The following is a 55,986-nucleotide window of genomic DNA, read 5'->3' on the forward strand; positions in this document are numbered from 1 at the left end:
CGGCTGAGGCCTACTGGGCCTCAGCCGCCAATGTTTTAACGTGCCCTGCTTTCCATACCTGTTCATCGAAAGAGGAAATAACCTGATAAAACCCCAGCACCATTGGAAATTAGATCAATAAAATTCCACACTCGAATTTAATTATACGGGATCGCAAAGCAAGGAGGGCTATCAAATCTTGCAGGTGACTCGACACGAAATGAGCATGCATAGCATTTTGATCATGCCATAAACACTCTACTACCCAGCCATCTGATTCGGAACCTTTTTTTAACTCGCATGTTGCATTACCCACAGAATCGCTTTCTAACAATTCAAGAACGTGAGATATCCTGTTCTGAAAATCATCATCCATCTTAATCTCGAATCCCATAGCTGTTCTCATAAGACTCGGCATAAATTAAACCTCCCAGCTGAAAAGAATTTATAAATTTAGGTAAACTGCTAAATTAAATATAGACAAACCGAAATATTACTAAAACCTCAGTTACCATCGATCCAACCTGCATAACTCTCAAGAGGCTAAAATAAACGAAAATTGGTAAAAAAAATGCCAAAACGTTGCCGATTCCTGCCAAGATTCACAAATCCGCATAGTAGTCTCTAGACGAGGGTCGATCGCAGATGCCTGCCAAATGTATTCAGTTCGTTACCTATCCTGAAGTCAGCCTGCTTGACTTAGCCGGCCCTTTAGACGTTTTCATTGCTGCCAACCATTTTGCGCAAGCTGATCATGCACCATATTCATTATCCATTCTGTCGTTAGATCCAACTACGGAGATATTTCCTAGTTTCTCGTTCAGCGCCGAAGTCTTGGGCATAGATACACCAGCACCGCACACGCTGATCGTGCCGGGCGGGCCTGGAATTCACAACTTTTGTGAACATCCAGATTTCTTTAGAAGTTTTGTAGGGCATTGTGAAAAAGCATCTCGCTTAGTTTCAGTTTGCACAGGGGTCTTTGCACTGGCGACTGCCGGAAGATTAGACGGACGAAATGTCACAACACACTGGTCGGCCTACGATAGGCTGGAAATTGAATTCCCATCTATCAAGGTGAAGCGCGGGCCTATATTTATTAACGATGGAGATATATGGACATCTGCTGGCGTCACCTCAGGAATCGATTTAGCTCTTGCAATTATCGAGGCAGACCTGGGGTATGCTACTGCACTAGAGGTTGCACGACATCTGGTTGTCTTTCTGAAGCGTTCCGGCGATCAGAATCAGTTCAGTTCAACACTAACCCTACAGTCAAAGAGCAGCGATTTCTCCGACCTTCACGCATGGATCAACACTAATATTAGTGGCGATCTATCGGTATCTTCACTAGCAAACTTCATGAATATGAGTGAGCGAACATTTGCTCGAAAATATCGTGAGGACAGTGGGTTTACACCTAGCAAAATGGTCGAAAAAATCCGCTTGGAAGCCGTTTGTCATATGCTGCTAACGTCACGTACGCCACTCAAAACAATTGCCCGAAAATGCGGCCTATCTAATGAAGCGACCTTGATACGTAGTTTTATGAAAACCTATGCTGTGACGCCTGGCGAGTATCGCGAACGCTTTAGGTCTGGCGAGGAAGCACAAGAATGAGTGCTCAGAGCGTTTGCACCTACGAATGACTTTGAGCTTGTAACCCTGCTTGAGATCTAAGTAGAAAAAGTTTCTCAACCCTATCTTTTGTTTTACGCATCAGGCTGATAAGTGTCGATAAGTCACGTTCATTGATTGGATCGAACTGATCTCAAGGCCTGGCTATCAGGTTTATATCGCACCCTCTGCACCCAATGGCAAACCGCTTCAGGTGCAAGGCTTCATCAAAGCTTTTGAAAAGGCCGCACGTTTCAACGGTGAAGCGTTGCACCAGCTTCAGGAGTACGAAATACCGTTGGTGGGCCTCGATCACGCGATGACGTTGGTGTATCGCCAGGAGTATGCGAAGACACTTGGCAGCCACAAGGTTCCTACCGTACTCCTGCCGCAGGAGTGGCTCGCCAATACGCTTCCACAGTCGCAAATTGTGAAAGATGCCGAACCCTATCATTTCCTTCCCCACTGCACTGAAAAGACAAATGAGCCAAACAGCATCGTTCTTTGGCAGCGAGTCTATGAGCGCATGGGACTGAAGATGAGCGTTCAAGCCAGCGGATGCTGTGGCATGTCCGGCACCTATGGGCATGAAGCAAAGAACGCTGGCACTTCTGGCGTAATTTACAAACAGTCATGAAGACCGCTTGTGAAAAAGCTTAACGCTTGAGGCCGGTAATTGGCTGACGGATATTCTTGCCGAAGCCAAGTTAAGCGACAGGACGCAGTAACCATCTTGCATCCGCTGCAGGCGCTGCTCGCAGTGGTCAGAGATGATACTGCCTGACCACTCGAGATCTCTATTTCATGCAGGAGAGTGAGCCGACTCTTTGGCGATGAGCGTACTGCCGCTCGTCTTGCGGCCTGGGTTCATTTTGTGAGAAAACGCCCGTCGGTATTCAGACGGCGATGTCCCGAGATGAACAGCGAATTGTTGCCTCAGCGACAAAGGCGTTCCGAAACCTGCCTCGCCGGCAATACATTCGATCGGCAAATCGGTGGTTTCCAATAGCTCTTGTGCTCTGACGACGCGCTCTGCGTTCAACCATTTCGAGACGGTACTGCCAGTGGTGTCTCTGAATCGCCGGGTAAATGTACGCCTGCTCATTTTCGCCTTGTCCGCCAGCACGTCGAGCGTCAGATCTTTGGCCAGATTCTTCCGGGCCCACCCTAGTACATCAGATAAGTGCGTCTCGCTGGATAGCTGCGGCACCGGGTGCTCCACGTATTGCGCTTGGCCTCCCTGCCTGTGCGGCGGGGTCACCAGCATCTTCGCGGTGCGATTCGCGATATCAGCGCCAAGTCGCTGGCGTACCAGATGAAGGCAGCAATCGATTGCCGCCACAGTACCCGCCGAGGTCATGATGTTGCCATCACTGACATAGAGCACTTCGGGCCTGAAACGAACTTCAGGAAAACGGCGTGCGAACTCGTCGCGGGCTGCCCAGTGAGTGGTGGCTTCTTTACCGTCAAGCAGTCCCGCAGCCCCGAGCACAAACGCGCCCAGGCATAAGCCCACGATGAGTTTTTCCTGAGTGTTCGCGAGCTGCAAGGCTTTCACAAGTTCTGCAGACGCAGCGACCGATTGATCGCCCCACGCCGGAATGACAATCACGTCGGATACCTCCATCAGCTCCAGACCGTGACTGACCTTTAGGCCGATGCCTTGGTCGCTGCTGACCATACCTGGCGACTCTGTGAAGTAGCTGACCTCGTATTGAGGTTCGCCAGGAGCGGATTGAGCCGTCCCCAGCACCATTCCGGGCACGGAGAGATGGAACAGGCTCACGCCTTCGAAAGCCAGAACAGCAACCCTGATGGATTTCATCGGTAAGCCTCACATTCGTGAACACCGCTGATTACATGGCCCGATTATATCGAAATATGTCATTCAGGCCACTGGTACCCTGTATACCGTTGCATGAGAATGGGGTCATAACCTATTCAAAGGACTAAGCCCATGAATCTCAAAACACTTCCCATCGCCCTGAGCATTGCTTGCGCTGCGGCCACTCCGTTGGCATTCGCAGGTTCCGACGCTCACAGAACTCCCGATGCAGCTCATAAAGTCGGTTTGCAGCAAATCCGTAATGCAACGGTGAAAATCTCTTATGGCGACACAACTTTTATGATCGATCCGATGCTGTCCAAGAAAGGTACTTACCCAGGATTTGACAATACTTACCGCAGCAACCTGCGTAATCCCCTCGTCGATCTGACAGAGTCGCCCGAAGAAGTGATTTCTGGCGTAGACGCTGTCATCGTCACGCATACGCATCTCGATCACTGGGATGATGCCGCTCAAAAAGCGTTACCCAAAGACATCCCTCTGTTTGCACAGCATGAAGACGATGCGAAATTGATTCGCTCCCAAGGTTTCAAGAATGTGCGCGTGCTGACTGACGAAGCTGAATTCGGCGGCGTCAAAATCACCAAGACCGGTGGGCAGCACGGTACCGACGAGATGTATGCCGTTCCAGCTCTCGCGAAGCCTCTGGGCGAAGCAATGGGCGTAGTTTTTCAGGCGCCGGGCTACAAGACCTTCTACCTCGCCGGCGACACAATCTGGCGAAAAGAGGTTGATCAGACCATTGAGAAATATCATCCCGAAGTCATCGTACTGAATGCCGGGAAAGCAATGATGACCGGCTATAAGGGATCGATCATCATGGGCGAGGAAGACGTTTTACGCGCCTCAAAGGCTGCGAAGGACGCGAAAATTGTCGCAGTGCACATGGACGCAATTAACCACATGTCCCTGACTCGTGAAGAGCTACGCACATACGTCAAAAAGCAAGGTATCGAGAGCCGGGTCGATATTCCGGAAGATGGCGCTTCGCTGGAATTCTGACTCAAACCTTTTAGGTTCGGAATAAGGCAGGTGCTCAACCTGCCGATCTGAGCCTTCACTACCCAATCCCTATACTCGGATAATTTGACCGGAGAACGTTCATGAAACGTGGCCTTATAGTAGTCGATCTGCAAAACGAATACCTGCCCACCGGCAACCTGCCACTGATCGGCATTGAAGCGGCTGTCGCAAACGCTGTTCGAGTGATCAGCTACGCGCGCCGAACAGATGTTGCTGTTTTTCACATTCGGCACGAGTCCGGTGATGAAGACGCTCCGATTTTCGTCAAGGGCTCTAGCGGCGCAGGCATTCAACTTGCTGTTGCCCCTGTAGGTCACGAGCCTGTGATTGTAAAAAAACACATCAACGCCTTCCGTGAAACTGATCTTAAGCAGCAGCTGGAAGCTGCGGATATCCAGGAAATCGTGGTCATCGGTGCCATGAGCCATATGTGCATCGACGCGGTAGTGCGGGCGGCGGCAGACATGGGCTATCCCGTTACCGTTCTGCACGATGCCTGCGCTACCTTGGATCTCACATTCAACGGTGTAAACGTTCCCGCCGTCCAGGTGCATGCAACGATGATGGCAACTTTGGAGTTCGGCTACGCTACCGTCAAATCGGTGGACGAGTACCTGACGGCTTGACTGCGTGGCTACACGATTAAGCGGGGCCCTTGGGGCTCCTGTTTTCATCAACGCATCCATACTCAATTTCCAGGGCCCTTACTTGAGCGCTAGGCGTCCAGACCGATTTGTTTAAGCAATCCGGCCGTCTCATCTTCTAGGTATCGCGCCAGAGCTATCCTGCATGCCCTGCAATTTTGGGAAGATCAACTACACCCTTGAGAAATTGGGACTCACCGATCCTAGAGATAGGGAACCCGTTAGCCGCACTTGGGATGGGCTTGAGAGATTGCTCACCTATTCAACCGCGATTCAGTAGTGCTTTGGCCAACTCTTTGTTCGACCGACGTATTCCGGATTCGCACGGCCCTAGGACGCTGAGATGAGTGACAACCCTTAGATATTGCTCAACCCCAGGCGGGGCTAGATTGCGTGAAGCATTGCCCCTGTATCAAACTCCTAGATAATTTTCTGGGAGCTACCTAATGACAACCGCTAGCCACAATTTCACTACCCGACTTCTGATTGATGCTGGCGTCAGTACGGGCATGCGGGTATTGGATGTCGGATGCGGGACAGGTGACCTCGCTTTTCTGGCCGCAGGCCTAGTCGGCCCCTGTGGTGAAGTAATCGGAATAGACCAGGATGACAGACCTTTAAAGGTGGCCCAAAGCCGCGCGGGCGCGTATCAGCGACGGACACCAACTTTCATACAAGGCGAACTCCTTGCCCTTCCAAAATCACTAGGCTTTTTCGATGCCATCGTAGGACGACGGGTGTTGATGTACCAGGCTAACGCGATTGCGGTCATAGCCGCATTGAGTGCTCATCTTGCTCCCGGGGGAGTAATGGTTTTTCAGGAGCACGATACCACTATGGTTCCAGCGAGCTTGGATTCATTCGTCCTTCACAAGCGGGTTCAAGGCTGGATACGGGAAATGATCGCTCGTGAAGGAGCTGACCTGCATATCGGCTTTAACCTCCATAACATATTTACGAAAGCAGGGCTGGGAGTCGGCGGTCTTCGTGCTGAATGTATCGTTCAGACCCCAGACGTGTCCTACGAATTAGGGTGACATCGTCCAGGCCTGCTTGCCACGCATTCTCGATCTCGGAGTAGCATCTTCAGACGAGATTGGCATGAGCACGTTGCACCAGCGGTTGGACAAAGAGCGAACCCAGTCGGAGGGTATCTACATCGGTGATGTGATGTTCGGCGCTTGGGGTCGCATGCTTACCCAATGAAACGTCAGCGACTTGAGGTCAAGCCCGTGCTTGTAGCCTACTAAGCGAGCCAAGCATTCAAAGGCTTACGAGCCACGGGGCCGGCCGCAAAACGTGTTGTTTCACAGTGATCATGGCAACCAATACGGGAGCAGAGCTTTCCGCCAGAGGCGTGGCGATATCGCTCCAAACAAAGCATGAGCCGGCGTGGTAACTGCCACGACAATTCACCGATGGAGCGGCTATTACGTAGCTCGAGAACTGAATGGATACCGACTGTGAGCTACATGAGCGCTGCGCTGGCAAATCAGGATATCGGTCGGTATCTGATGCAGCAGTACAACTGACGGCGACCACACCAGTTCAATCAAGGGTCAGCGCCTGCGGTCGCTGAGGAAAAACTTAACGAAGTGTCCGGGATCAGTTGACCACTACACGATGCCGGTCAGTAAATTAAGGTGCCGGTAGCGATACCCAGTCATAGGGGCGTTACCGGCAATTTTCCAACTGGCCCTACGGCTCACAGGCCCTCGCCTCTTAGCGCTTTAGAATGGAGCGGCTGCAACTGTTCCAAGGCGTACAGTGAAGCGGCGATCTGCACCTCGAGTCGATCACCTTCAAAATGACGAGTGTCAGTAAAACTAGCATAGCGATCTTTCATCGCGAACAACCATGCAAAGCATATTGTCCCCGGCGCAATCCCCTCTATAGAATCGGGGCCAGCAACCCCAGTAGTGGCTATCGCCACGGTAGCGGGCCCACCCTTTAGCGCACCGTATGCCATTTCGCCCGCAACCTGCTCGCTCGTGAGGCCGTATTGATTGATCGTGTCGGCTTCGACGTGCAGGATCCGCTGTTTGGCTTCAGGAGAATAAACGACGTACCCGCTCTCCAGAAGCTGACCAGCGCCGGGCACGGAGGCCACTAAGGATATCATTTGGCCAGCTGTACAGGACTCTGCCGTGGACAGCAGCAACGAGTTCTGCCTGATGTATTCAGTGATCCTAACCAGCTCACTTTGATAATCGTCCATGAATCGCTCCACGGTATTAGCCTTTGGACTTTTTAGGGTCGGCGCTACGAGGATACGTGCGCTCCTCTTGGATGGTGCCATCTTCTTTATGGATCTTCAGCGAAGCGGTCTTTCCAGCAAGAAAATCAGTAGCTAATTTGACGATCTCTGCCTTCGTTTTCGCCGTCTTCGAAGCTCGAGTAGCGCCTTGTTTCTTCAGCTGCCAGCCGTCGGTGCTAGTGGTGACGTGGTAGTTTTCCATACCAATTCCCTCTGCGAATAGGACTCGTGTGTATCTGACAGTGAGCTCCTGAGTACCGACAAGTTCAGAATGGTTACTGCAGCGACCTACTCCGACGAATGCATTGGCGCAGAAGGAATTTTTCAATGCGACGGAAATCAGTTAGCCTACTCACGCTTTCAGGGGCGCTCCACATGAATAGCCATCTCTATATTATCGACTACATCATCCATGGCCAGCCCAGGAGCTTCGTGGTTCGCGCCGATAAGATGGATACTGTTGCCGCATGGCACTGGGCAAGCTGCGATGCCGGTTTTGGGTACATCCCGAAGAGTTCTCGCGACAAAACTAGAAAGACATCGAGGCCTGAGGCCGAGCGCCTTGGAATATCAGAAATGAAATGGCGCAGCGCGGAGCCCTCCGTTGCCTGAATCAGCTTAACTGATGCTAAAACGGCGAATTAGGCAATTCGGATAAAAGGCCGCGAATTGCTTGATCCAGAATGGCGCAGCAGATTGGCTAAACCTCTCGTCAACTGAACCACCAGGCTCAACATCCCGATTGAGGCGATCCGTACTATCGGCACAACGTAAATTTGATTACTACCGTGCAGATCTTGCCGTAGTGAGCCATAATCTATTTACTCTTAATCATCTCAGGAAATACGAATGTCTAAACTCGCTGAATTCCGCCGTCTCGAACGTCATCTTGCCGAACAACTCGCTGCACTGGAAGCCATGAAAGGCGACAAGGGGCTTGAGCAAGAAATCGAATTTGAGAGCAAATTGCGCGCTTTGCTGGGTGAATATAACAAAAGCCTAGGGGACATCATTGCGATCCTGGATCCCCAGAATGACTCCAAATCTACCCGTACTGCGCCTGCCCCGGCCAAGGCGAGCCGGAAAGCTCGTGCATTGAAGGTCTATAAAAACCCGCATAATGGCGAGGTGGTCGAAACCAAGGGCGGCAATCACAAGACCCTAAAAGAATGGAAGGCAGAGCACGGCTCGGACACAGTCGAGTCCTGGTTGTCCTGATCGCATCTTCTAGGCGCGTAGGCGTTGTCAGTGCACCTACGGGCTCAGCCCAGCTTCCGAATGCGGGTTGAGAACTCGGTGACCTGCTCGGAAGATAAGCATTCGAGGCTCCCGAAGTGTTGAAGGTGCTGAACCATGATCTCGCGGCTTCCCGGTTGGCCGCTGACAATACGTCTGCAGGTCTTCTCCAAAATCAACCTGGCGAGCTCTGGATTGTCGATTTTTGACGCGTCAAAAGCTAAGGCAACCGCGCTCGCCAGCTCTCCCAGATCCGGATTTGCTCTGTGCAAGGCGCGTAGGGCGTTTAGTTGCCTAGCTGTGATCGGTAGCGACATGAACCCTCCTGGATCAACGTGTAACGAGCACGCTTGCCGCGTCTTTTAGACATTCTCTACGGGCCTTACACATGAGCCAGTAAGGTTAGTTGATAGGTTTTCCGCGCGTCAACTTGATCGCGTCGCAATCCGCTTATCGAGGGCCTACTCAATGCCGTGTCTTACACGCGACCGTATCAACTGGTGCCCCTTGAATGCGCTTGGATGGCTATGACATACATTCACACATAGCCGTGACCGATAAACAGCGCCCATACCGCAAGGTTGTTGGAGCATACAGCACCTGCGTTACGATTTGAGATACTTCGCGGTAGGGTTGTAGCGTACACCTGCATCAGTCGTACCGATCCGCCATACAGTAGACGGTAGATCGCCGTTTGGAAGTGGCCGGGAACTTGCGCAGGCCGGTGCTCCTCTCCTGTAGGTGATCCCTCAGGAGTGATGAACCATGGAAAACTCAATTTTCTGGACGGCGTCCGCTGTGATCGTCTTGCTGTTAGACGTCTGGGTACTGACAAGCGTGTGGCGAAGCACCAAAAGCTCTGGTACGAAGCTAGGCTGGACGGTGTTGATCTTCATATTGCCGGTTGTTGGACTCGCTATCTGGGGCATCGCGGGGCCAAGAGGTGTTGCTATCCCCCCAACATCTGATAGCCATAGCAAAGGCTGAAGCCAATCATATCAAACCGGTAGAAATCGTTCATTGGAGATAACCATGTCAGACTCAAATTCGTATGATATAGCGGATGGCACCCAGTTCCCGCCTGAAAATACTGATCCTCTTAGCCCTGGCCGTACTGACTTGAATCCGAGTGATGAAGAAGGCATTGATGAGCTGCCTAACAACGAAGTTGATGCGCCAAGTGATGAGTCAACTAATCCCTACGAGAAGGGCGTACCTGATATCGATCCCGACAACGCTGAAATGGATGACCAACCAAACCCCCGATAACTTGATCAGCTCATTGAATGTCGTGCGATGGTCTGAATTCTAGACCATACTGGAAATGGATCGTTAGCCGAGCGGCAAGGAATGTCCCTAACCAGGGGCATTCCGCCGATTTACAAAGGTCTCGTGCTCAAGCTGTTACTCTAGAGCCTGCATTAACACAGTGGTGACGCTCAAAACTTGTAGTGGAGTGTCTGCTTGATGCTGGTTTCGGGGCTCCAGAGCGACTTGATTTTTGGGTAGGCGCTATCTCGCCTCAGCTTGCAAGGAATGGATCATTGAAGCGAATCATTACTGGTGATACCCTCAAAGATGTACATCATGAAGACCCATCTAAAATATTCGTGACGGTACGCGACCGACTGGATTTCTACCGGAACGAAATTCAATGTGAAACAACTGTTCTGTCTGACCGCAGCAATGCTTACCTAGGCGCGCAATCGTTTTTGGTCGTTGTCTACGCGTCAACTATGGCGAACCTGAATTCAGAGTGGGGCAAATTCTTCACCCTGGTGCTACCCGTTCTCTTAGCCTTGTTTGGAGTATTTCTTTCGATTCAGGCTTGGCCAGGACTGAAATCGTCTTACGACGTTATCGACCATTGGTACGCCAAGCAAACATTCATGTTGCGCAACGAACCGCTAGCAAGTCTTGACCGCGATGATGCTCCTCTCTTTCACTATAGAGAGACAATGCAAAACGGAAACAATAAAGCTCTTGCATTTTCAATGCGTACGCCATGGATATTCGGTAGTTTGTGGGTCTTACTAGGCAGTTTTACTCTTTATGTACACGTTGGAAGTCAGTAATCGCAAATCTGAATTACCTTGCAGTTATGCTAATGAGCGAACATAACTAAACGTGCTGCCCAGTTGGGTACTCAGCGCCACCCTAGGACTATTTTGAGTCCGCCCTAAGCCGTTCATAGGTCAAGCGCATGTCAGAAGCCCAACCGTCCACCACTGGCTTGACGTCTTCAAGCTTGAGTTGTGTTTGATCATTTTCTAACGGTTTACCTCTGCCTTTGCGTACCACCTCTGCCAGCACTTGGTTGCTATCGGTATCCAGAAAAGCCGCCTCCTTTGCGATTTCCACTGTCTGGTCGCGACCGCCCGCAGCGGTGTTTACTGCTGCGGCGACTAAAGCGATAGGGATTACCTCATAGGCTTGAGGCCTTCCAGGCGTGTCGAAACTGGTGTCTGATCACTACAGAGCCGCAGCAGACATGTTCGTGAAATGGGCGTTGAGCGATTCAAGACACTGCAACGTTGAAGTTGCCGAATGGTTCCCTTCCCCTGAGGCGAGAAGTCGGCTGCTTGAGGTACCGTATTTTTCGCAAGCCCAAGCTTTTGGAACTGAACAGGATGCAAAAAGTGGAAGCTTGGCTAAGCTAGCAATAGGTGATGACGTCAGGTTGGTCAGGAAAACAGCCGTTGTAATGCGTGCCAAATGAGAGCAATGGATATGCGCAAGAAGTCCCAGTCATGGTTTGTCCCGCTCCTGATTCTTTTTGCCGTCCTATGGGCAATGGGGAAGAAAGACACTCCTCCTGCCCCGTTACAGCCAAGCGCCCTGAGCACACCGAGTACGCTAGGGTCGATTTCGCCGACCCCGTCCTCAGCGCCGGCCCTTGTCTCTTCGACTGAGCACTTTGTGAGCGCTGATAATCTCAATGTCAGGGATCAACCAGGCGGAAAGGTCATCTCCAAACTGAAGCGCGGGGAAAAAGTTCAGGTCTTCGAGACGAGGAATGAATGGGCACGCATCAGCATTGATGGTCAGTCTTCGAAATGGCTTTCAGCAAAAAGCCTGTGCAGCGGATCGGGCTGTTACGTCGTTTCGAAACCCAAACCAGTGGCTCAGCCAGCACAGCCTGCTCGCCAACAAAGCGCTGGGTACGGGTCGTCTTGTCCTTGCTCATCGGGCAACGTGTGCATCGGGCCTCGCGGAGGTCGTTACTGCATTACCACCGGCGGTAACAAACGATACGGCGTCTGATCTGAATGTGGATGCGTTTGATCGTATAGCCGGTGATCTGCCCTCTACCGTCAGGACTGTCCGCAACAATTACACCGCGCAGTAGTCCAAAGCGGCACATATGCCAGCGTTCAGAGGATGCACTGATGAAGGTGTTCATAAGCTCCGTTGTAAGAGGATTCGAGCAGTTCAGAGTCGCAGCCAAAGACGCCGTGGAAACACTAGACATGAAACCGGTCATGAGCGAGCACTTCGGAGCGCGAACCTACTCGTCGGAGCACGCTTGCCTAACAGAGGTCGACCAGTGTGACGTATACATCCTCATCTTAGGCGCTAATTACGGCTATGAACCCCAGCCGGGTATCTCGGTTACGCAGCAAGAATTCCGCCAGGCAGTGAATAAGCGAAAACCGGTTCTGGTCTTCATCCAGCAGACTGACTTTGACGCGAAGCAGGCCGTGTTCGTCAACGAGGTATCTGACTACAAACAAGGTTTTTTCAGAGCCTCATTCTCAGATCCCCAAGAGCTGTTGAAAGCTATCGTCCAAGGCCTAAGCAGGATGGAGAAATCCAAAACTCACTTCCCGAGAAAGCATTTCACGAGCGCATCACAGAGGCATCAAGCTTTCGCTCCTACGGCGGGCACTCATACGCGCCGCAGCTTGAGTTTGCTTTTTTGCCCCAACCTTTAGAGCAACATGCTGTGCATGGAGCTGCCTCACGCCGCGATGAAATTTTCCAAAGCTTTCATAACCTAGGCTTGGCGAAATTCAAGCAAGGCTACGAAGAGTGGGACGACAGATCGTTCACAGGTTTGAAATCTGGAGATACGTCCTGGCGCGTTTTCGACGACGGGCTCGTCCTCTTGGAAACTGATGCAAGCATGCCAGTGGAGGGGCGTACTCCGGGTCTCTATTTCGTGTCACCGACCAACCTGTCAAAGCTGATTGTGTCGTGCTTCGAGGTAGCCGCGTTCTGCAGTGGTTGGTATCGAATTAGGTTGAAGAATTTAGATATGGCGAAGATAGAAGAGCCGCCAGCAACGGCGCCTAGCAGCTACTCCATGCCTATGCGCCGTGAAAAGGTAGTTAGTGAGTCGCGACTTTTCATCCCTGCTACACGACCCATGGTGGAGCTATGGACACAGGAGAGCATCGTGAGAATGGCCAGAAGCTTGGCTTATTGATAAATGCCCCATGAGGGAAGAAACCCGCCCACCTCGTACCTCGGCCACCATGATCCAAGGTAGTTCGGTCAATCGTCAGCGTGCCACAGACGCCCAACGGTGCTTCTGGGTAATCCCAACTGCCTGCAGATCTCTGCCTGAGAAAGACCTTCTGCCTTGAGTTTGCGTACTGCCTCGAGCCTTTCTGCGGCTGCGATTCTCTGTGATGTGGTGAGCTTTTGCGGCTCGGCAGGCAGAGGTTCATCGAGAATTCCTAGCCGCATGAGTTCTATCATCGCTTCATTCAAGACGGAGCGTGCTGTCTTTCCCTCATCGGCTGCGGCCACCAGTGTGAGCAGCGCTAGAGGCTTTAGGCCCAGCGCCTGAGCCAGATCAGCACTCAGATCGATAGTCGGTGTCGCCGTCGCAGCCTCTAAGCGGCTTATGTAAGCTTGGTCAGCTTGATGCTGAAGGTCTGCTTGCAATAAGCCATTTCGAATCCTCAGCCACTGTAGCGTCGCCGCATAAGCCTTCCGCAGGGACATCCAACCTACCTCTCCCAAAAAAGAGACGGTATGACGCGTTTGCTAGATCCCACACAAATGCATATAATCATATCGATGGGATTTCTGGCTTGTTGCCCGGTATTTTGCGTGTTCGCAGAGCCTGGATTTTTGGGTTCGCACCATGAGGATCATCAATTTATGGGTAATTCTTCGGAGCATGAGTTGCTCCGCGAGGGTGAGATATCGTCCTTTGGAACGGAGCTGCCTCAAACCGAAATAGAGGCATTGGTGGCGGATCAATTCGGCCGGAAGCCGTACTGTTTGGTTGAGGACTGGCTGATCTTTCATGTGGACGAGCCTCCTGAATCGCTCGACAGGGTGCGTGCCATAGGCCTGCAGCCAATGTTCCTTTATTCCCATTGCGTCGCCTACGACAACCAAGGGCGGTTTCCTCCTGGCGGGTGGGTGCGGTCGACCTTGTGCAAATCGTTCGACGGCGCTTGCCTGTTCGAGACGCGCAACACGGTTTACGTGCTGATGGGTAAGGGACGGGAGATGACTGCTTCATTGAAGACAATATTCGACTTACGTTAATCGCGGGGGCTAGACGTGCCTGCTTCACACGAGAGACACGATGTTCCGGATTCACATGCAAGACCAGGCTGGCCCTGTTGGGATGTTTGGAGAAAGCCGGCGCACTTTCACGCGGTGTCATGATCTCTCGCAACGCATTGGTATCACGTCAGTATCAAGCGCTGGCATGAGGGGCGATTCCGGGCTTATGAGGAGATGGTCAGCGATGAGCCTCGACTCGTAGAGTTGTTGATAGCCCAGGATGACAGCCTAGCGGTAGAAGACGTTCAGGTCGTCACACCAGCCTGGATGAATAAAGGATCGAGTTGGAAAATGGAAAAACTGACATCTCTGCCGATGGGCTTCAACCAGGTTGAGGTGCCGATCTGCGTGCTCGAGGTCGAAGGCGGTCAGGTGTACGTGAATACGCATCAGCATGACCTTGATATTAGCTCCCTGACCGAGGTGAAGGAGTTCTACCGGCGCAGTGCTGCGACCACTGATTTGGCTTCAACAGCGGAGGCTATGTAGCCATGGCCGAGATCAACACTGTTGCGGTCGACTTGCACGTTAAACGCTACTCGGACTTTGACCTGCTTCGCCTCGCCAGAGCAGCGAGACAGGATTACGACGGGCTGGTTACTGCGTTTCTGGTGGGTGTCCACATTCATGCCTGCAGCGCCGTCGGTGTTGTCTTCAGTCACATTTCCCCAGGGCCATACCAACGATTTGCGGATGGTCGTCTGATTCGAACATCGGATATTCAATCTGCGACGAAGCAAGGCAGGTTTTGGGTAATCAACACAGTCAACTCGAAGTACGTTATTGCGACGTTCAGGCGTGATGTGGGACGGCGTAGCCTGCATGAGTTCATCCGTATAGCCGAAGACAGGTATTTGCCAACGCCTGATCGCCTTCAGTAGCCCTTCGTTGTCCCCCGTCTCGGGCCGGCTGTCGTAAACCAAGTCCCGCTTTAGCGGGTCTTGGCCCTAGCGGGCTTCCATCCTCACGCCTGCGGCCATCCCCGGCCTGCGCGCTCAGCTTGCGGTTTGATCGCAAATCACTTGGCCGGGCCTCTACCCCTACATTGAACCTCGAACAGTATAAAGATGCCGCCAGAAGTCCTGCCCGAGATCGACATTGGAGAGTTTTGTCAGCGCTATCCGCAGCTGTTTTCTGATCCTAGCGTCGATGTGATTTACTGCGGGCAATCCGAATAAAACCTGGTGGCACCCTGCTGATCCTACCCAGCAACGGCGCAGGCGATGACTGCTCCCGCTTCGCCAACAAAATGAGCTGTTTATCCACAGGTCGTAATGCAAAGCTTGGCTATTAGTCAGATCACCACCAAACCGCTATCGATTGAACAAGATTTGGATTTGTGCAGAAGACTGGGCTGCGGGCTAGAAATTGCAGAGAGCAAGCTGTCGACTGACTACAGTAAGGCGAAAGACCAGCTTGCGCACATTAAAGAATCAGGCATCCGTATCACCTCCATACAACCAAGAAAAGTCCCTGCTTCAGGCTGCATTGCTTCGGCGGCCGTCGACACATTCTTCTACATCACTGATCTCTGCACCACCCACCGCACGCATGCGAGATTCCGAATGTTATCGAATCATGCTACGTCAGTATCTACAGTGACTGATTAATCGCCACCCTTCATTCGCCTCGCGATCAGATATACCCCTAGGCCAATTAAAGCCGTAGACGCACCAATGTATCCAGTACTCGTCCACCCCAAACCAGCAGTGATAGCCATGCCGCCAAACCATGGCCCTAGTGCGTTCGCCAGATTGAACGCTGCGTGGTTCGATGCCGCTGCCAGGCTAGGCGCCTCATGGGCGATGTCCATCAACCGAATCTGCAGCGGAGCAGCCAATGCCAGCATAGTACCTACCAGGCCTATACCAATCGCCACACCCCACAGCGAACCTGCAGCAAAGGGAAAAAACAACAACACTGCTATCGACCACACCAGCAACACTCCTACCGCACGAAATTGCAAGCGATCGAAAAGCTTGCCGCCGACGATGTTCCCAATAATACCGCCTACACCAAATGCCGCCAGGCCGAGCGGAATCCACTCCGGTGATGCATGCGTTACCTCAAGCATCGTCGGGGCCAAATAGCTAAACACGCAGAACATGCCCGCAAACCCAATGGACGCAATGGCAAGGGCCATCCATACCTGAGGATGCTTGAAAGCGCGCATTTCCTTGATTGGATCGCTACGCAATTCATCACGACGGTTAGGCACAAAGCGCCACACTAGGGCAAGAGAGGTGATCGCGATCAGCCCCACAAGCGCGAATGCAGAGCGCCAACCGAAAAATTGCCCTAACAGCGTCGCAATAGGGTTACCTAACAGCATCGCTAAGGTAAGCCCCATCATCACTCGTGCCACGGCGGCGGCTCGCTTGTTTGCAGGCACCATGCTTGATGCTACTACTGCGGCAATACCGAAAAAGGCGCCGTGAGGAAGACCGCTAATGAAACGAAACACCATCAGGGTCTCGTAGCTCGACGTGAACGCAGTCGCTAGATTGCCTATGGCATACAGGGCCATCAGCAGGATCAAGAGGTGTTTGCGCAGCAACTTGGCTCCGAGGATGGCCAGTAGCGGGGCACCTACCATAACGCCCAAGGCGTAGGCACTGATGGCATGCCCAACCTGCGGCTCACTTAAGTGAAGGTTGGTTGCGATGTCAGGCATCAGTCCCATGATGGCGAACTCACCTGTTCCAATGGCAAAGCAGCCAACCGCCATGGCTGCTTCCGTTTTGGAAGCGGAGCGGGAGGGTAGGACAATATCGGGGGCTAGCGGAATGGACATGAACGTCGCCTGTTCTAAAGGTGGTAAAGGAAAGAATGGGTAGCACTGACGCACCAAGGTCTCAGACACGTTCCCACCAGATTAACCTTGCAATCAACCAGCCAGATAGGCCAGCCGATGCTCACCAATGCCTGTGCACTGGGTCATGGCAGATAACGAGTTGATCTGATGATGAGCACGAACTCGCAGGCCGAGTAATCGCAGGTATGCGACACCGAAATTCCGGCCTCTACCCTGACGAATAACCCCAAAATCAACGAGGAGCGGGTGCCGGGAAGGCCGGCCGCATTAGCGAGGGATGTTCGTAAGCATATGGAATGTACTGACGCAAAGGGGAAACAATGCGTTGCATAAACTGAACAATGAGATTGGTACTATATGCTTACTCCATGAGAATCCAGATATGCGAAATCGTCCACTTTTGATATTAATGTTGATGCTCAGTGCTCTTGACCTTGCCAGTACCGGTGCATTTTATTTTTCACTTTCAGAAATAAAATCATTCTACGGAGTTAGCGAGCTCGAGCTCAACATGTTGATATTTCCGCCTACTATTATAGCGATCATACTTATTTCGCAAAACTGTCGCTTTATAGACTCGTTAGGTAGAAGGAAATTCCTGAGGTTTTTTCTAAGCGTCTACGTCTTAGGATGTGCGATTGGATTGGTCGGAGAAAATTTCATGTGGCTTCTTACCGCGCGCTGCATCATGGCGATAGGGGCAGCCGCTTTTGTAACCACTGCTCGAAGTCTTACATTCGAATTACATTCGTCAGACGAGAGAATGAGAGGGGTCAACTACTACGCTAGCGGTTTGGCCTTGGGGATGGCCTTGGGCCCCTTCATCGCCTCAAGCGTACCGTTTGGCCGTCTCATGCAGGCAGGCTTTGTAGTTTTCGGTCTTACAGCGTTAGCTTGTTTAGTCATAAATGAATTAACCATTGAACCTTCAAATGATTTCCACGCCCCTGCTCAGAGCCAGTATCAGAGCCAGCGCTCAATGGCAGCAATGCTGAGTCCGATAGTAATGCTCCTGATAATGCTAACATTCGCGCCATCCTTATACCGTGAAATGGGTACAGCGACGACATTAGTCTTAATTGGAGCAACTTGGTCGATCTACACTGGAGGAATTATATTATCAAGTTCAAAAACTCATAAATTCAGTATCTATAGTTTTTGGCGGAAAAGCAGGGCATTCCGGTTAGGAATTACTGCATTTAGTCTCTGCTTTCTGGTTATAGGATTCAACAGTTTCTATATATTCAATATCCTCAAAGATAGCAGTCAAATTACATGGGGTACGCTAGGCTCAGCCTATTCGACAGGATTTCTTTCGAGCCTGATCGCTTGGTTGGTCATGTATCACCTTCTTCCTAGAACGCAGGGCTCAAAGCCCTTCTGGATGACAGGAGTTGCTCTTTTTGGGCTGTATCTGGTTATCTTGGTTTGTATCACGAATGGTTACGGCGGAGTTAAGGCCTTTGCGCTCGGTGCTGCGGTGCTAGGCGTTGCTAGCATGTTCGTGCTGGCGTCGACGTCCATGCTGACTTTCCGAGATCTCCAGCAAAATCGCCATGAGTTCGGGCATGCGTTGCAGATTAAAAACGTGCTGAGCCAATTTTTCACGCTGATTGGTGTAATCGCAAGCCAGATCGTATTCTTGCACTGACAACCTGAATTATCGCGGCTGAAGATATCGAGGCAATGGACGATGAACCTGAACGATCTGTACTACTTTTTTTTAGTCGTCAAGCATGGCGGATTTTCAGCAGCCGAACGGTCTTCAGGGTTGACAAAATCTGCACTGAGCAGAAGGATTACCCAACTGGAAGAAAGACTACAAGTTCGATTAATCAATCGAAACACTCGAAACTTCTCACCTACCCCTGCTGGGCTGACGCTTTACGAGCGTACCCAGTTGCTTGTGCAAGAGGGTGAAGCTGCGTATGCATGCATGGCTACCCTCACCGATCATCCATCCGGACAGCTTCGGGTGCTGGCTCCAACTTTATTGGCGCAACTTAACCTCGCAATATTGCTACCTGGCTTCCTGAAAGCTTACCCAGAAATAAAAATCGTTGTGGAAGCTAGCGATCAAAGCCTGGAAATAATCGAAAACGGTTTTGATGTCGCATTTAGAAACAACAAGGACATTGATCCAAGCTCGGGGCTCATCGCAAGAACCATAGCTGAAATTGAGCTCATAGTGGTATGCAGTTCTGACAGCCCTGATATTGGAGAATTAAAAGCCCCATCAGATCTCAAAAAACGCCGCCTAACCAGTTCAGTGCTTGACCGCCTTGAAGGTGCAGTTGAATGGACTTTTATTAAAGACGGCGAAAGTCGAACAATCAAATTTCAACCATCACTGTTTTGCCTAAATCCAGCAGTACAACTGGAGGCGATCAAAAATGGAAGTCTTATCGGCCTGATCCCCAGCGTTCTTGCCGAAGCTGATATAAAAAACGGAAGCGTGTTGCGGATTCTACATGAGTGGCAAACGGAGACTTATAAAATTTACGCAGTTTACCCATCTCGTAAAAATATGAATCCCGCCCTGCGCGCCTTCCTAGATTATATGTACCTACATCTCCCAAGGCAGATCGCCGGAATTTAATTCGAGGAACAATTATGTCAAGCGTTCGCCAATTGGCCGAAGATCTATTAAATAGCAAAATTGAAATTGTTGATCTGTCACACACATTAAAGTCTGAGTTCCCGACCCTTACACTTCCTCCGCAATTTGGTCAGACATGGGCGTTCAAAAAAGAGGAAATTTCGCGCTACGATGAGCGCGGGCCAGGTTGGTACTGGAATAACTTTTCCTGCGGCGAACACACCGGAACTCATTTTGATGCGCCTATCCACTGGTACACAGGGGCCGATGCTCCAGAAAACTCAGTTGACCGTATTGACCCAAAGCGATTTATGGCTCCGGCTGTGGTAGTAGATGCTTCTCACGAAGTGACTAAGAACCATGACTGGATTCTCGAGCCCGAATTCATACTTGAATGGGAAAACGCACACGGTAGGATCACCTCTGGATCATGGTTCCTTTTTAGAACGGGCTGGTCGGAGAAAATCGATAACCCTCTCGAATTCGCGAACTTAATCGACGGCTCGCCGCACACCCCTGGCCCTAGCCAGCGCACGGTGGAATGGTTGATCGAAGAGCGTAATATCGTCGGCTTCGGCGTCGAGACCATTAACATCGACGCAGGGCAATCCGGTAGCTGGGAAGTCCCATACCCTTGCCACAACCGGATGCTAGGCGACGGTCGATTCGGTCTGCAATGCCTGAACAATCTGGAGAAGCTGCCACCAACGGGGGCTGTCATCGTCTCGGCACCCTTAAAAATCGAGGATGGCTCAGGTAGCCCGCTACGTGTATTGGCCATCTTCGACCGATAGTGAGTCTAATCCCCAACGCCTCATTCTAGGCGTTGGGGGCGGCCCTTACTCGTAGTAAAAACGTAGCCCGACTTGAAGAACGCTCTGTTCTCTCGCATCGGAAACACCATAAGCGCCAGAGATGTACGCATTCTGCCCAGTGCCCCCGGTGACCTGATAGACACCCGATACATAGCCCAGTAAATATCGATTCAGGTTATAGAAATAGGTAATACCCATCTGGTTCGCGCTTGAATCCCCAAGTTTGGCATTACCATCCATGTAAGCGTAGTTCGCGTATACGCCTGATTTATCATCGAATGGAACCAATAGGCCAAGCAGATAAGAATCAATCCCTGCGTCGCTATAGGTGTTGTTTGTCTTGGTGTATAACCCATCTAAAACAACATTTCCGAACTCATAAGCAAAACCGGCGCCGTAGTTCTCGATACCGTCTTTTCCGTCATTAATAGATTTATGCTCGGCGTTGGCGTAAGCCGCTGTCAATCTTAAAGGCCCTTTAGAATACGCAGCACTGTAACTTGTCGTGCGGCCGAAATTGTTGGAGCTATCTTTGTCGCCCTCTGCATACATGGCGCCTAACACCACACCATTGAAACTAGGGGTTTTATATTTTATAGCGTTACCCGTTGGGAAGCCGCCTGCAATCCGGTTGTAGTCGATAGAACCGAAAGGTAGCCCTAAATTGAAAGGCCCGGCGTGAACTTGAAAAAGAGAAACATAACCCAGGTTTTTACCCCAGCGCTCTGCGGAAAGCGTTTCAAACATAAAATCCCACTGCTTACCGACAAAGACATCCCCATAAGGTGTCTTTACCCCACCATACGCCTGCCTACTGAAAATGCCATGACCGGTGATACGCAAGTCCTGCAGCGAGTAGCCGGACTCAAGTTTGAAAACTCCCTTATAGCCATCGGCGATGCTGCCCTCCCCCTTGAGTCCGAAGAAATTCGGCGAAAGCCGTCCCTCCTGATAATGGTACTCCTGCTCTCCTCCAATGTTATTATGGGTATTCCAACCCACGTCAGTCAGTATATATGGCTTAAGGAAATCCTCAGCACCAGCAATTACCGGTAAGCAAAGGAGGGAAGCCAAAGCAATAGCGCTCTTCATCATCAGCCTCTTTGTATTTATGAGTTACGGCAGATTTGAGTAGGTGTTTCGAAAAGGTGGTCTATGCCACCGTTTGCCGTTCCAATTCTGTGAGCGCTTCGTACTCGACGACTATCCAAAACAGATAAATTTTTTATCCGCTTCGTGGCCTAAGTTTGCAGTTCAGTTGAGAACTGTACGACTTTCATTAAGCTCATCCGCCGACAGCAACCAAAATAAACAGAGCAATATGGACGAAACGCGTTTTGCATATACATTTTACGCAAAGAATATCCACCTAGTGCAATAATTTTTGTTTAGAACCTCGCCCTGCTTGTAAAGTTTAACCGATCAATAGTCAATTGCGAACAAACATCAAAAGCAGCGAGCCTGATCATGAGAGCATTCAACGGCGTACCGCAGCTGGATATTGATATCTTTAGGAACGACGAGTCGGGCGCTCACGCTTGGATGACGAGTATTTGCGGCCCACATGATTTGAACGTCGCCCGACCTGGCCACGTTGACTTTCGACATGTGGGACGCGTGCTCAATACAGCTACCATTGGCTACATAGAGTATGGGACGGATGCCCAGATCGACGTGTATGAACTATCAAACTTCGATAATTTTTGCATCAGCCTGCCGATTGTAGGCTCACAGGAATTGATACTCCAAGGAAAAAGCATTCTCTCTGATCAAAATACCGGATGTATCATCGCTCCATTTCAGGCTCAGCGTCTTTCAATGGACAAGCCTTGCAAAAAAATCCAGCTTACCCTTCCATCAGCGCTCTTACACGAAAAGCTTGAACATCTCCTAAGACGCCGAGTAGCCAGCCGCCTTGAATTCTCACCCTCAATTGATGCGGCGAGCGGAGCATCGGGAAACTGGTGGGGACTTATCAAGTACTACCTTGACGAAAGCCCACTTGGTTTGAGTGCATTTGGAAAAATGCATCTAGCTGCTGAAATCGAGTCAATTATTGTAAAGAGCCTCTTATTCAGTCAGCCCAGCAACTACACCGACGAACTCACAGAGACAAGTGAAAAAACAATACCTCCACATATAAAAAAGGCGAGATGCTTCATAGAGCTTAATGCAAAGTACGAGCTCTCACTAGAGGACATAGAAACAGCTGCGGGAGTCTCACGCTACAAGCTATTGAATGACTTCAGGAAGTGCCTAAACACATCGCCCATGGCCTATTTGAAAAAATACAGACTTATGAAAATAAGGGAGGCACTACTTAGTGATCGATGTTCCACAAACGTTTCGACAGTCGCAATGAACTGGGGCTGCTCGCACCTCGGAAGATTTTCAACGGAGTACCGAGCCCTATTTGGAGAAAGCCCGAGCGTAACCTCACGCCGCTTCGACTCTAAAGCACATGAATAAAACATAATCAAGCGGTACCTTTTCGCAAGAACTGGATAGATCTTGCTCCTTATCTGGATTGGATTTTAGAGCATCCTGAGCGAACTTGTAGTTTCCGACAGGGCGTCAGTAACAGCTATTGATGAACACCGTTTGCCAACAATAACCGGAGAGCATATGGCCACCTTCAGCAAGTCAACAGACGATCACTCATTAGAGTCTGTGCCTCACAGTGAACGCCAGAACTGGCTTCAGTTAACCTGGAATACCACCGGAATCGTCACGACTCTCATCCAAATATTTCTCGGTGCACTGGTGACATTTGTTGCCGGCATCTGGATTGGTATAATTGCAGGCCTAGTAGTAACCGTGGTAGGCGCACTCTTGGGGTGGGGAGTTGGACATGTTGCCTACAAGACAGGGCTTGCCAGCTCTATGCTATCGCGTCAACACGGTTTTGGCCGAAAAGGTTCTGCATTGGTAGCGCTTACGTTCGGCTTTATGATAATTGGGTTCATCGCGCTTGAAAACGCCTTGCTTTACAAAGGTTTATTATTCTGGCTTGGCCTTGAAGATACCTTACTGCTGCAGGTAGCAGTTTATGGCGGGATGTCGGTTGTATGGATCCTACTTACAGCCTTTGGTTTCCAAGTGGTAGCTCGGTTTTCGTCCATCACGCTGGTTGCATTTCTAGCGCTACTGGTCTACATGATGTTCGACGTAATCCATTCGTCAGGTCAGAGCTGGGAAACAGTGTTGTCCTTCGGGGCGCAATTTCCTCCTGAGGCCTTGGCAGCTATGGGTGCGGACACCGATATGGGCAAATTCGTCTTCTGCATTAATGTGCTGATCGGCTCAGCAGGTGCTTTGGCACTTATTGATGGCGACCTGGGTCGATATGCAAAGTCCAGCAAGGACATTTTGGTCGCGGCCATTTTTGGCAACGTGTTCATGGACATCGTGATGCTCATTTTTGGAGCGGTCATTATGTATGCCGGTACAGAACGACTGGTAGAATACTATGTGGCCCGAGGCATGAACCACGAGACGGCATTGCAGGCGGTACTTCAAAGCCCGGACAGCGTTGCCGCTGCGTTTGTCATTTTTGCTGGTAGCCTTGGTGCGGTCATGCTTTTTCTTGCCCAGGGTAAAGCTCAGGTGCTCAACACGTACAGCGCTTCGTTGTCTCTTACAGGATTGGCAGACGTAGCGTTCGGATGGCGCCCTGGTCGCATCTTATTTGTCATCCTAGCCAATGTGCTGGCGTGCGTTATGTTGGCGGGATCTATCCTGGAGTGGGTCAACAGTTTCATCACCATCCTAGGAGTACTCACAACCTGTTTCGCCGGCATCATCATAGCGGACTATCTTATCGTGGCCCGCCTCGGATCGAATCGTTCAACACCCGAAGTAAACTGGGCTGGTGTAGTAACGGTTGGCATTGGCTTCGTACTGGCTCACTACGTACTCAAAGCATGGGTTCCCATTGAATTCGCTACATCATTGATAGCATCCTTCGTTCTTTATCCAACGCTTCGATTAGTTAGTCGAAAAAAATCACTTGCAGCGGCAACCTGATAATCAAACAAAGGCCAGCACGCTGGCCTTTTTTTCTTCATTCGATCACCAAAATTTCCATGTATAGTTAGTCGCTAGCCTATTTTCATCAAAGTCAGAGCCATATCGGCTTTTGATCTGGATGTTCCTCATCTCAAACCCCAACCCCTTAAGAGCTCCTCGTTGTACAACATAGCTCACTACAAAGTTTCGCTCGCTTTCCAACCCGCGTGACAAATCTTCTCCGCGATCAATTTCGGTACCTCGCATATATCGGGTCATAAATTTCAGCCCGGGAATCCCAGATTTCGTAAAATCATAATCATAGCGAGCCTGCCACGAACGCTCTTCTGCTTGGTAGAATGCAATCGTCGACCAGTTCACCAAATGAAGCTGTGGCGCATAGCCGAGAAGGGGGAAAGGATCCGACCCATCCATCTCTTGATAGGCGATGGTGAACGCATGCCCGCTCTTGCGTAAGGACGTCATCAAACCCAGCGATTTGTTGTCGTAGTCTCCATTCAATTGCTGGCCATCACCCGTATTTTTGTAATACCTGACGTCGTTCTTCAACGAGTAACCATCACCAAGGTCTGCGATGTACGTCAGCCCTAGATAGTTCTGGTTGTAGATATCCTCCAGCTGCGCGTAGAAATAGCTGACACTGAGCGCAGGGCTAAACGTGTACGTACCGCCGGCGAAATTCAAACCGTCACTGCCCCGATCAGGGGTTCCCAAAAGGTAGAGTTTTTCACGGTTAGAGGATTCTCGGGATGCGAACGTCCAGAAACGTCCAGCATTCAAGGTCAATCCATCCCACTCTTTGGACTCCACGGTCGCGCCCTGGTAGGTCGTCACGAGTTGGCGTGAATCGTCCAGATACGCGACAGGCAGCGTCGGTCGATGCTCGCCAATCTTGACCTCTGTCTTAGAGGCTCGCAGCTTAACGGCTGCGCCCGACCGCCCGTATTCTTTTGCCTGCTCTTTACGACTCCGGTCGTACGGGATGATGGAGTCCGGGCCTCTTCCTCCGCCTCCGTCGAGGCGGTAAGCAAACTGACTGGAGGTTTCCAGCGCAAACTGCACCGGCCCGGAGGTGTAGCCTGATTTGAACTGAAGGTCGAACCCTTGGCTCCAATTACCAACCCTGGACTTTGGTGCATCCGATTTTTTAAAATCACGGTCGAAATAAAAATTTCTCAACCCCAGGCTCAAGCTCGACTCTTCAAAAAAATCTGCTTGCGCCTGACAGGCGATAAGTCCAACAGAAATGCCAATCAACGGAAAACGTTTACTCGCACACATTTTTCGACCTCTGGTTCTTGTTTTTCGATACTTTGAAATCGGGATGGGAACGGAGACACCTGAAAGCCGTGGATTCATTTTCCACATTGCAAAAAACACGAATCGCGACAACTTAGAACGCTTGCACCCAGGATTTTAAAGTGCGAAGGCAGCACAGGGCAGCCCGCGCATCGCGACAAAAAGCAATAACAAAAAAAACATGCAATTTCAGGATAGTTAACGCGCTAATTGGATATCAGCATTGTTCCACGAAAGGCGACTATTGCTTGATGGTCAGGCGCGACTCGCTTTAAGCGACCTACCCAAACACAGGAGCCAAAAAATCATGAATACCGGCAAAACCACGCTCGCCACACTGGCAGAAAAACTCGCTACCGGTCAGCTAAAGATCATCGATCTCACCCATACCCTTTCGCCCGATTTTCCAGCGCTGCAACTGCCCTCTCAGTTCGGGCAAGTTCAGCCGTTTAAAATTGAGCGCATTTCGATGTATGACGAAGCGGGCCCAGCGTGGTACTGGAACAACTTCACCTGCGGCGAGCACACCGGCACGCACTTCGATGCCCCTGCGCATTGGATCTCAGGCCGTGAACACCCGGCTAATACGGTGGATCTGATCCCACCCTCCAATTTCATCGCACCTGCCGTCGTGATTGATGCGAGTCCGCAGGTTGCGGCTCATGAAGACTGGGTTCTCACCGTTGAGTTTCTTAAAAGCTGGGAAGCCGAGTACGGTCGCATCCCCAAAGGTGCCTGGGTTTTCCTACGCACGGACTGGTCGAAGCGGCTTCCTGACGCACAGGCGTACCTGAATATCCGTGAAGACGGTGCTCATACACCAGGCCCTTCGCAAGAGGCCATCGAGTGGCTGATTGATAAGCGTGATGTTCATGGCTTTGGCGTGGAAACTATCAACACCGATGCGGGCCAGTCGTATTCGTGGCCTATTCCTTATCCTTGTCATACGCTGATGCATGGGGCCAACAAATACGGCCTGCAGTGCTTGAACAATCTTGATCAGCTCCCCCCGGTTGGCGCACTCATCTTCTCTGCCCCTCTAAAGATCCAAGCTGGATCTGGCAGCCCGCTTCGCGTTCTAGCCTTGGTGGAGTAACGAGATGACCGTTCCAAACAGCTCCCAGATCCTCTTTGTGGGAAGCGGAATCAACTCCATGATAGGAGCTGCTCTGCTTGCCGTCCGTGGAAAGCAAGTGACGGTGCTGGAGCGCAATGACCGTTTAGGTGGTTGCATACGGACTGAAGAACTGTTCCCTGGCTTCACTCACGAAGTCCTCTCCTCGTGGCACTCTCTGCTCGCCGGCAGCCCAGCCTACGCAGAGTTAGAGCCCGAGCTCCGTAAGCGCGGGGTCGAGCTACTGTCCAGCAAATACTCAACTGGATGGGTTCATCCAAATGGCGAAGGGATCGCGCTGACGCGAGACTTGGACGACGCATGTGCGCGTTTGGAAAAGGTCGCTCCGGGTGATGGAATGGCGTTCAAAAAAACCGTATCTCAAGTCATGGGGGATGATGCCGGCCTTATCTTTACACTACTTGGTAAAGATCCGTATGGATTAAGCATGCTCCGCCCTCTCTTCCAAGCGTGGCGTAAACGTGGCGTGGATGGATTGTTGACCTTTGCTACCGAGTCTTTAGAAAATTTTCGTCGTTGGTCTGAACGCACGTTCACCTCCAATGAAGTACGTACCCTAATCGCACCTTGGACGCTGCACTCCGGGTTAGGCCCTGACGATGCTTGTTCCGCTCTCATCGGTAAGCTGACGTTCGCTTCGGTGGTTACTGCAGGAATGCCTGTGATCAAAGGTGGTGGCAGCCGTTTGGTTGACGCCTTGGCAAGTATCATCGAAGACAAGGGTGGTGCCGTACGAACCGATAGCGATGTGGTACAGGTGAACACCGAAGGTCAAGGTGCAAAAGAACGCGCAACCGGCGTCATGCTTTCCGACGGATCGAGGTTCCTAGCCTCAGAGGCTGTAGTTTGCAATGTGACCCCCGAAATGCTGTATGGCAAGCTCATCCAATACAGTCCTAAAGCTGTACGCGATCATGCCAATGGGTACCGCTATGGGCGTGGTTGCATGCAGATCCATTTCGCGCTGAGCGCAAAGCCTGGTTGGCTTACCGAGGAGCTGGGCGAAGTACCTCTAGTACACTTGACGGAAAGCATGGAACAGACCTGCCTGTCCGTTACTGAGGCAAACAATGGAATGCTTCCATCGAAACCCACGTTGGGTATTGGGCAGCCTGTAGTGGTTGATAAATCGCGTGCACCAGATGGTTCGTGGATTCTATGGATTCAAATGCAAGAGCTGCCCACTACTCTTAAAGGTGATGCTGCTGGCGAAATTGCTACACCCAAAGATGGCAAGTGGAACGAACAAGTGAGAGAGGCCTTCGCCGACCGCGCGCAGAAGCGTCTTGAGCAAGTAATGCCCGGGCTCTCTTCAATCATCGTAGGCAGGAAGACCTACTCCCCTGCTGACCTTGAAAGACTTAACTGCAACCTTGTTGGTGGTGACCCTTACTCAGGCATCTGTTCGCCCGATCAGTTCTTCTGGCTGCGTCCGTTTGCTGCAACCCATGGCGCAAGGAGCAACAGAACTACGATCAAAAATGTCTATCACATCGGAGCTACTACGCATCCTGGGCCTGGATTAGGAGCAGGCTCAGGCATTCTTGTGGCTGACAAGCTTTCACGTCGCTGAATACCTCCTATTTGAAATCAGGGAGGGGGCGCGAGCCATCTCCTCGACTGCTAATGGTTCAGTAACATTTTCTCGCTGCAGAAAAGCTCTTCTATGTCTCCAGTCACCGTGAGCATCAAGACATGCCCTGTAAGTTGATAAGCACGTGGTATCGTGCTTTCACCATCCACTTTCTGCATGAATTTCCTCTCCACTCGTGCGCGGCCTCTCTGCCTGCGCTAAGTTTACGCTTCACTCCAGTGAGAGAAAAACATGGCCTCCTCTACCTATAGCTATTCAGTCGCCGATGGACATGGCCTTCCTCATGATCCGCTACCGGCTATCCTCGGCCCTCGGCCGATTGGTTGGATCTCGACAGTCAATCAGCATGGCCGCGCAAACCTCGCGCCTTATAGCTTTTTTAATATCATCAATTACCGCCCACCGATCCTGATATTCTCCAGCGTCGGAAAAAAAGATAGCGTACGCAATGCGCAGGATACAGGCCATTTCGTTTACAACCTGGCCACCCGCCCGCTGGCCGAGTTGGTAAACGACAGTAGCACTGAAATCCCAGGTATTGATGAGTTCGAAGCGACCGGCTTGACCCCAGTGCCTTCGATCCATGTGGCATCGCCCCGTGTGGCTGAAAGTCCCGTTTCGCTGGAATGTGAGGTTACCTCTGTTCAGCAGCTTAGCGGTCTGAACGGTAGGTTACTGGACACTTGGATGGTAATGGGAGAGGTCGTGGGGGTTCACATCAATTCGGCATTTCTGAAGGATGGGGTTTACGATACTGCGTCTGCTCGCCCTATCCTGCGAGGTGGGGGGCCTACAGACTACTTTGAGATTTTAAAGTCTGGCCTCTTTCATATGACCAGGCCTAAGTGAAACGCCCTTGCAAAAGGGCGTTTTACATCTTCGGCTGATGACGCGCAATCAGCTCATGCAGAACTTCTTTCAGCGCGGAAATTTTCTCATCCTCGAAAGAAGCTAAGATTTCAACCTCGTGCTTTTCAGCCAGCTCAATCAATCCGGCCACAAGGCGCCGCCCCGCGCGTGTTACTCGTACCAGGGTAAAACGGCGATCATCGAGGCTGGTTGACCGATCGACATAGCCTTGCGCCTCAAGACGCAGCAGCAGTCGAGTTACGGTGGGCTGTTTGCTCACCGTCACCTGCGCCAGAGCGGAAATGGACATAGCCCCATGGCTGGCTAAGGTAGATAGCACACGCCATTCGAGTACAGAGAGCCCGTGCTCCTCCACGACGGCATGAAATTGCGTAGAAACCAGATGCCATGCCTGACCGAGGAGCGCGGGAAGGTAGTTATCGACGAAATCCTTGGTTTTGGTCATGCAAAAGATGGCCTGTAGCACAAAGTGATTCCGTTGATTCTAGCGTTTACGAATGAGCGAGGAAAACCCTGTTCGCGACATCAGTACCGCCCTGACAACAGCGAACCGAAACCAGGCACCGTCGTATCAAGGCTCAATTGCTTGAGCATCATGTAGGTGGTAGCCACAGATGACGACAGCACTGGCAAGCCCACCCGATCCTCGATCGCCTGGATCGATTGAAGCGACGGCATTTGCACGCAGGCCGACGCCACGATAGCGTCCACACCCGTAGTTTTAAGCTTCTTGGTGATCTCGATTGGCGCTCGCGAGTCCTGACGACCCACCTCCAGATTGTCTGGGATTTCCAGCGAGATGCTATCGACGACCTCGATACCCTCGCTTTCGATGTATTCAATCACAAGACGTGTCAGAGGCTTCATGTATGGAGCCAGCAACGAGATCTTCTTGGCACCGATAGCATGCAACCCATCCACCAAAGCCCCCGCACTTGTCACGACAGGCGCGGGCCCACCGTTTTCGACCGTTCGCTGATGGAGCCGACTTTCGGAAACACGATGGTAACCGTTGCCCATGCTCATGATGGCCACCAAGCATGCATACCCGAGAACATCTACGCGGGCGTCGGAAAGCTCTAGCGCGCAACGGTCGCTGTCACCATCCATCGCTGCCAACTCCTCTTTGGTTACATTCTTCATTCGCATTCGACTGGAGTGGAACGTAAACCGCTCAGAAGCCAGAGTCTCACGTACTCTGAGAATGGCCGGGATTTCCGTCTCCATGGTTGTATTCGAGGATGGGACGATCTGGCCAATGCGATAAATCCGGCTATCACTCATGAGGCATTCTCCTGGATTTGTTCGGATGCACCATTAGACGTACTGAAGACTTCGGCGGGTTCATCATCAAAGCGCACAGCCTGCTGAGGACTGCGATTCACTTTCAGATCGAAGATATCGAAGCGGTTGTAATGCCCTGCGATGTCGTGCATCTGTCGGGGTTGAATACAACGAGACAAATCAATATCGGCATAGACGATGCCCTCTTCGTCGATTAATGGTTCGCCGATAACACGCCCATCAGGGCCAAGAAAACCAGAGAACGCGCTGTTCTTGCGCGTTAGTAGCTCTCTAGCCCGAGGAAAGTCTTTCTCTAGGGCTTCGATGATCTCTTCAGAGACGGTCGAACATGATACCGCCGTGAACAACTTGCCCTCGAAGCAATGGGCTGCAGCGCGAACCTTGATAGCGTCGGCCATATCGTAGTCTGATGGAGCTACCGGTAGAGAAATGTAGCTTGCGACATGGATTAATTCTCCCTGGGCGATCAATGAAAAGCGCGCCAAGGTGTTGGTGTTTTCACCACAAGCGAGAGATCCCAGCGGGCCGACACTTGTTTCGTGAACTCGTAAGGCGGAAGCATCACCCGGAGCCCAGGTCAGCTTCTCCGCCCAAGTCGGCACCAGTTTGCGATGACGACCCAAAATCTTACCATCCTCACTGATGGTCACCAGGGTGTTGTACAGCGTGCCTATGCCATTACGGTTGCGCTCGTTCACGCCAATGACCACGTTAATCTTGTGGCGCGCCGCAGCTTGAGCAATCTTGTTGATTTCCGGGCCAGGAATTTCGATGGCCGAACGTACAAGTCGCTCAAACCAAGAGCTACCTTCGATTGGGTTACCGATCCAGCTCCAGTAGGGATATCCGGAGATGAACACCTCAGGAAAAGCAACAAGCTTAGCGCCGTTTCCTGCTGCTTCTTGGATCAGCGAAATGGTTTTCTCCACCGTCGCATCGGTATTCAAGAAGACGGGGGAAGTCTGAACAGCCGCCGCTTTAAAGCGAGGTAATTCGAGCATGAAATAGTTCCTTTTAGAGAGTCTTATGCCTGCTGCTTACCCAAACGAGGCTCGTCACCCACTGCTACTATTGGGTTCCTGAGCTCACCGATCTTCTCGACGTAGGCTTCAACAACGTCACCAGGCCACAACCACTCTTGAGGCGTACGGCCAGCCCCAACGCCTGCTGGGGTGCCGCTGGCGATGATGTCGCCTGGCTCCAGCGTGATGCCGGCGCTGATGTCAGCAATGAGGGTGGGGATGTTGAACAGCAAATGACGGGTATTGGACTCCTGTTTGATGACGCCATTGACCTTAAGGCTGAGATTCAGATTATGTGGATCTGGGAGCTCGTCAGCAGTGACGATGATTGGCCCGAAGGGAGCATAGGTATCTTGGCCTTTGGAGTAAATCCACTGCCCAGCACGACGGTTATCGCGTGCACTGATGTCGTTGATGACGCTATAGCCGAACACGTAACTCAACGCTTCGGATCCACTCACACCTTTAGCGCGCTGCCCAATGATCACCGCCAGCTCAACTTCCCAGTCCATCTGGCGAGTAATTGTTTCATTGTGCTCAATGGCATCGCCAGGGCCGATCACAGTGGTTGGTGGTTTTGAGAAAATAACTGGCTGCTTCGGAAGATCTTTGGATGTGTCCAAAGTGCGGCTTGACTCTTCTACATGCTCAACATAGTTCAGTCCGATACCAAAAATGTTTTTGCGAGGGCGCGGGATCGGCGCCAACATCTTCACATTGCTCGCTGGAACAGCGACGCCTAAAGGCCATTTGCCTTCAAAGCTCTTCAGTAAAGCGGTGGTAGCTGTGACTGCCTGCGGGCCCAGGTCGATGAAGTCAAGCATGTTGTCAGGAATGACGTTGCCCGAGTGTTTACCCAGAGCATTGAGATCGACGACAAGGCCGTCAACCATGGCCCCAAGGCGGGCAGCAGCGTTGACATTGCTACGGAAAGTTACCAAGCGCATAAGAACTCCAAATTCTTGTTTATTGTTTGCAGGGGTTTATTGGGCAGCGATGGGCTGATGACCATCGTTATCCGCAAGGGCCTCTTCGCGATAGAGCCCAAGTTTTTCCATTACGGGCAGGTCGCTGAAGCAGAACAGGCAGGTGTCATCGGTGCTTTCGTTGACGTGCTCATGCCATGCCCAGGAAGGAACACAGAAGATGTCTCGTTCTTGCCAGTCGAGGCGTTTACCGTTGATGATGGAGTAGCCCTTACCTTTGGCTACCTGATACAAAAAGCTGCCGGTATGCCGGTGTGCCTTACCAACAAAGCCTGGGCGAAGAAGCTGCATGCTCGCGCCGATGGTGGACAAAACATGCCCGCCACTAACGGGGTTGGTGTAGTGCATAAGCGCACCGTCAAAAGGGTTGTCTTCTTTGGCGGCCGCATAGCGGCGAAGCGCTTCGTAGGTAGGCTCCCACTGGTACTTAAACAGCGGGGAATAAGGCTTGTTCCAGCCAATGTCTTGGGGGCGAAGGCCAGCGGCGCCCCACAAACTCACAGAGTCATCGACAGGAAAACCCACCGCTTGCTGCAGATCAGGATGCACAGCGTAAAAGCCCGCTTCGAGGGCATTGACCAGCGGGATATCCAAGCCATCCTGCCAAATGCACGGCAGGCCATCAGACTCTACGCCGTGCTCATGCCAGGTACCATTTGGCGTCAGAACGAAGTCGTTCGCCCCGAGCGTCATTTTGTGTCCATCAACAATGGTGTATGCACCACGACCTTCCATGATGAAGCGCAGCGCAGAAGATGAGTGTGCGTGGGCAGAGGCCAGCTCGCCGGGGTGCATCACTTGCAGACCCGAGTACAACCAGCCTACCGCTGCTGAAACTTCCGTGCGCCCCGGATTATTCAAGTAAATAACGCGTCGGCCAGCTTTTTCTGGCGTGACCAGATCCACGGAACGTAGAACAACCTCCCGCAAATCCTTGTATCGCCATACAACCGGTACCGAATCGGATTTGGGCTGCCACGGCTCGATCTTGTTGGCGACAGTCCAGAGCGCGCCCACTTGCAGGTCATTAAGTTGGCGGTAGTAGGCAAGTAGCTCCGGCGTATCTTCAACGTCGGCGCGCCCAAGCTTGCTCTCGCGGTATTGATCATAGGACTTAGTCATCGTCTACTCCTCAGGACATCAATGTCTTTCAGGTCTACTTACGGGTATTGAAGCTGCGCTCGAGGGCATCCTTTCCCCAAAGATAGGCTGGGGGCCACTGGTCTGAATTCCATCCCAATCTAGCTACTTCACGAAGGAGCCAGGTCGGCTCCGCAAGGTACGGCCTGGAAATAGCGCACAAATCAGCACGACCGGAAGCGATGATCCCATTCACCTGGTCTGCATCGCTGATGGCACCTACGGCGATGGTCGGGATACCCGCCTCATTCCGCACCCTATCTGCGAATGGTGTCTGGAACATGCGCCCGTAGACTGGACGTTGATTAGCAACAACTTCACCGCTTGATACATCAATGACGTCCACACCTACTGCCTTTAAAGCGCGTGCGATATCGACGGCTTCATCAACCGTGGTACCACCTTCTGCCCAGTCGGTTGCAGAAATGCGAACTGAAAGCGGAAGATGCGCAGGCCAGGTGTTGCGAACAGCTGCGACAACCTCGAGCGGAAAGCGCATGCGATTCTCAAGCGAGCCTCCGTATTCGTCGGTACGTAGGTTGGTAAGAGGCGAAATGAAATTGGAAAGAAGGAAGCCATGCCCGGCCTGAATCTCTAACCAATCAAAACCGGCGCGCGTAGCGCGTTCCGCTGCCTGAGCAAAGGCCACTCGAATCTCGGCAAGATCAGCCTGAGTAGCAGCCTTGGGTGTCTGAGTGACGCTTTCGATATAAGGTATCGCGCTAGGAGCAATGAGAGGCCAGTTACCGTCTTTGAGAGGCTGATCAGGCTTTTCCCATCCTTTTTGGGTCGACCCTCGGCGCCCGCTGTGGCTGAGTTGAATGCCTACTTTGGACTGACTGCTATCATGCACGAAAGCTGTGATCCGTTTCCACGCGGCAACTTGGTCTTCATTCCACAACCCGGTGTCGCCCGTGCTCACCCGACCATTGGGGCTTATAGCGGTCGACTCGGCCATAACTAAGCCAGCGCCGCCAAGGGCCCGACTGCCAAGGTGCACCAGATGGAAATCACCGGCAACGCCTTCGGTAGCGCTATACAGCATGGTAGGCGAAACTACGACGCGATTTACCAACGTCAAATCGCGGATGGTGAAAGGCGTCAAAATAGGAGGACATGGCTTAACACCCTGCCCCACGTCGATACCGACGCGTTCTGCCAGCCAGGCTTCATAACCTCCTAGCCATTTCGAATCTCGCAATCGCAGGTTTTCATGCGAAATACGTTGTGAACGCGTCAGTAAGGAATAGGCGAACTGCTGAGGTTGCAACCCTTCATAGCGCGCCACGTTCTCGAACCACTCAGTGGAATTGCGAGCCGCGTTCTGGATCTTCAGAACTTCAATGCCACGCACCTCTTCGTAGTGGGCAAGGCGTTCACACAACTCACCGGGCTCCTTGAGGGTGTTACAAAGCTCAATCGCATCTTCAAGAGCAAGCTTAGTGCCGGAGCCAATGGAAAAGTGAGCGGTATGGGCTGCATCCCCCATAAGGACAACCGGAACGTCTTGGCCGTCCTGACCATATGGCTGAGTCCACTGAACCCAGCGGCTGCACATCACACGCGGGAAACGAATCCAAATCGCGGAACCACGCAGATGAGCTGCGTTAGAGATCAGCGGCTCACCCTGCAGCCACGGTGCGAAAATCTTCTCACAGTATGCGATACCTTCTTCCTGTGACATCTGGTCAATGCCAGCCGCCTGCCAAGCCTCGTCGGTTGTCTCGACAATGAATGTGCTGAGGCCATCTTCGAACTGGTAAGCATGGGCTTGGAACCATCCGTACTGAGTCTCAACGAAGATGAATGTAAAGGCATCAAAAACTTTGCGTGTACCTAACCATACAAAACGGCAGTTCCGTTGATCAATATCAGGCTTGAACGTATCCTTGTAACGGGTACGGGTTGGGCTATTAAGGCCGTCCGATGCGATCACCAGATCTGCCCCATATTTGCGGGCGATTTCTTGGTCGTCCTCTACGAACGTCTCGAACACCAATTCGACACCTACCTCCTCGCAACGCGCTTGGAGGATATTCAGGAGTTTTTTACGACCGATCCCGATGAACCCGTGACCTCCGCTACGCACCATTTCATTTTTGAAATGTATATCGATGTCGTCCCAACGGTTAAACGCGCTAGAAATGGTCTTGGCCGAGACAGGATCTGCTTCCCGAAGATTTTCCAAAGTAGCGTCAGAGAAAACTACCCCCCAACCAAAAGTGTCATAGGGGCGATTGCGCTCAATAATGACGACATGATTGTTAGGATCATGCAGCTTCATTAGCAGACCGAAATACAGGCCAGCTGGCCCACCGCCAATACATACGATTTTCACGATGCGATCCTCTTTTATTCTTGAATAGGTGATGAAACCAACGCCTGGCGTATCACGTCAGGAACTTCAATGGCTTTGTGGGTTACCAGCGAGGTAGTAACCAGAACCTGAGTGACACTGACGCGAACCTCACCATCAGGAGAAACGCATTGAAGTAGCAACGTGATGGACTTAGAACCCAGACGCAAAACCTCCAGAGTCAGGACGACTTGATCACCCATTTTACTAACGGATTTGAAGTCTGCTTCAATTCGAACCGAGGGCATTCCGAATTTTAGTTTACCAATATAACCAGCGAACCCGACTCCAGGAAGCAAGTCATCAACCCATGCTTCTAAGAGGTTATTGAACATGACGAAGTACTGGGGATAGAAAACGATACCAGCCGGATCACATTCAGCAAAACGAATCTTGTGCGACTTTTCAAACTTATTCGAAGCCATATAATTTATCCTTCAACAGTAAGCGCATGCTGCATGAGAGATTCTTTTAATTTCAATCCGTGTTCATCAGCGAGCGCTGCGTTTCTAAGCTCACGCAGCGTTGGTGCGCTAAGGACATTTTTGTGGCGATCTACAACTGCCATTAACACTTCGAAATTTTTGAGTCCACGACTGTGTGTATCGCTGTATCCCTTTACCAGGCGTTGGCATTGGACGACTTCCAACGCCACTACTGGATCAATCGCGGCGAGGTTTCTGACACGCTCTAGCCACGCTTCGATGCGGGCATCTTCCAACTCGTAGCGAAGAGTCGATCGTCGCCAGCGACGCCATTTGGCCAGTCCATGCAGCAGCAAGAATCCGCTCAAGGCACTCGTCTTCACAGTGCGGCCACTTTGAGTCATCCGTCCAACCAGACGGTTCACTATGTGCGGCTTCGCCAGCCAGCGTCCAAAACCTGCAGGTAGCGTTTCGCAGATCTCATCCAGCCTAGGGTGCATGTACTCCTGAATGTGCAGAACCTGGTCGGCCTTGCTGCGAACCTCTCCACGCACTCGGTCGAAACGGGTGCCACGGCTTTTCAAATCCGCAACACGGATCGTGTCTTCAAATGACATCCAAAGAGCTAGATGGCGAGCCAGTTCGCGAAGCATCCCGCGATCGGTACCGCCTGGTGCCTGAGCGATTCGTTCGAGGCGATCCATGTAGAGCGCGGCATAGGCTGGATCTTGGTAGTCGATTAGGCGCTTCACGCCTTCATAGGCGACCTCTGACACGTCTTCGGGCATAAGGCACACACGATCAATGATCGTGACCACATCCCGATGGAGACTGTCCGGCCTAGCCTGCTGCCAATTAGGAGCGACTTTGGTCGCAGTTGCGGCTTGGTCACTCGCACCCTCTCGTACCAAAGTAAAGCCGAGATCAAAAGCTTTGAGGCTTGGTTTGACACCTACCCCACCTAGTTCGATAGTTTCCTCAAATTGCTTACGGTTGAATGGCAGTACACCTGCACCGCTCAATGCTCCGAACAAAACCGCAGAGATAACGCTGCCCGTTTTCTCTGCCGCCTTTTCCATGTCGAAGCAAATGAACTCTCGAGCGGCACTCCGGGCCTGATCCAGAAGAGCAGGACTTGAAACACGACCATCCCCCATGGCAGATTTTTCAGCGATGGAGTAAACCCGGTGAGTGGATGTGATCAAGGTTGTACGGTCGGTAGTCACAAACCCCCTTTGTACAGCGCGACCTGCCTCCATCAGCTCTGACGCTAGAACGATATCGACGTCACCAGGGAGCGGAGCTTGCGCCAGTACAGGTACACGGCGACTTTCCACGTTCGCACCTGGAAAAAGCTCTACATAGTAGATAGTCGCCCCCGTCCGTTGAGCAACGCCAGGCACTGAAGTGGTTTGAGCGAAGTAGCCATTATGCTCGCCCAAATTAACGATCCAGTCGGCTAATACACCGCCCCCCTCACCACCCATGGCAAGAATGGCAATTTTGATTGGCTCATCAGTCATCGCGATTATCCCAGCAGTGTTTATTTTCTTTTATCAAACAAGATTGAATTGTCACTTGTGATTACCCGACCGTTGGGGAAGAAAAGCCACAGCAACGGCTGCTAACGCCGCAATCACAGCGAAAGTGATGAAGTTCCACTGAACATCCAGTCCACTTCCAGCCACATAACCACCCAATATCGGGCCGGACATGGCGCCCAATCGGGAAAAACTCAGCCCCCAACCGGTTGCAGCTGCACGGACATTAGATGGATAGTAACTGGCAAGATGGCCAGTTAGGATCAAAGAGGCTGAGATGGTTCCAACTCCTGCTACAGCAACCAACGCATAGTTGATAAACATCGAGTGCTGCCACATAAGCGCGAAGATCGCTAAAGCACCCAGCAGATAAAAAACCGTCACCATGATTCGCACACCAAAACGATCCGCTGCTTTACCCAAGAACATTCCACCAATTGCAGAAGCGAGACTGAAAACAATTAGCAGACTTAGACTTGAGCCAAGGTCATAACCGTTGCGACGCATGATCGATGGCAGCCAAGTGTTGAGTGCATAGATCAAAAGAAGCCCGCAGAACAACGCCAACCAGAAACAAACGGTCGCTCTGAGATGACGCGCAGAGAAAACCTCAGCAAGTACCTGTCGCCATCCAGCACCGAGGTTTGAGCTTCGCTCCTGTCGCTGAGGCATCGAAACGCCAAGCTTTTTTGCCAGTTGCTCAGCTTGTTCCTGACGCCCGCGACTAACCAGGTTTTCAAGGGACTCTGGAAGCGCACGGGCCATTGGCAAGATCGCAATCAATGGAATGAGACCGAGCCCAACAACAGTTCTCCAACCGTGATCCTGTATCAGCCACATCGCCACAGATGCCGCTGTAAGTATGCCGATCGAGTATCCCGAGTACATGATTCCGTAGTTTAGGCTGCGTCGGTGCTGGGCCGAGTACTCGATAGTCAACGCTGCAGCTACAGGAATGACGCCACCTAAGCCCAACCCACCAATGAACCGGAAAGCGCCGAACCACTCTGGAGTCGGCGCCCAAGCCGCTCCGCCCATCGTGAGCGAGAAGAGCGTCACGCACATCAGCAGCATGCGTTTACGTCCGACCAGCTCGCTAAGCGTACCAATCAAGAAGGCACCAAAGAACATTCCAAGTAGCGCGTAGCTACTTAAAGCCCCCAACTCTAGCGGAGTCAGGTTCCAGGCCTTTTCTTCAGCCATAGACGGAAGAATGGCCCCCATGACGCCTACGTCGTAGCCTTCAAAAAGGATGGCGAGCCAGCACACGAATAGTACCCTTGCGGTTACCTTGGCTGGCGGATCTGCAGTCGTCGCGACGACTTCACCGCCTTTCGCGGCTGCGGTATTCATAGCGCATACCTCGCTCGACGTTTGGCTTCCCCGCGCTGAAACCAACCGATGATACCGCTAGTGATTTTCTGACCTAAACGATCCATCAAGGTAGGGTTGCTGACGATCTGAGCCCGATAGAACGATGGGCACAGCACAGCCGCATGAGCTACCTCCCCGCAGGTGCCACAACCCACACAGCTGTCCATGACCATTGCCACTGGATCTTGACGGAGCGGATCCGGGTTATCCCGGATAGAAAGTGAAGGACAACCAGACAAACGAATGCAGGAATGGTCGCCGGTACAAGTATCTGGATCGATACCGAAGCGTTCCCTGACTACACGCTTACCTTCACTCAACGCCTTACGAGTGATTTTTTTCTCGCGGCGCTGGAGGTTAAGCATGCACTCGCTTTGGGCAATGAGGACTTTTGGCCCAGGTTCAGTAGTCGTCAGCGCCTCACGAAGCGTTGCGGTCATCGCTTTAAGGTCATAGGTACGCTTGATAGTGCGCACCCACTTCACCCCGACCCCTCTAACCGCCTGCTCGATCTCATGACCCGTGCTACGGGTCGGATTATCCGCACGCGAGGAAAGCACATCCTGACCTCCGGTAGCCGAGCTGTAGTTGTTGTCGACGATAATGGTGAGGTTGTCACTCTTATTGAATACCGAGTTGGCGATTCCGCTAGTAAGACCGTTGTGCCAGAAACCGCCATCGCCCATCACCGCAATGGCGCGCTTCTTCGCAACAGCACTGCCAGGCGCTACCGTGAATGCAGCCGCAGCGGCGCCGCCCAAACCGTAACCCATGGTGGTATTGCCCAGGTTGAACGGGGGGAGAATTGAGAACAGGTGGCAGCCAATGTCAGCGCTATAGTGGTGAGGGCCAAGCTCGCGCTCGATCAGCTTGACTGCTGTGAAGATCGGACGTTCTGGACATCCTGTGCACAGCCCTGGGGGTCGGGCATGCACGGTCTCTTCCAGGGTAAGCAAATCTGCCTTTGCCGGGACGAAGGAACCAGTCATATCAGTGATAGCCAACTCCGCCAAAGGTATCCGCTCGCCTTTCCACTCGTCATTGGCAACGCTTTGCCCTTTCTCCTCCGCTCCAGTCAAAGGATCGAAGCGGATTGGCGCAGGCTGCTTCTTTACGATCTGAGCAGGGTCTTTAAGGAAACCAACGCTTGTCAGAAAGCTACGCAGCCCTTTGAGCACCGTCGCAGTGTTGTAGTCCCCAGCCAATGGCAAGACGTTTTTGCCATGGATCTCGGTATGAAGGCCACGCTGATGGAAGATCGCTGCGATGTTCTGTTCAACGAAATTGGGTTGCCCTTCCTCTACTACTAACACGGCCCGCTTATGCTGCGCGAATCGCTGCAGTTCATCGTCTACCAAAGGGTACGCAACGTTCATTACGTACAAAGGAATCTTGGAGTCGCCATAGGCATTCGCCAGCCCTAACTTCTGGAGGCTCCGTATAACGGTGTTATAGAGTCCGCCCTGCAAAGCGATACCAATATCTGCCGCGCCATCCGAGAAGAACTCGTTCAATTGCCTTTGTTTGATGAATTCAATAGCCGCAGGCCAACGCTTTTCGATCTTCTCCCGCTCATGCAGAAAGCTCGCCGGAGGTAGGACGATACGACTCAAGTCGCGAGTGGGATTTTCAAGTGCATCCTTTACAGTAAAGGCCGGTGGACGATTGTCAGAGGTAACAAACTGACCATGCAAGTGGCATGACCGAATGCGCATTTGCAGCATTACAGGAGTATTGCTCGCCTCTGAGAGTTCAAAACCATCCTTGACAGACTGAACGATGCTAGGGAGATTTGGGCGGGGATCTAATAGCCACATCTGTGACTTCATCGCAAATGCATGGCTACGCTCCTGCATGATCGAAGAGCCTTCGCCGTAATCTTCCCCAACAATAATTAACGCACCGCCCGTTACCCCACCTGAGGCGAGGTTCGCTAACGCGTCCGAAGCAACGTTGGTACCGACTGTAGCTTTGAACGTAATGGCACCACGTAGCGGGTAGTTGACCGATGCAGCGAGGGATGCTGCAGCGGTAGCCTCACTGGCACTGTTTTCGAAGCGGATACCATACTCTGCCAGGATATCCTGGGCATCTGAGAGTACGTCCATCAGATGAGAAATTGGAGAACCTTGGTAGCCACCAACGTAAGCGACTCCCGACTCTAATAGAGCCTTGGTAACTGCAAGGATGCCTTCGCCACTGAACACCTCACCAGCACCCATCCTCAGCGTTTTCACTTCTTCGACAAACGATCTTTCGGCCATCGTGCTTCCTCTCAGGTTCACCCTGTCAAGCGCGTTCTTATTAGCCGTTACTTTTCTCCCCGGAAGGGCACCTAGTCAATCCATGATTTATCATGCATTTTCACAAAAAGCATGGAGAGGATAGTTGCTGCACAGGATCGAAAAAACAACAGCAAGGTGCCCAAAAATAGCGCAGAGCGTGTGAATTCGGTGCACTGAATCTCCAGTAGATAGCTAATTTTCCTGAAACGGAATCCGGGCGGCGGCGATGCCTGCACGGGCATAAGGTGATATCACAGGATACTGAAAACCTAGGCATGGCCTATCATATGCTGAACCGCGCGGGATTTTTTCCTCCTAATGCGCGCTATACCAGGCACCTTTTTTGAATCAAAGCTGCAGGCCAGAGAGGCTCTACTCGAATGGCTCCTGAGTGAGCAACTGCAGAGGCGATATACGGTAGATTGATTTTTTCATGACCTCATGAGACTAATGGCCTACTAAGTGCATGATCAATCATACAACGCCGTCTAATTTCGAAGCGTCGGTGCTAGGGTGATCAGGGCTTCGAATAACAAAAAAAGCTGGATACCAGCCACCTCCGAGGAGGGCCTTACCGTGCAGAGTTATTTTTCTCCCCCGACTAAATCTGGCAGGAGCCTGCTACCTTTGGGCTCTGTAGAGCAGCTCCTGAGCACGCCTGATAAATTGCTATTCGCCTCTTCAAGCCTGGAAGAGGCTAGGTCGATGGTCAGCCGGGTCATGAAGCCGCATCGGATTATCCAGATGGACAGATCGGAGAAACTAGATGCGAAAATGCATCACCTTGCGCTAGGTGAGATTTCTATCAGTCGCCTGAGGTACGGCGCGAAAGTGGAGATCGACTGCGACCCCCTAGACGGATGCTTCCTTATTCAGATGCCGATGGGCGGCACGGCGAATATCACCGTTGGCAATCATGGACTCGTCGACGGTGGAGAGGTCGCAACTGTCCTGAGCCCATCGGACGCGGCCCATATGCAATGGAGCCATGACATGGATCAGCTGATCATGAAGGTTTCCCGAAACCTTCTAGAACGCACCCTGGTCGGCCACTTAGGGCACTCGTTACACGAACCATTGAGGTTCGAACATGCGTTCGCTTGGCGAAGCAGTCCTGCCTGGCGTCACCTACTTTCATATCTGATGGAGTGCGCAGTTCAAGCCCCTGACTTGGCACAGCATAAATTCGTGCTCCCACAGATCGAGCAGTTGACAACCTCGATCCTTCTGGCCACTCATCAGCACAATTACAGTAAAGCCGCTCCCGAACGCCGCCATAGCATCTTGCCTCGCCACGTGCGACGAGTGCAGGACTTCATTACCGCCCACGCGCACGAGCAAATTTCGCCCGAGCAGTTGGCTATGATCGCAGGCGTGAGCCTGCGCAGCCTTTATTCAGGCTTTAAGGAGTTTCTGGGCATCAGTCCCATGCAGTACCTGCGCAATCTTCGTATGGAAAGCGTGCGTGAGGAACTGGTGAGCGGGGAAGCAAATAACGTTGCGGGCGTAGCCCTACGCTGGGGCTTCGCCCACCTAGGGCGTTTCAGTACCGAATACAAACAAAGGTATGGAGAAACGCCCCGACAAACCCTCAGGCGAGCCTGAGCTTTCAAGGAGTAAATCATTTGATAACAAGATCTTTCACCGCCCCTCATTTTGGATTAACTGTTCCTGACTTGGCAGCAGCGATTGCATGGTACGTTGAAACCTTGGACTTTCGGCTTCTCGCAGGGCCGCTGTCCGTTAGGGAAGACGACCAGCCACTCGGCCCAGCAGCGGCGCAGATCTATGGTCACGGTTTTGGAGCCTTTCACTTCGCCCACTTGGCAACGAGTGACAACGTCGGCCTTGAACTTTTCCATTTTGAAAAGACCGAGACCGATCCTGGAACCGAACATTTTACCTATTGGCGCAAAGGCTATAACCACCTGGGATTAACCACGCCGGACATACACCAAGCCGTGGAACGCCTTGAAGCTGCAGGCGGTAAAGCAAGAACGGAGATACTCACGATCAATCCAGTGAAAAACTACAAGATCGTATACGGCGAGGATCCGTGGGGAAATACCATCGAGTTTTGCTCTCATCCGTACGTCGAGATGTGGGAAAGCGTCTAATTTAAATCTCGCCAGCAATGTAAGCGGATGCTTAGTACACAAGGATGTGGCAGGGCAGGTATAAGAAAGGTATCAGTTTGGCAATGAAACAGGCGGCACAGAACTTATTTACATAAAATCTGTTAGATCGACATATAATAAAATGCTTAGTTTTTTATAACATTTACACGAGATCTTTTTCGCACAGAAAACCTGAACACGGACTGACCAGCTCCATAGATCAGACCCAATTAAGAAATTGGTGGCCGGCTTTACTAAGTAGCGGAAAACAAGGTTCTGATGCATCGAGGAGAATAAGAAGATATATGATCATCGACTTCCAATAGTCCTCAGTAGCAGAAAAAGATAGGCCGATAGACAGCCTGAGCCTATAGAGTGTCGATCATATTGGCCCATGATCTAGCTCAGTCAGTCCCTGGTGTACTGCGAAGACTTTTCCCTTTATATCTGAAATTCCAAAACCTTGTAATCGCGAAGAGTGCATCTCCAAATAAGCTATCGCACTGGGCTCATCGCTGAACAAATAAATCCCGCCAGCCTCCTGCTGTTGCTCGTTCACTGTCCAGACTTTCCAGATTAATCCGGGCTCCTTAGCTATGGATCTTGCGATACCCTCCATTAATACATACATATCTTCACCCCATGGGCCATTATAAGGAAAATCGACTTGAAGTATGTATGACATCATTCCCCCTACTACACGAAAACTGCACGAAAAGGGCAGCCTAGCCGCCCTCAGTGCTTTAGATCAACGTCAGTTTGACATTGATATTCCCACTGGTAGCATTCGAGTAAGGGCAAACAATATGCGCCTTCTCAACTAACTCCTGAGCCATACTTTCATCCAGTTCGGGTAGCGAAATTTTTAGCTCAACCTCGATACCAAAACCGGTAGGAATTGGGCCGATACCTACAAAACCGTCGATGCGGGTGTGTGCTGACAACTTGATTTTTTGTTGACTTGCAACAAAGTTCAAAGCGCCAAGGAAGCACGCGGAATAACCCGCAGCAAAAAGCTGTTCAGGATTGCTACCGGATGCGCCATTTCCTCCTAGCTCACGGGGCATTGTGAGTGCAACATCAAGCACACGGTCGTCAGTATGGGCTCGGCCTTCACGACCACCCGTAGCTTGGGCATGCGCAACGTAGAGTATTTCTTCAACAGGCATAAATCGCTCCAGTTTTATACAAAAAAATTAAATTAACCGCCCTTGTTTTCTTGGGCACAAAAAGACAACTCAGCAGACTGCGGAAAAGCTAATTAACTCGATAAAGTTTATAAGCGTCTAGCCGCTGATAATTTTATGACCCATAAACCCACCAATCTGATAGACTAACTCTTCAGTTGTCGTGAAACTGACTGTAAGTAGCGTTGTTTTCTGATCGTTTTAATCAATACTGTAGGGAATGAACGAACGCCCCAGTGCCGACACCGGCTGAATGCCTTATTTACACGATTCCTGGCTTCAGTAGCCTCGTAATTACGCAAGAAGTTTCCATAATCCAAAGCTATTTCAGCACACGGCCCCTCATAGAAACCAGTGCAAGTTGCGTCATGACCGTCTACATAAAGTGTTTTTTGTACGGCAGAGAAAAACCTCAATACGATTTGTTCACTACCATCTTGTCCGAGCAGTAGATCTTGAACTGTCGCCACTGCTCTACAAAACGGTTCTGTATCGTAATAAAAGTCTTCCGCGTCAAGTAAAGAATAACCGAACGGTTGACCGGTCACCTTTGAAACGTGCTGCCACTCATTACGAATAAGTTTTTTGAATCCAGCATCCCACGGATCTCCGCCGCCTGCTCGCAAGCCTCCCATCGTTATTGAAAACTGGACTCCTATGAGTGCACAGAATTCCGCAGCCCCATGTACAGCCGGAGGAATTCTCCAGCACCATGAACACATAGGATCACCCACATATCGCACTGTTAATTTTCTGTGTCCAGAACCTTGGTACTGCTCTTCAGGCTCGGCTCTCACAATGCTGCATGCACCCATATCTGCATCACAATTCATCATGACTTAACTTCCGGAGACGATTCTTTACACGAATGTTTGCGGTTCTGATACGACCCAGCACTGACCAACGCAAAAGTTTAGCCTAAGAGCTCGAAACAGGCATAGTCCAGGCTCAAATTCTTCATGTGGCTAATCGTAAGCTGGCCAAAAAAGCAAGCATACTTTAACTGATTGAGGCTCGTAGAGATATATGCTAAAAGCATGATTCTTTGTTCAACATTCAGGAACAGTAGGTTTGGACAAATTATCGGCAATGACCACGTTCGCTACCGTGGTGGAAGCAGGCAGCTTTACTAAAGCAGCGCAATCACTTGGGCTACCCAAAGCAAGGGTGTCGCAACGGGTCTCAGATTTGGAGCACTTGCTCGGAGTCAGGCTGCTCCATAGAACCACTCGTTCCTTGAACCTTACAGAGGATGGAAAGGCTTATTTTCCTCGATGTCTGGCGGTTTTGCAGGAAATTGATGACTTTGAAAGCGCTCTCAACAGCAGCGCTTCAAATCCGCGCGGGCGCGTCAGAATCGAGGCGCTGGTTTCAGTCGCACGCTGGGTAATATCTCCACACCTGCATGAATTCAAAACGATGTATCCCGATCTTTCCGTAAGCCTTAGCAGCAACGACAGGATTAGTCATCTATTGGATGAAGGAATTGATGTGGCGATTCGGGGCGGGCACTTGGACGATTCAAGCCAGATCGCCCGGTACATATGCGATGTTCAGTTTGGCCTTTACGCCTCAGCCCTATACTTCGATCACCATGATAATTTAAAGCATCCGCATGCTCTGCATTCTCATCAATTGATTTCTTGGTTCGGCGGCCAGCAAAATCCATTCTCCTGGAACCTTTTCTCGCCGTCGGAGCAATATGAAGTCACTACCAGGGATGGACTGCACTTCGATGACCCAGAAGTTGCCATTGCCTCATGTATGGCAGGTGGAGGTATCTGCCCAGGCTCACCTTTCGCAGTCGAGCATTGGGTGAGATCAGGGCTACTGATTCCTGTCCTTCCAAACTGGAGCTTCGCGCCCAAGCCTATTCACCTCCTCTATCCCACCAACAAGCATCTAGCACCGCGCGTCCGCTGTTTTGTTGACTGGATGCTTGAACTGGCGAAGAGAAGTCACACGATTCGTATGACCCCACGTGAACTCGCGGACAGCTTGTCACAATAACGGATTTGAGTAGCTTTCACTCGCTATTGGAAAAATCGGAGAACAAAGCCACGATTGAGCCAAGGTATCGAACATCAATGAAATCTTATCCTGCGGTGATCCTGGTGCATTGCAATCCAAGCGCCTTAATGTGAAATCGACCATTACTGTATCAACTCTTAGGAAACCAACCAGTAGTTTAGCCCCACTCGCGTTTAAGCCCCTTCGTTTTGGCGTAGCTGCCGCTTGGCGGCAAGACTCCTGCAGTTAAAGCTCATTAGCTGTGGATCCACTAAATGGACGGAAACAAACAGTGGGGTTGCCCAGTCTTTGTCTAAGAAACAGATATTGCAGTCTTTTAGTTGATGGTTCGAATGCTGCCTACGTGGATAGCGTCATCGTCTGCATTTGATAGCGTTTAGACGCCTGGCCATTTAGTTCTTCCATCAGTACGCGGCAGGTTTCCAATGCGATTAAGGCAGCAACGCGCATAGGCAGATGATGCCGGCTGCCAGCCCCCCGATTATTAGCAAATACCGTTCAAGCCTGACAGATAGAATGGTGCCAATGCTCTGCGCTACTACCGTAATGGCGCGCTCAATCCGCTAGGCGAGCACCTGATTGATACCGATGATGATCTCTCAAATATCGTAAGGTGAATGGTTTTTCGCCCCTTGATGCTGTTCATCTTACGACTGACCAATCGGGTTATGAAGTTCAGACAAGCCGCCCACCTGGAGGAAGCGCGGGCACTGGCGAAAATTAACACGGCAAGCGTGGTTTTTTACGCTGTCTCCTTCAAGATCTGCCGGGCTACTGCAGGTCTAGAATTACGCTGAGCGCTATTGGGAGGCCGCTTTCATCGCAGTGAACAGCTGTCTACCTGCCTTGCTCGGCTCGGCGCTCTTGTCGCTCAAGAAATTGCTGACAACATCGAAAACAGCTCCTTGCACTGCCTGCGAGGTTGACATGTTGAACGCCATGCTCGGCTCGAGTGTGCCAGCCTTCTCCGCTTCGGCAAAATCTCTGGCTGAAGCCTGTGCACAACTATCGAACTGACTCATGTCCAGGCCCTTGATCACTGGGATTGAGCCTTTGTTCTGATTGAAAACGTACTGGAACGTAGGCTCCATAGCAACTTTAGCTAGGTAGTCGCGTGCCGCATTGTTACCGTCCGTATCGTTCTTATTGGACAACTTGAACATTGCCAGAGAATCGATGGTGTAGGTGTAAATACCTTGCGATCCTGGGAACGGTACGCATTGGTAATCGGTATCAGCCAGCTTGCCGGCCGCAATCCACTCACTTTTGGCCCAGTCCCCCATGATTTGCATGCCGGCATTGCCATTGATGACTTTCCCGGCTTCCAGGTTCCAGTCTTGACCAGCACCGTCGGGATCCATATATGTTTGAAGCTTACGAAGCGCCGTGAATACATCCTTCATTTTAGAGCTCGTCAGCGTCTGCTCGTCAATTTCTACAAAGGCTTTTTGAAAGCCATCGGCTCCTATAATGCTCAGCACGAGATCTTCAAATACAGTGGTGTCTTGCCAGGGTTGGCCACCGTGTGCAATCGCAATGAAGCCTGCCGCCTTGAGCTTGTCGCCCGCAGTATAGAGTTCCTCGAGGGTTGCCGGCGCCTTGTCCACGCCGGATTTTTTTAACACTTCAGGATTTATCCATAGCCAATTGATCCGATGTATGTTTACCGGTACCGCTACGTAGTTACCATCATATTTCATGATATCGGCGATCGCTTTTGGTAGGAGATTATCCCAGTCGTTCGCTTTGGCGACGTTGTCGATACTGGCTAACAGACCCAAGTTGCCCCATTCTTGAATATCCGGCCCCTTGATCTGCGCTGCGGACGGCGGATTGCCGGAAATTGTGCGTGTTTTCAGCACGGTCATAGCCGCAGCTCCGCCGCCGCCTGCCACGGCACTGTTTTGCCAAGTGAAGCCATCTTTTTCGATAATCTGTTTAAGTACATCTACCGATTTTGCTTCTCCCCCCGATGTCCAATAGTGAACGACTTCAACAGTGCCCTTGCTTTCGGCAGCCTGCACTATGATAGGGATAAGTGTGGCCAAGGAAATGGTTACGGCAAAGCGATTGGTCTTGTTCATCTTTACACCTTTTTTGTTTTTATCAGCGAGGCATGCGAAGCTTGCTGTTACAGCAACGTCTTTGCATTGAGGGTACGCCAGATTCAGCAACAACCATCACAGGCGATCAGCGAATGCCCAATCCGTTGCGACCAAGAGCGTTCAACTGATCTGGTGTGAATCGGTCTTGCCACGCAGTTTCGTAATGTTCTGGCGGAAAATCATCTGGCGATTTTCCCGCCTCAAAGGCTCTTCGTACGTCGTGAGCATATCTAAGATTCTTTGGGCACATGGGTGCTGCTGGTACATACATCACATTACCCCAGCCTTCTTGGTTTTCGACGGGTGCCACACTGTGGATGATGTCGCAGTGCCACCAAACTGAATCACCTGCCTCGACATCGGGGATCGGCGTCATTCCCTGCACCAGTAGCGGATGCCATTTTTGTGAAACTGGCAGTACCTTACCCGGTGCTACACCACACAACTCATCCTCTGGTACGTCTTTCAACAAAGGTCTCAGAAGCATATAAGCCATCGCTTTCGGAATGGGCAAGGTATGCAGCACTCCCTGACTGGCTTTCATGTCAGAGAGGGCTGTCCACCCTTGAAAAGTTCTGAAAGCCGAGCACTTTACCGTGTCTCTGTAAGCGTATTCATCCACTTCAGTGCGGTGCGCTGCGTCCCACGGATCATAGGACTTAAAATCGTTGCTATAGATTTTATCGAAAACCTTAAGGTAAGCCGGATGTAGCCATCGCTCCAAAGCGCCTGAATCAGTGTGAGGCCCCAACCCTTTAGAGGTGGTACCCGGTGGACGGCGGCGCACACGATCGGGGTAGAGAGCGTTAACGTCCGGATTGAACCACTCGTGACCCTGGGAGTGGATTTTCCATAGCCTGTTCAGAAATGATTGAGCTGCGGCCATACGCTCATCTTGGCGAAGTTGCATCTGCGAGTTCGACCAATAAATTGGGAAAATCTCCGGTCGCGAAGCGTCAAGGTTGCCAAAAAACTGATCTACAGGCCCGCGATACACCCGATCAAAATCATTCCTATCTAGATACTCAAGTAGGTTCCTATCCCAAGTCAGGACTTGCTCTCTCTGGAAGTGGTTTTTTATGACCAAGCAGCCGCGACGTTTGATTTGCGCCAATTGCTCCTGTGTCACGTTCCTATTGGCTATGGCGTCGAACTCGAGCAGAGGCAAACCCGACCCGGTCATCGCTTGCTGCTCCTTGATCGATGCGATTTCGGTTGCAATGAACTCGCTGACCTCGGCGAAAAGCGATTCGACATCGCCTATTTGCGCACGCAACGTCTTTTTCATTTTGACGATGCTGTCTTTGTAGTTTTCGGGGAGGTCTACACTTTCGAAAGATTGATACTTGGTCATAGGACACCTGAATTCTTATTTTCCCGCAAGCATCAAACCACCAAAAAGACGATTTCGGCAGTCACGTTCCCGGCGTTGGCTAATATGATTCTGGCGTTTTCTGAGCTTGCAGAACGATCAAGCTAATGACCAGCCTCTGTCGGTCACATGGCGGCATCATTTGAAATGGCGCCCATGCTGGCGCCGGAACTCTGATGGTGTCACGCCTTTTTGTACCTTGAATTGACGATTGAAGAGTGCTTGAGAGGAGTAGCCTACTTGCTCGGCGATCGTTGAAACGGGCAAGTTGCTCTGCATCAATAGCGAGCATGCATGCCCGGTACGTAATCGGACGATGTAATCCAAAGCTGTACACCGAGTGTGCTTTTTGAACATGCGATGAAATGCTGAAACGCTGACACAGGCTACGTCTGCGAGCGTCGGCAGACTAAGGGAGGTCGTGTAGCGAGCGTGAATATGATCGAGGACTCGACGGATCCGGGCATCCTCGATGATTTGACTGGATGAATCCGAAATTGCCGCTACGGAGATTTTCCTGGCATCCGTATCTTGAGACAGCTTGCTCAGGACTACTAACAGCGAAACCAAACGTTGCGAAGCGTCCTGATCCACCATCGATTCAATGATAGGACGAAGCTCACGCGAAGCCGCTTCAGTGAAATGCACCGCTGTCTGTGCAGCACTCAGTAGAGTTCGAATAGCGCCCATTTCTGGGAACAGAGCTACGAGCGACTCGGCCCATGAATCAGAAAACCAAATCACTAAAGCAATATAGGGTTTCGCCGGGTCGTAACGCTCGACTGACGACCAGCTGTGCGGAACATTAGGGCCCACCAGCACCAGGTCGCCATCCTCGTACGGCGCTACATCGTTGCTGATGTAGCGGTGCCCACGACTGTTCAATGTGAGCGTCAACTCATATTCTGGGTGATGGTGCCATTCAAATGGTATCGCGTCGGGTAAACGCCTGTTCAACATCGTCAAGGAGGCATTAGCTTCGGTCGGAACTTGTTCGAAACTGGGTCTCATGAGCGCATGCTGCCTTGCAGGGATATGAACACGCCACAATCGTACCATCGAACGCCATTAGTGGCACTGCCCTACCCATCCAAACCTCGGCATCCTCCTTGATCGCCACGGTCGGAAAAATCGTGGTGCCAACCCTCCTACCAAAAAGACAATAGGGAGTGCCTGTGATGCACGGGACAACTGCTGCGAAAGTACAGACATCGACACCCGCCCATCCCAACGTCCAACGCCTCAGTTTTCTCGTTTTCTCGCTATTCTTCATCTTTGGGAGCATTACCAGCCTGAACGATGTATTGATCCCTAAACTCAAACATCTCTTTAGCCTAAGCTATGCCGAAGCCATGCTTGTTCAGTCGTCATTTTTTCTTGCCTACTTCCTCGCCTCAATTCCAGCAGGCTTGCTGATCGCACGAATAGGTTATATGCAAGCTGCCACGGTTGGTCTACTTACCATGGCCGCAGGTTGCCTACTGTTCATTCCGGCAACTCAAATAGGATTATTTGCAACGTTTCTAGGAGCGTTATTCATTTTGGCGACCGGGGTCACCATCGTGCAGGTGGTTTCCAACCCCTTGATATTACTGCTCGGTTCTTCCAGCTCCGCACACAGCCGGGTAACGTTCGCCCACGCGTTTAACTCTCTAGGAACTACCCTAGCGCCCTACCTAGGCGCAATTTTGATTCTCGGGACGCTCAATGATTTCGATCCTTCAGTATTGAACGGCTCCGCGCTAACTTCTTTCCTCGCTGAAGAAGCTGAGGTTATCAGCAATACTTATGTGGGGATTTCACTCGTGCTATTGGTTGTCGCCGCGATCATTTGGCATCAGCGAAAACAGCTACCAGCGGAAACCAAACCTGAGCCCAGCAATCCGCTGACAGCACTTAAACTTCTCAAACGCCCGCGATTCTCCCTCGGTGCGGCGTGCTTGTTCTTTTATGTTGGCGCCGAGGTCGCTATTGGAAGCTTACTAACCAACTTCTTGATGCAAACTTCAACCTTTGGCTTCGATTCTGAAACAGCAGGCAAATACGTTGCCTATTATTGGGGTGGCGCGATGGTAGGTCGTTTTATTGGTGCGGCCCTCCTTAGAAGGTTTGCCCCGGGAAAACTGCTTACCTACGCTGCGAGTGGAGTGATCATGCTTCTGAGTCTAGCAGCCTCTGCCGAAGGTATATCTGCTGGCTGGGCAATTTTGGCAGTAGGATTATTCAACTCGGTTATGTTTCCTACTATATTCGCAATGGCCTCCGAAGGGCTGGGCGAAAAAGCGGCGCAAGGTTCAGGCCTCATATGCTGCGCTATCGTGGGTGGCGCTATTATTCCGCCCCTCACCGGTTTTGTTGCGGACTTAAACACTCTGTCATTTTCGTTGGTTGTGCCTGCAGCTTGCTACGCGGCTATCGCGTTCTACGGATGGTTTGCACGCAAACCTGAAATTTCCAGTTGACCTGAGCGGGAAATGCAGTGCCGTCACAGAAAAAAATGCTAATAGGGAATTGCGGTGCTCGTTCTTGAAGAGCCCCTAGGTGCAGGTCGTTTGATTTGCGAATGCGATGGAACCTCGATCGAAAGCGCCCCAACGTTCACGATTCGGGGATCTTTCGACCGGCATTCGACGTTTTTCGCATGCTTTCAAAGAGCTGTGTCATGCCGGTAGCCATTCATGCAGCGTATGGATAAGCGAGGTTACCAGTCTGGACATGCGTGGTGTTTGGATGAAACCTCTTCTGCTCCTGCTCAATGTACCTGCGGCGAAATGGCGCACCCTTGTAAAATGTACATCGCGTGTTAAAGAGCGCTAAATAGCCTCCCCTTTGCAGCGATTTCATTCATGAGTTCGTTGAGACGTATCCGACCCTGGATTGCCTGCCTGGCGATCTTGCTGAACATTCTGGCCATGCCGCTCAGCCGTGCGATGCAAGCGCCCGATGTAAATCTCATGCTGTGGGGCGGATTTTGTTCCGGGGGAAACTCGAGCGTCGTCTCAGCTGAGTTTCGCCAGGCGATCGAGGCGCTTCAGATACCTCAATCCGAACCCGAACACGCCATGCACCATGCGGACTGCTGTTGCGGCCATGCCGGGCTGGCAGCCCTGCCCTCGGATTACTACCGCCATTTCTTGCCGCAGTACACACCCGGCGTTGTCCTTGAAGATCCTGAACTGCCAACGCTGCACCCAAGAATCCGCTGGCCCAGCCTGAGTCCACGCGCCTCCCCTTTTGCCTGATCACGACACCGCCCACTGCGTGCGGTGTTGCTCGCTTTAAATTCTTTCAGCGATCTGCAACGGTTGCTGAACGCCCTTGAAGTTTCTTGATGATCAGGAAGTGCGTGCCATGCCTGCTCCATTTTCTTTGCGCTCTGCAAAGCGTTTATCTGTGTCCCGTTCTATGTGGCCTGTATTGTCGATAGGCGTACTGGTATCCAGCCCGCTGTCCTTGGCACAGGCTGAAGCCGGCGAGCCCGGAAGCTCGACGCTCACCTTGGGCGCCGTAAGCGTTCAAGGCTCCGCCAGTGGCCCTTTGGCTACCCGCAGCGTACTCAGCTCGGTGGATATTTTGGGCGCGGAAATCCTCGAAAAGATGCCAGTCAATTACAGTTGGGAGCTGTTCCGCCGCGCTCCGGGGGTAATGCTGACTGAGTTCAACCAAGGCACCACGTCAGGCAAAATCTCCTTCCGAGGCTTCAACGGCGAAGGTGAAGTGAACGCAGTAAAATTGCTGATTGATGGCATCCCAAGCAACAGCAATGACGGCAATATGCCGTACATGGACATGATTTTCCCCATGGAGTTGGACAGCATTGAGGTGGTGCGCGGCACCAGCGATGCGCGCTATGGCCTGAACAATATTGCCGGCAACGTGAACATGCTGACTCGCACGGGGGGCGACTACAACAAGGCGCGGCTGCGCTATGGCAGCTTCAATACCCACGAGGCCCAACTTGCCAATGGCATTGAGGGCAGCAACTGGACGCAAAACTATTTCTTCGCCTATCAAAAATCTGATGGCTACAGAGATCACGCTGAAGCAGATAAGTTTTCGATGTCGGGCAAATGGTTCTATACGCCGGACGATGACAGTTACCGTATTGGACTGATCGCTCGTCACTACGAAACCGAGGCTCAGGAGCCAGGCTATCTGAGTGAAGATGATGCACGTCATCACCCGGAAATGACCAACAGCTTCAACGCGACGGACAAGGGTACTCGTCGTATGAATCAGGTCAGTCTGCATTTCGATACAGACTTGGCTGATACGCTTGCTTGGTCAGCGAAGACCTACGTCAACACCTTCGATGACAGGCGCTGGACACAATACTGGAGCACCAGCGCACAACAGGAACGCGACGCTTATGAGACGCAATATGGCGCCCTCACCTCCCTGACCTGGCGACCGGAAGTCAAATGGCTATACGACTTCGCGTTGGAAGGTGGCGCGGACGTACAGCAGCAGCAAAACAAAAGTGAGCGATATCGCACCAGAGACCGTAAGCGTCTAGCTACAACCCGCGACCAGCAGTTCGACTTCGACACCTACGGCGCTTATGCCCAAGCAGAGATAAAACCTTTCGAATCTCTGAAGATCGTACCCGCCTACCGGGTCGACAAGATCCAGGGCGATTTCACTAATGAAACGACCGGCACAAATTTCGACATCAACGACTACGGACTGATCAAGCAGCCGAAGATTAGCGTTGTCTATTCTCCGTGGGAAGTTGCCAGCTTCTACGCGAACTGGGGGCGTACCTTCCAGGTGGGCAGCGGGGCGGCGGCTTACAAGATTCCGCCCAGAGATACTGACCTAGCACCTTCGATCAACGAGGGATGGGAAACAGGCATCAAATTCACGCCGGTTGACTGGGTGGATGGACGCGTCGCCTATTGGCAGCAAAAGGCCTCTGGGGAAGTCAGTCGCCGGCTGAACGACCCGAGCGGCGAATCCGATAATGTCGGTGAAACACGTCGCTGGGGTTACGACTTACAGATGAACCTGTATCCGAATGAACGCACCAATATCTGGATGGGTTACTCCTGGCAGTATTCGAAAATACTCCAGCCAAGTGCCACGTTGCCTAACAGCAAAGGTCAGGAAATCGACCACATCCCGCATCACTTGTACAACGCTGGCATCAGCTATGACGCGACACCTGCATTACAGCTGACCGCGTGGATGAACGGTCAGACTAATTATTATCTGGAGCGGGAAAATACGAAGGGGACTTACGGCGGTTACGTGCTAATGAACCTTGGCGCAACCTACAAGGTGACTCAATCAGTGAGTGTTGACTTGCAGCTGAAGAATCTCACGAATCGATACTATGAATATGTCTGGTACGACCCGGATGGCGCGCAGGCATCCCTGCATTCGCCAGGTGATGGTCGTGCACTTTATACTGGAGTGACTGTGGAGTTCTAATAGGTAGTCGGGTGGGGGCC

General features: G+C 51.6%; 51 protein-coding genes and 5 pseudogenes. 30 read left to right on the forward strand and 26 right to left on the reverse strand.

The genetic code is table 11. The annotated features are described in order from the left end of the window. Positions 1–624 precede the first annotated feature (624 nt). Positions 625–1,599 carry a GlxA family transcriptional regulator gene (locus IFT75_RS20945; RefSeq protein WP_192056605.1) on the forward strand — a complete coding sequence of 325 codons (975 nt, stop codon included), beginning with the start codon at positions 625–627 and terminating at the stop codon, positions 1,597–1,599. A 133-nt stretch (positions 1,600–1,732) separates the two neighbouring features. After that, positions 1,733–2,380, forward strand: a pseudogene (locus IFT75_RS20950) (hypothetical protein); the annotation flags it as partial. A gap of 18 nt (positions 2,381–2,398) precedes the next feature. Here the strand turns inward: IFT75_RS20950 and IFT75_RS20955 are convergent. Beyond that, entirely contained in the window at positions 2,399–3,421 is a 1,023-nt protein-coding gene (locus IFT75_RS20955; RefSeq protein ID WP_122797564.1) for a GlxA family transcriptional regulator, read from the reverse strand. Between the two features lie 132 nt (positions 3,422–3,553). Between IFT75_RS20955 and IFT75_RS20960 the strand changes: the two genes are divergently transcribed. The 4 genes and pseudogenes from IFT75_RS20960 to IFT75_RS21460 all read left to right on the forward strand — a co-directional run. Continuing rightward, positions 3,554–4,444: an MBL fold metallo-hydrolase gene (locus IFT75_RS20960; protein ID WP_192056607.1), complete on the forward strand. Its 891-nt coding sequence runs from the start codon at positions 3,554–3,556 to the stop codon at positions 4,442–4,444. A 101-nt stretch (positions 4,445–4,545) separates the two neighbouring features. After that, on the forward strand, positions 4,546–5,091 hold the full coding sequence (locus IFT75_RS20965) for a cysteine hydrolase family protein (RefSeq protein ID WP_192056608.1): 546 nt from the start codon (positions 4,546–4,548) through the stop codon (positions 5,089–5,091). A gap of 464 nt (positions 5,092–5,555) precedes the next feature. Further along, positions 5,556–6,146: a methyltransferase domain-containing protein gene (locus IFT75_RS20970; RefSeq protein ID WP_244652204.1), complete on the forward strand. Its 591-nt coding sequence runs from the start codon at positions 5,556–5,558 to the stop codon at positions 6,144–6,146. Between the two features lie 232 nt (positions 6,147–6,378). Beyond that, positions 6,379–6,722: pseudogene (locus IFT75_RS21460) on the forward strand (integrase core domain-containing protein); the annotation flags it as partial. Between the two features lie 92 nt (positions 6,723–6,814). On the opposite strand, the gene IFT75_RS20975 reads toward IFT75_RS21460, so the two are convergent. Then, positions 6,815–7,327, reverse strand: coding sequence for a CinA family protein (locus tag IFT75_RS20975; RefSeq protein WP_192056609.1), 513 nt, complete (start codon positions 7,325–7,327; stop codon positions 6,815–6,817). Positions 7,328–7,343: 16 nt separating this feature from the next. Further along, the gene (locus tag IFT75_RS20980; protein ID WP_192056610.1) at positions 7,344–7,568 is read right to left on the reverse strand and encodes a DUF2188 domain-containing protein; all 225 of its coding nucleotides are present in this window, start codon (positions 7,566–7,568) and stop codon (positions 7,344–7,346) included. A 173-nt stretch (positions 7,569–7,741) separates the two neighbouring features. Between IFT75_RS20980 and IFT75_RS20985 the strand changes: the two genes are divergently transcribed. Together IFT75_RS20985 and IFT75_RS20990 are read left to right on the forward strand one after the other, a co-directional pair. Then, positions 7,742–7,978: a DUF6555 family protein gene (locus IFT75_RS20985; protein WP_192056611.1), complete on the forward strand. Its 237-nt coding sequence runs from the start codon at positions 7,742–7,744 to the stop codon at positions 7,976–7,978. Between the two features lie 237 nt (positions 7,979–8,215). Beyond that, a complete protein-coding gene (locus tag IFT75_RS20990) occupies positions 8,216–8,584 on the forward strand; it encodes a histone-like nucleoid-structuring protein, MvaT/MvaU family (RefSeq protein WP_192056612.1) in 369 nt (122 codons plus the stop codon). A 44-nt stretch (positions 8,585–8,628) separates the two neighbouring features. On the opposite strand, the gene IFT75_RS20995 is transcribed toward IFT75_RS20990, so the two are convergent. Further along, positions 8,629–8,919 carry a hypothetical protein gene (locus IFT75_RS20995; RefSeq protein ID WP_192056613.1) on the reverse strand — a complete coding sequence of 97 codons (291 nt, stop codon included), beginning with the start codon at positions 8,917–8,919 and terminating at the stop codon, positions 8,629–8,631. Positions 8,920–9,367: 448 nt separating this feature from the next. Between IFT75_RS20995 and IFT75_RS21000 the strand changes: the two genes are divergently transcribed. From IFT75_RS21000 to IFT75_RS21010, 3 genes are all read left to right on the forward strand, one after another. After that, positions 9,368–9,589, forward strand: coding sequence for a PLD nuclease N-terminal domain-containing protein (locus IFT75_RS21000; protein WP_192056614.1), 222 nt, complete (start codon positions 9,368–9,370; stop codon positions 9,587–9,589). A 45-nt stretch (positions 9,590–9,634) separates the two neighbouring features. Beyond that, positions 9,635–9,871, forward strand: a complete 237-nt coding sequence (locus IFT75_RS21005; protein ID WP_192056616.1) for a hypothetical protein — start codon at positions 9,635–9,637, stop codon at positions 9,869–9,871. Between the two features lie 275 nt (positions 9,872–10,146). Continuing rightward, on the forward strand, positions 10,147–10,677 hold the full coding sequence (locus IFT75_RS21010) for a hypothetical protein (protein ID WP_192056617.1): 531 nt from the start codon (positions 10,147–10,149) through the stop codon (positions 10,675–10,677). An 88-nt stretch (positions 10,678–10,765) separates the two neighbouring features. On the opposite strand, the pseudogene IFT75_RS21015 reads toward IFT75_RS21010, so the two are convergent. Next, a pseudogene (locus tag IFT75_RS21015) lies at positions 10,766–11,067 on the reverse strand (DUF3313 family protein); the annotation flags it as partial. A gap of 328 nt (positions 11,068–11,395) precedes the next feature. Between IFT75_RS21015 and IFT75_RS21470 the strand changes: the two are divergent. Further along, positions 11,396–11,614 (forward strand): annotated as a pseudogene (locus tag IFT75_RS21470) (SH3 domain-containing protein); the annotation flags it as partial. A gap of 19 nt (positions 11,615–11,633) precedes the next feature. Here the strand turns inward: IFT75_RS21470 and IFT75_RS21475 are convergent. Then, on the reverse strand, positions 11,634–11,789 hold the full coding sequence (locus tag IFT75_RS21475) for a hypothetical protein (protein WP_244652207.1): 156 nt from the start codon (positions 11,787–11,789) through the stop codon (positions 11,634–11,636). Positions 11,790–11,991: 202 nt separating this feature from the next. On the opposite strand from IFT75_RS21475, the gene IFT75_RS21480 reads away from it, so the two are divergent. Next, the gene (locus tag IFT75_RS21480; RefSeq protein WP_244652203.1) at positions 11,992–12,537 is read left to right on the forward strand and encodes a DUF4062 domain-containing protein; all 546 of its coding nucleotides are present in this window, start codon (positions 11,992–11,994) and stop codon (positions 12,535–12,537) included. 562 nt (positions 12,538–13,099) lie between these two features. On the opposite strand, the gene IFT75_RS21030 is transcribed toward IFT75_RS21480, so the two are convergent. Beyond that, positions 13,100–13,555 carry a helix-turn-helix domain-containing protein gene (locus IFT75_RS21030; protein ID WP_192056619.1) on the reverse strand — a complete coding sequence of 152 codons (456 nt, stop codon included), beginning with the start codon at positions 13,553–13,555 and terminating at the stop codon, positions 13,100–13,102. A 159-nt stretch (positions 13,556–13,714) separates the two neighbouring features. On the opposite strand from IFT75_RS21030, the gene IFT75_RS21035 reads away from it, so the two are divergent. The 3 genes and pseudogenes from IFT75_RS21035 (at position 13,715) to IFT75_RS21045 (ending at position 15,012) form a co-directional block, all read left to right on the forward strand. After that, positions 13,715–14,110, forward strand: coding sequence for a DUF6957 family protein (locus IFT75_RS21035; protein ID WP_192056644.1), 396 nt, complete (start codon positions 13,715–13,717; stop codon positions 14,108–14,110). Positions 14,111–14,150: 40 nt separating this feature from the next. Next, positions 14,151–14,620, forward strand: a pseudogene (locus IFT75_RS21040) (hypothetical protein). A gap of 2 nt (positions 14,621–14,622) precedes the next feature. Next, positions 14,623–15,012: a hypothetical protein gene (locus IFT75_RS21045; protein ID WP_192056620.1), complete on the forward strand. Its 390-nt coding sequence runs from the start codon at positions 14,623–14,625 to the stop codon at positions 15,010–15,012. A gap of 725 nt (positions 15,013–15,737) precedes the next feature. Here the strand turns inward: IFT75_RS21045 and IFT75_RS21050 are convergent. Continuing rightward, positions 15,738–16,925 (reverse strand): MFS transporter, encoded by a 1,188-nt coding sequence (locus tag IFT75_RS21050; RefSeq protein ID WP_192056622.1) that lies wholly within the window; start codon positions 16,923–16,925, stop codon positions 15,738–15,740. A 436-nt stretch (positions 16,926–17,361) separates the two neighbouring features. Here IFT75_RS21050 and IFT75_RS21055 point away from each other — a divergent pair, with 436 nt between their 5' ends. From IFT75_RS21055 to IFT75_RS21065, 3 genes are read left to right on the forward strand one after another with little or no spacing between them, the layout of a single operon-like run. Then, entirely contained in the window at positions 17,362–18,597 is a 1,236-nt protein-coding gene (locus tag IFT75_RS21055) for an MFS transporter (protein ID WP_244650890.1), read from the forward strand. Positions 18,598–18,639: 42 nt separating this feature from the next. Then, positions 18,640–19,545 (forward strand): LysR family transcriptional regulator, encoded by a 906-nt coding sequence (locus tag IFT75_RS21060; RefSeq protein WP_192056626.1) that lies wholly within the window; start codon positions 18,640–18,642, stop codon positions 19,543–19,545. A gap of 14 nt (positions 19,546–19,559) precedes the next feature. Continuing rightward, the gene (locus tag IFT75_RS21065) at positions 19,560–20,339 is read left to right on the forward strand and encodes a cyclase family protein (RefSeq protein ID WP_192047609.1); all 780 of its coding nucleotides are present in this window, start codon (positions 19,560–19,562) and stop codon (positions 20,337–20,339) included. Between the two features lie 45 nt (positions 20,340–20,384). Here the strand turns inward: IFT75_RS21065 and IFT75_RS21070 are convergent, their stop codons facing one another. Continuing rightward, positions 20,385–21,452, reverse strand: a complete 1,068-nt coding sequence (locus IFT75_RS21070) for a porin (RefSeq protein WP_192056627.1) — start codon at positions 21,450–21,452, stop codon at positions 20,385–20,387. A 375-nt stretch (positions 21,453–21,827) separates the two neighbouring features. Here IFT75_RS21070 and IFT75_RS21075 point away from each other — a divergent pair, with 375 nt between their 5' ends. Both IFT75_RS21075 and IFT75_RS21080 read left to right on the forward strand, forming a co-directional pair. Continuing rightward, entirely contained in the window at positions 21,828–22,829 is a 1,002-nt protein-coding gene (locus tag IFT75_RS21075; protein WP_192056629.1) for an AraC family transcriptional regulator, read from the forward strand. Positions 22,830–22,985: 156 nt separating this feature from the next. Beyond that, entirely contained in the window at positions 22,986–24,386 is a 1,401-nt protein-coding gene (locus IFT75_RS21080; RefSeq protein WP_192056631.1) for a purine-cytosine permease family protein, read from the forward strand. A gap of 45 nt (positions 24,387–24,431) precedes the next feature. Here IFT75_RS21080 and IFT75_RS21085 read toward each other — a convergent pair whose 3' ends face one another. Beyond that, positions 24,432–25,670, reverse strand: a complete 1,239-nt coding sequence (locus IFT75_RS21085) for an OprD family porin (protein WP_192056646.1) — start codon at positions 25,668–25,670, stop codon at positions 24,432–24,434. A 325-nt stretch (positions 25,671–25,995) separates the two neighbouring features. On the opposite strand from IFT75_RS21085, the gene IFT75_RS21090 reads away from it, so the two are divergent. The 3 genes from IFT75_RS21090 to IFT75_RS21100 all read left to right on the forward strand — a co-directional run bounded on the left by IFT75_RS21090 (position 25,996) and on the right by IFT75_RS21100 (position 29,266). Then, entirely contained in the window at positions 25,996–26,784 is a 789-nt protein-coding gene (locus IFT75_RS21090; RefSeq protein WP_192047605.1) for a cyclase family protein, read from the forward strand. Between the two features lie 4 nt (positions 26,785–26,788). Further along, positions 26,789–28,396 (forward strand): phytoene desaturase family protein, encoded by a 1,608-nt coding sequence (locus tag IFT75_RS21095; protein ID WP_192047604.1) that lies wholly within the window; start codon positions 26,789–26,791, stop codon positions 28,394–28,396. Positions 28,397–28,648: 252 nt separating this feature from the next. Continuing rightward, complete coding sequence (locus IFT75_RS21100) at positions 28,649–29,266, forward strand: flavin reductase family protein (RefSeq protein ID WP_192056632.1); 618 nt, start codon at positions 28,649–28,651, stop codon at positions 29,264–29,266. Between the two features lie 22 nt (positions 29,267–29,288). Here IFT75_RS21100 and IFT75_RS21105 read toward each other — a convergent pair whose 3' ends face one another. From IFT75_RS21105 to IFT75_RS21150, 10 genes are all read right to left on the reverse strand, one after another. Continuing rightward, on the reverse strand, positions 29,289–29,732 hold the full coding sequence (locus IFT75_RS21105; RefSeq protein WP_192047602.1) for a MarR family winged helix-turn-helix transcriptional regulator: 444 nt from the start codon (positions 29,730–29,732) through the stop codon (positions 29,289–29,291). 80 nt (positions 29,733–29,812) lie between these two features. Next, positions 29,813–30,571 (reverse strand): maleate cis-trans isomerase family protein, encoded by a 759-nt coding sequence (locus tag IFT75_RS21110; RefSeq protein ID WP_274603751.1) that lies wholly within the window; start codon positions 30,569–30,571, stop codon positions 29,813–29,815. Beyond that, positions 30,568–31,593 carry a carbon-nitrogen hydrolase family protein gene (locus IFT75_RS21115; RefSeq protein ID WP_192047601.1) on the reverse strand — a complete coding sequence of 342 codons (1,026 nt, stop codon included), beginning with the start codon at positions 31,591–31,593 and terminating at the stop codon, positions 30,568–30,570. Before IFT75_RS21115 ends, IFT75_RS21110 begins: the two co-directional genes overlap by 4 nt. A gap of 23 nt (positions 31,594–31,616) precedes the next feature. Then, entirely contained in the window at positions 31,617–32,561 is a 945-nt protein-coding gene (locus IFT75_RS21120) for a fumarylacetoacetate hydrolase family protein (protein ID WP_192047600.1), read from the reverse strand. Between the two features lie 36 nt (positions 32,562–32,597). After that, positions 32,598–33,722, reverse strand: coding sequence for a cupin domain-containing protein (locus tag IFT75_RS21125; RefSeq protein ID WP_192047599.1), 1,125 nt, complete (start codon positions 33,720–33,722; stop codon positions 32,598–32,600). A 34-nt stretch (positions 33,723–33,756) separates the two neighbouring features. After that, entirely contained in the window at positions 33,757–36,078 is a 2,322-nt protein-coding gene (locus tag IFT75_RS21130) for a bifunctional salicylyl-CoA 5-hydroxylase/oxidoreductase (protein WP_192056634.1), read from the reverse strand. A 14-nt stretch (positions 36,079–36,092) separates the two neighbouring features. Then, on the reverse strand, positions 36,093–36,521 hold the full coding sequence (locus IFT75_RS21135) for an acyl-CoA thioesterase (RefSeq protein ID WP_192047597.1): 429 nt from the start codon (positions 36,519–36,521) through the stop codon (positions 36,093–36,095). A gap of 5 nt (positions 36,522–36,526) precedes the next feature. Next, positions 36,527–38,044: an indolepyruvate oxidoreductase subunit beta family protein gene (locus IFT75_RS21140; RefSeq protein WP_192047596.1), complete on the reverse strand. Its 1,518-nt coding sequence runs from the start codon at positions 38,042–38,044 to the stop codon at positions 36,527–36,529. Between the two features lie 51 nt (positions 38,045–38,095). Continuing rightward, positions 38,096–39,415 carry an MFS transporter gene (locus tag IFT75_RS21145; RefSeq protein ID WP_192047595.1) on the reverse strand — a complete coding sequence of 440 codons (1,320 nt, stop codon included), beginning with the start codon at positions 39,413–39,415 and terminating at the stop codon, positions 38,096–38,098. After that, on the reverse strand, positions 39,412–41,700 hold the full coding sequence (locus tag IFT75_RS21150) for a thiamine pyrophosphate-dependent enzyme (protein WP_192047594.1): 2,289 nt from the start codon (positions 41,698–41,700) through the stop codon (positions 39,412–39,414). Before IFT75_RS21150 ends, IFT75_RS21145 begins: the two co-directional genes overlap by 4 nt. A gap of 597 nt (positions 41,701–42,297) precedes the next feature. Here IFT75_RS21150 and IFT75_RS21155 point away from each other — a divergent pair. Beyond that, a complete protein-coding gene (locus tag IFT75_RS21155) occupies positions 42,298–43,326 on the forward strand; it encodes an AraC-like ligand-binding domain-containing protein (RefSeq protein WP_197976574.1) in 1,029 nt (342 codons plus the stop codon). Positions 43,327–43,346: 20 nt separating this feature from the next. After that, a complete protein-coding gene (locus tag IFT75_RS21160) occupies positions 43,347–43,838 on the forward strand; it encodes a VOC family protein (RefSeq protein ID WP_192047593.1) in 492 nt (163 codons plus the stop codon). A 382-nt stretch (positions 43,839–44,220) separates the two neighbouring features. Here IFT75_RS21160 and IFT75_RS21165 read toward each other — a convergent pair whose 3' ends face one another. The 3 genes from IFT75_RS21165 to IFT75_RS21175 all read right to left on the reverse strand — a co-directional run bounded on the left by IFT75_RS21165 (position 44,221) and on the right by IFT75_RS21175 (position 45,861). Then, complete coding sequence (locus IFT75_RS21165; RefSeq protein ID WP_342214395.1) at positions 44,221–44,526, reverse strand: monooxygenase; 306 nt, start codon at positions 44,524–44,526, stop codon at positions 44,221–44,223. A gap of 55 nt (positions 44,527–44,581) precedes the next feature. After that, the gene (locus IFT75_RS21170; RefSeq protein WP_192047591.1) at positions 44,582–45,007 is read right to left on the reverse strand and encodes an organic hydroperoxide resistance protein; all 426 of its coding nucleotides are present in this window, start codon (positions 45,005–45,007) and stop codon (positions 44,582–44,584) included. 164 nt (positions 45,008–45,171) lie between these two features. Continuing rightward, positions 45,172–45,861 carry a DsbA family protein gene (locus IFT75_RS21175; RefSeq protein ID WP_199861568.1) on the reverse strand — a complete coding sequence of 230 codons (690 nt, stop codon included), beginning with the start codon at positions 45,859–45,861 and terminating at the stop codon, positions 45,172–45,174. A gap of 235 nt (positions 45,862–46,096) precedes the next feature. On the opposite strand from IFT75_RS21175, the gene IFT75_RS21180 reads away from it, so the two are divergent. Continuing rightward, positions 46,097–47,035, forward strand: a complete 939-nt coding sequence (locus IFT75_RS21180) for a LysR family transcriptional regulator (RefSeq protein ID WP_197976572.1) — start codon at positions 46,097–46,099, stop codon at positions 47,033–47,035. 821 nt (positions 47,036–47,856) lie between these two features. Here the strand turns inward: IFT75_RS21180 and IFT75_RS21185 are convergent. The 3 genes from IFT75_RS21185 to IFT75_RS21195 form a co-directional block, all read right to left on the reverse strand. After that, the gene (locus IFT75_RS21185; RefSeq protein ID WP_192056636.1) at positions 47,857–49,140 is read right to left on the reverse strand and encodes an ABC transporter substrate-binding protein; all 1,284 of its coding nucleotides are present in this window, start codon (positions 49,138–49,140) and stop codon (positions 47,857–47,859) included. A 106-nt stretch (positions 49,141–49,246) separates the two neighbouring features. Then, positions 49,247–50,515 (reverse strand): DUF1479 domain-containing protein, encoded by a 1,269-nt coding sequence (locus IFT75_RS21190; RefSeq protein ID WP_192056638.1) that lies wholly within the window; start codon positions 50,513–50,515, stop codon positions 49,247–49,249. A gap of 156 nt (positions 50,516–50,671) precedes the next feature. Beyond that, the gene (locus IFT75_RS21195; RefSeq protein ID WP_192056639.1) at positions 50,672–51,544 is read right to left on the reverse strand and encodes a helix-turn-helix domain-containing protein; all 873 of its coding nucleotides are present in this window, start codon (positions 51,542–51,544) and stop codon (positions 50,672–50,674) included. 167 nt (positions 51,545–51,711) lie between these two features. On the opposite strand from IFT75_RS21195, the gene IFT75_RS21200 reads away from it, so the two are divergent. The 3 genes from IFT75_RS21200 (at position 51,712) to IFT75_RS21210 (ending at position 55,966) form a co-directional block, all read left to right on the forward strand. Beyond that, entirely contained in the window at positions 51,712–52,995 is a 1,284-nt protein-coding gene (locus IFT75_RS21200; protein ID WP_192047587.1) for a sugar MFS transporter, read from the forward strand. A 384-nt stretch (positions 52,996–53,379) separates the two neighbouring features. Next, the gene (locus IFT75_RS21205; protein ID WP_122797568.1) at positions 53,380–53,775 is read left to right on the forward strand and encodes a DUF2946 domain-containing protein; all 396 of its coding nucleotides are present in this window, start codon (positions 53,380–53,382) and stop codon (positions 53,773–53,775) included. 109 nt (positions 53,776–53,884) lie between these two features. Further along, positions 53,885–55,966 carry a TonB-dependent receptor gene (locus IFT75_RS21210; protein WP_122797567.1) on the forward strand — a complete coding sequence of 694 codons (2,082 nt, stop codon included), beginning with the start codon at positions 53,885–53,887 and terminating at the stop codon, positions 55,964–55,966. Positions 55,967–55,986: the final 20 nt, after the last annotated feature.

Origin of the sequence: Pseudomonas sp. CFBP 8758 (assembly GCF_014841725.1) — a bacterium.
Classification (GTDB): Bacteria; Pseudomonadota; Gammaproteobacteria; order Pseudomonadales; family Pseudomonadaceae; genus Aquipseudomonas; species Aquipseudomonas baltica.

Bases quoted from the DNA above. Each gene is read 5' to 3' on its own strand.
- IFT75_RS21125 (WP_192047599.1), bottom strand. From the start codon at position 33,722: ATGACTAAGTCCTATGATCAATACCGCGAGAGCAAGCTTGGGCGCGCC.
- IFT75_RS20995 (WP_192056613.1), bottom strand. From the start codon at position 8,919: ATGTCGCTACCGATCACAGCTAGGCAACTAAACGCCCTACGCGCCTTG.
- IFT75_RS21060 (WP_192056626.1), top strand. From the start codon at position 18,640: ATGAACCTGAACGATCTGTACTACTTTTTTTTAGTCGTCAAGCATGGC.
- IFT75_RS21105 (WP_192047602.1), bottom strand. From the start codon at position 29,732: ATGACCAAAACCAAGGATTTCGTCGATAACTACCTTCCCGCGCTCCTC.
- IFT75_RS21000 (WP_192056614.1), top strand. From the start codon at position 9,368: ATGGAAAACTCAATTTTCTGGACGGCGTCCGCTGTGATCGTCTTGCTG.
- IFT75_RS21030 (WP_192056619.1), bottom strand. From the start codon at position 13,555: ATGTCCCTGCGGAAGGCTTATGCGGCGACGCTACAGTGGCTGAGGATT.
- IFT75_RS21005 (WP_192056616.1), top strand. From the start codon at position 9,635: ATGTCAGACTCAAATTCGTATGATATAGCGGATGGCACCCAGTTCCCG.
- IFT75_RS21050 (WP_192056622.1), bottom strand. From the start codon at position 16,925: ATGTCCATTCCGCTAGCCCCCGATATTGTCCTACCCTCCCGCTCCGCT.
- IFT75_RS21080 (WP_192056631.1), top strand. From the start codon at position 22,986: ATGGCCACCTTCAGCAAGTCAACAGACGATCACTCATTAGAGTCTGTG.
- IFT75_RS21070 (WP_192056627.1), bottom strand. From the start codon at position 21,452: ATGAAGAGCGCTATTGCTTTGGCTTCCCTCCTTTGCTTACCGGTAATT.
- IFT75_RS21205 (WP_122797568.1), top strand. From the start codon at position 53,380: ATGAGTTCGTTGAGACGTATCCGACCCTGGATTGCCTGCCTGGCGATC.
- IFT75_RS21100 (WP_192056632.1), top strand. From the start codon at position 28,649: ATGGCCTCCTCTACCTATAGCTATTCAGTCGCCGATGGACATGGCCTT.
- IFT75_RS21135 (WP_192047597.1), bottom strand. From the start codon at position 36,521: ATGGCTTCGAATAAGTTTGAAAAGTCGCACAAGATTCGTTTTGCTGAA.
- IFT75_RS21195 (WP_192056639.1), bottom strand. From the start codon at position 51,544: ATGAGACCCAGTTTCGAACAAGTTCCGACCGAAGCTAATGCCTCCTTG.
- IFT75_RS21165 (WP_342214395.1), bottom strand. From the start codon at position 44,526: ATGATGTCATACATACTTCAAGTCGATTTTCCTTATAATGGCCCATGG.
- IFT75_RS21145 (WP_192047595.1), bottom strand. From the start codon at position 39,415: ATGAATACCGCAGCCGCGAAAGGCGGTGAAGTCGTCGCGACGACTGCA.
- IFT75_RS21175 (WP_199861568.1), bottom strand. From the start codon at position 45,861: ATGATGAATTGTGATGCAGATATGGGTGCATGCAGCATTGTGAGAGCC.
- IFT75_RS20980 (WP_192056610.1), bottom strand. From the start codon at position 7,568: ATGGAAAACTACCACGTCACCACTAGCACCGACGGCTGGCAGCTGAAG.
- IFT75_RS20985 (WP_192056611.1), top strand. From the start codon at position 7,742: ATGAATAGCCATCTCTATATTATCGACTACATCATCCATGGCCAGCCC.
- IFT75_RS21055 (WP_244650890.1), top strand. From the start codon at position 17,362: ATGCTCAGTGCTCTTGACCTTGCCAGTACCGGTGCATTTTATTTTTCA.
- IFT75_RS21190 (WP_192056638.1), bottom strand. From the start codon at position 50,515: ATGACCAAGTATCAATCTTTCGAAAGTGTAGACCTCCCCGAAAACTAC.
- IFT75_RS21075 (WP_192056629.1), top strand. From the start codon at position 21,828: ATGAGAGCATTCAACGGCGTACCGCAGCTGGATATTGATATCTTTAGG.
- IFT75_RS21090 (WP_192047605.1), top strand. From the start codon at position 25,996: ATGAATACCGGCAAAACCACGCTCGCCACACTGGCAGAAAAACTCGCT.
- IFT75_RS21110 (WP_274603751.1), bottom strand. From the start codon at position 30,571: ATGAGTGATAGCCGGATTTATCGCATTGGCCAGATCGTCCCATCCTCG.
- IFT75_RS21210 (WP_122797567.1), top strand. From the start codon at position 53,885: ATGCCTGCTCCATTTTCTTTGCGCTCTGCAAAGCGTTTATCTGTGTCC.
- IFT75_RS21185 (WP_192056636.1), bottom strand. From the start codon at position 49,140: ATGAACAAGACCAATCGCTTTGCCGTAACCATTTCCTTGGCCACACTT.
- IFT75_RS21065 (WP_192047609.1), top strand. From the start codon at position 19,560: ATGTCAAGCGTTCGCCAATTGGCCGAAGATCTATTAAATAGCAAAATT.
- IFT75_RS21035 (WP_192056644.1), top strand. From the start codon at position 13,715: ATGGGTAATTCTTCGGAGCATGAGTTGCTCCGCGAGGGTGAGATATCG.
- IFT75_RS21150 (WP_192047594.1), bottom strand. From the start codon at position 41,700: ATGGCCGAAAGATCGTTTGTCGAAGAAGTGAAAACGCTGAGGATGGGT.
- IFT75_RS21120 (WP_192047600.1), bottom strand. From the start codon at position 32,561: ATGCGCTTGGTAACTTTCCGTAGCAATGTCAACGCTGCTGCCCGCCTT.
- IFT75_RS20990 (WP_192056612.1), top strand. From the start codon at position 8,216: ATGTCTAAACTCGCTGAATTCCGCCGTCTCGAACGTCATCTTGCCGAA.
- IFT75_RS20965 (WP_192056608.1), top strand. From the start codon at position 4,546: ATGAAACGTGGCCTTATAGTAGTCGATCTGCAAAACGAATACCTGCCC.
- IFT75_RS20960 (WP_192056607.1), top strand. From the start codon at position 3,554: ATGAATCTCAAAACACTTCCCATCGCCCTGAGCATTGCTTGCGCTGCG.
- IFT75_RS20970 (WP_244652204.1), top strand. From the start codon at position 5,556: ATGACAACCGCTAGCCACAATTTCACTACCCGACTTCTGATTGATGCT.
- IFT75_RS21480 (WP_244652203.1), top strand. From the start codon at position 11,992: ATGAAGGTGTTCATAAGCTCCGTTGTAAGAGGATTCGAGCAGTTCAGA.
- IFT75_RS21200 (WP_192047587.1), top strand. From the start codon at position 51,712: ATGCACGGGACAACTGCTGCGAAAGTACAGACATCGACACCCGCCCAT.
- IFT75_RS21045 (WP_192056620.1), top strand. From the start codon at position 14,623: ATGGCCGAGATCAACACTGTTGCGGTCGACTTGCACGTTAAACGCTAC.
- IFT75_RS21140 (WP_192047596.1), bottom strand. From the start codon at position 38,044: ATGACTGATGAGCCAATCAAAATTGCCATTCTTGCCATGGGTGGTGAG.
- IFT75_RS21115 (WP_192047601.1), bottom strand. From the start codon at position 31,593: ATGCTCGAATTACCTCGCTTTAAAGCGGCGGCTGTTCAGACTTCCCCC.
- IFT75_RS21475 (WP_244652207.1), bottom strand. From the start codon at position 11,789: ATGAGCAAGGACAAGACGACCCGTACCCAGCGCTTTGTTGGCGAGCAG.
- IFT75_RS20955 (WP_122797564.1), bottom strand. From the start codon at position 3,421: ATGAAATCCATCAGGGTTGCTGTTCTGGCTTTCGAAGGCGTGAGCCTG.
- IFT75_RS21170 (WP_192047591.1), bottom strand. From the start codon at position 45,007: ATGCCTGTTGAAGAAATACTCTACGTTGCGCATGCCCAAGCTACGGGT.
- IFT75_RS20975 (WP_192056609.1), bottom strand. From the start codon at position 7,327: ATGGACGATTATCAAAGTGAGCTGGTTAGGATCACTGAATACATCAGG.
- IFT75_RS20945 (WP_192056605.1), top strand. From the start codon at position 625: ATGCCTGCCAAATGTATTCAGTTCGTTACCTATCCTGAAGTCAGCCTG.
- IFT75_RS21095 (WP_192047604.1), top strand. From the start codon at position 26,789: ATGACCGTTCCAAACAGCTCCCAGATCCTCTTTGTGGGAAGCGGAATC.
- IFT75_RS21085 (WP_192056646.1), bottom strand. From the start codon at position 25,670: ATGTGTGCGAGTAAACGTTTTCCGTTGATTGGCATTTCTGTTGGACTT.